At 43.6% G+C, this 57,671-nt stretch carries 48 protein-coding genes (1 of these 48 running past the window's edge); 27 read left to right on the forward strand and 21 right to left on the reverse strand.

The features are described 5' to 3' along the window. Together HY58_RS17440 and HY58_RS17445 are read left to right on the forward strand one after the other, a co-directional pair. Positions 1-2,270 (forward strand): T9SS C-terminal target domain-containing protein (locus HY58_RS17440; RefSeq protein ID WP_039135119.1); only part of this gene is annotated, 2,270 nt, incomplete at its 5' end. Between the two features lie 9 nt (positions 2,271-2,279). Continuing rightward, entirely contained in the window at positions 2,280-3,443 is a 1,164-nt protein-coding gene (locus HY58_RS17445; RefSeq protein ID WP_172644678.1) for a PorP/SprF family type IX secretion system membrane protein, read from the forward strand. A 234-nt stretch (positions 3,444-3,677) separates the two neighbouring features. Here HY58_RS17445 and HY58_RS17450 read toward each other — a convergent pair whose 3' ends face one another. Both HY58_RS17450 and HY58_RS17455 read right to left on the reverse strand, forming a co-directional pair. Further along, complete coding sequence (locus tag HY58_RS17450) at positions 3,678-5,804, reverse strand: DPP IV N-terminal domain-containing protein (RefSeq protein ID WP_052324260.1); 2,127 nt, start codon at positions 5,802-5,804, stop codon at positions 3,678-3,680. Between the two features lie 36 nt (positions 5,805-5,840). Beyond that, a complete protein-coding gene (locus HY58_RS17455; RefSeq protein ID WP_039135124.1) occupies positions 5,841-7,661 on the reverse strand; it encodes an ABC transporter ATP-binding protein in 1,821 nt (606 codons plus the stop codon). Between the two features lie 113 nt (positions 7,662-7,774). On the opposite strand from HY58_RS17455, the gene rbfA reads away from it, so the two are divergent. Next, the gene (gene rbfA / locus HY58_RS17460; protein WP_052324261.1) at positions 7,775-8,188 is read left to right on the forward strand and encodes a 30S ribosome-binding factor RbfA; all 414 of its coding nucleotides are present in this window, start codon (positions 7,775-7,777) and stop codon (positions 8,186-8,188) included. Between the two features lie 16 nt (positions 8,189-8,204). After that, positions 8,205-9,428 (forward strand): FtsX-like permease family protein, encoded by a 1,224-nt coding sequence (locus HY58_RS17465; RefSeq protein ID WP_039135127.1) that lies wholly within the window; start codon positions 8,205-8,207, stop codon positions 9,426-9,428. Between the two features lie 31 nt (positions 9,429-9,459). Here HY58_RS17465 and HY58_RS17470 read toward each other — a convergent pair whose 3' ends face one another. Together HY58_RS17470 and HY58_RS17475 are read right to left on the reverse strand one after the other, a co-directional pair. Further along, on the reverse strand, positions 9,460-9,825 hold the full coding sequence (locus tag HY58_RS17470; protein WP_039135130.1) for a four helix bundle protein: 366 nt from the start codon (positions 9,823-9,825) through the stop codon (positions 9,460-9,462). 88 nt (positions 9,826-9,913) lie between these two features. Further along, a complete protein-coding gene (locus HY58_RS17475; protein WP_039135133.1) occupies positions 9,914-10,753 on the reverse strand; it encodes a transketolase in 840 nt (279 codons plus the stop codon). A gap of 156 nt (positions 10,754-10,909) precedes the next feature. Here HY58_RS17475 and HY58_RS17480 point away from each other — a divergent pair, with 156 nt between their 5' ends. After that, complete coding sequence (locus HY58_RS17480) at positions 10,910-12,040, forward strand: glycosyltransferase family 4 protein (protein ID WP_039135135.1); 1,131 nt, start codon at positions 10,910-10,912, stop codon at positions 12,038-12,040. Positions 12,041-12,079: 39 nt separating this feature from the next. After that, entirely contained in the window at positions 12,080-12,643 is a 564-nt protein-coding gene (gene frr / locus HY58_RS17485; protein WP_039135137.1) for a ribosome recycling factor, read from the forward strand. Here the strand turns inward: frr and HY58_RS17490 are convergent. Then, the gene (locus HY58_RS17490) at positions 12,630-13,586 is read right to left on the reverse strand and encodes a DMT family transporter (protein ID WP_052324262.1); all 957 of its coding nucleotides are present in this window, start codon (positions 13,584-13,586) and stop codon (positions 12,630-12,632) included. The two genes, frr and HY58_RS17490, sit on opposite strands and share 14 nt — an antisense overlap. A 117-nt stretch (positions 13,587-13,703) precedes the next feature. On the opposite strand from HY58_RS17490, the gene mscL reads away from it, so the two are divergent. The 3 genes from mscL to HY58_RS17505 all read left to right on the forward strand — a co-directional run bounded on the left by mscL (position 13,704) and on the right by HY58_RS17505 (position 16,096). Further along, a complete protein-coding gene (gene mscL, locus HY58_RS17495; protein ID WP_039135141.1) occupies positions 13,704-14,105 on the forward strand; it encodes a large conductance mechanosensitive channel protein MscL in 402 nt (133 codons plus the stop codon). Positions 14,106-14,177: 72 nt separating this feature from the next. After that, positions 14,178-15,221, forward strand: a complete 1,044-nt coding sequence (locus HY58_RS17500; protein ID WP_039135143.1) for a DUF3078 domain-containing protein — start codon at positions 14,178-14,180, stop codon at positions 15,219-15,221. An 80-nt stretch (positions 15,222-15,301) separates the two neighbouring features. Further along, the gene (locus tag HY58_RS17505; protein WP_156123744.1) at positions 15,302-16,096 is read left to right on the forward strand and encodes a ScpA family protein; all 795 of its coding nucleotides are present in this window, start codon (positions 15,302-15,304) and stop codon (positions 16,094-16,096) included. 66 nt (positions 16,097-16,162) lie between these two features. Here the strand turns inward: HY58_RS17505 and dxs are convergent, their stop codons facing one another. Next, entirely contained in the window at positions 16,163-18,091 is a 1,929-nt protein-coding gene (gene dxs / locus HY58_RS17510) for a 1-deoxy-D-xylulose-5-phosphate synthase (RefSeq protein WP_039135145.1), read from the reverse strand. A 195-nt stretch (positions 18,092-18,286) separates the two neighbouring features. Between dxs and HY58_RS17515 the strand changes: the two genes are divergently transcribed. The 3 genes from HY58_RS17515 to HY58_RS17525 are packed head-to-tail and all read left to right on the forward strand — an operon-like array spanning position 18,287 to position 21,477. Next, complete coding sequence (locus HY58_RS17515) at positions 18,287-19,348, forward strand: sensor histidine kinase (protein ID WP_039135148.1); 1,062 nt, start codon at positions 18,287-18,289, stop codon at positions 19,346-19,348. Between the two features lie 25 nt (positions 19,349-19,373). Next, positions 19,374-20,105 carry a LytTR family DNA-binding domain-containing protein gene (locus HY58_RS17520; RefSeq protein ID WP_172644679.1) on the forward strand — a complete coding sequence of 244 codons (732 nt, stop codon included), beginning with the start codon at positions 19,374-19,376 and terminating at the stop codon, positions 20,103-20,105. 40 nt (positions 20,106-20,145) lie between these two features. Then, complete coding sequence (locus tag HY58_RS17525; protein WP_082022213.1) at positions 20,146-21,477, forward strand: M28 family metallopeptidase; 1,332 nt, start codon at positions 20,146-20,148, stop codon at positions 21,475-21,477. A gap of 6 nt (positions 21,478-21,483) precedes the next feature. On the opposite strand, the gene HY58_RS17530 is transcribed toward HY58_RS17525, so the two are convergent. Together HY58_RS17530 and HY58_RS17535 are read right to left on the reverse strand one after the other, a co-directional pair. Continuing rightward, a complete protein-coding gene (locus tag HY58_RS17530) occupies positions 21,484-22,251 on the reverse strand; it encodes a LytTR family DNA-binding domain-containing protein (protein ID WP_039135151.1) in 768 nt (255 codons plus the stop codon). Continuing rightward, positions 22,248-25,298, reverse strand: coding sequence for a two-component regulator propeller domain-containing protein (locus HY58_RS17535; protein WP_039135154.1), 3,051 nt, complete (start codon positions 25,296-25,298; stop codon positions 22,248-22,250). Before HY58_RS17535 ends, HY58_RS17530 begins: the two co-directional genes overlap by 4 nt. Positions 25,299-25,654: 356 nt before the next feature. Between HY58_RS17535 and HY58_RS17540 the strand changes: the two genes are divergently transcribed. Together HY58_RS17540 and HY58_RS17545 are read left to right on the forward strand one after the other, a co-directional pair. After that, complete coding sequence (locus tag HY58_RS17540) at positions 25,655-28,021, forward strand: hypothetical protein (RefSeq protein WP_039135157.1); 2,367 nt, start codon at positions 25,655-25,657, stop codon at positions 28,019-28,021. 41 nt (positions 28,022-28,062) lie between these two features. Next, on the forward strand, positions 28,063-29,049 hold the full coding sequence (locus HY58_RS17545; protein WP_052324263.1) for a M28 family peptidase: 987 nt from the start codon (positions 28,063-28,065) through the stop codon (positions 29,047-29,049). Here HY58_RS17545 and HY58_RS17550 read toward each other — a convergent pair. Together HY58_RS17550 and HY58_RS17555 are read right to left on the reverse strand one after the other, a co-directional pair. Continuing rightward, entirely contained in the window at positions 29,039-29,797 is a 759-nt protein-coding gene (locus HY58_RS17550; RefSeq protein WP_039135160.1) for a geranylgeranylglyceryl/heptaprenylglyceryl phosphate synthase, read from the reverse strand. The genes HY58_RS17545 and HY58_RS17550 overlap by 11 nt on opposite strands. A 58-nt stretch (positions 29,798-29,855) precedes the next feature. Continuing rightward, positions 29,856-30,593, reverse strand: coding sequence for a DUF2490 domain-containing protein (locus HY58_RS17555; protein WP_039135162.1), 738 nt, complete (start codon positions 30,591-30,593; stop codon positions 29,856-29,858). A gap of 347 nt (positions 30,594-30,940) precedes the next feature. Between HY58_RS17555 and HY58_RS17560 the strand changes: the two genes are divergently transcribed. From HY58_RS17560 to HY58_RS17575, 4 genes are all read left to right on the forward strand, one after another. Continuing rightward, positions 30,941-34,342 carry a vitamin B12-dependent ribonucleotide reductase gene (locus HY58_RS17560; RefSeq protein ID WP_039135165.1) on the forward strand — a complete coding sequence of 1,134 codons (3,402 nt, stop codon included), beginning with the start codon at positions 30,941-30,943 and terminating at the stop codon, positions 34,340-34,342. Between the two features lie 366 nt (positions 34,343-34,708). Continuing rightward, entirely contained in the window at positions 34,709-36,064 is a 1,356-nt protein-coding gene (locus tag HY58_RS17565) for an alkaline phosphatase (protein WP_052324264.1), read from the forward strand. Positions 36,065-36,067: 3 nt separating this feature from the next. After that, positions 36,068-36,550 carry a YcxB family protein gene (locus HY58_RS17570; protein ID WP_039135168.1) on the forward strand — a complete coding sequence of 161 codons (483 nt, stop codon included), beginning with the start codon at positions 36,068-36,070 and terminating at the stop codon, positions 36,548-36,550. A gap of 120 nt (positions 36,551-36,670) precedes the next feature. Then, positions 36,671-37,744 (forward strand): acyl-CoA desaturase, encoded by a 1,074-nt coding sequence (locus HY58_RS17575; RefSeq protein ID WP_039135171.1) that lies wholly within the window; start codon positions 36,671-36,673, stop codon positions 37,742-37,744. 6 nt (positions 37,745-37,750) lie between these two features. Here the strand turns inward: HY58_RS17575 and HY58_RS17580 are convergent, their stop codons facing one another. Beyond that, entirely contained in the window at positions 37,751-38,770 is a 1,020-nt protein-coding gene (locus HY58_RS17580; RefSeq protein ID WP_052324265.1) for a hypothetical protein, read from the reverse strand. A gap of 46 nt (positions 38,771-38,816) precedes the next feature. Between HY58_RS17580 and HY58_RS17585 the strand changes: the two genes are divergently transcribed. Next, complete coding sequence (locus tag HY58_RS17585) at positions 38,817-40,526, forward strand: NAD+ synthase (protein ID WP_039135173.1); 1,710 nt, start codon at positions 38,817-38,819, stop codon at positions 40,524-40,526. Between the two features lie 87 nt (positions 40,527-40,613). On the opposite strand, the gene HY58_RS17590 is transcribed toward HY58_RS17585, so the two are convergent. After that, entirely contained in the window at positions 40,614-41,087 is a 474-nt protein-coding gene (locus HY58_RS17590) for a lipocalin family protein (protein ID WP_172644680.1), read from the reverse strand. Positions 41,088-41,231: 144 nt separating this feature from the next. Between HY58_RS17590 and HY58_RS17595 the strand changes: the two genes are divergently transcribed. The 5 genes from HY58_RS17595 to rsgA are packed head-to-tail and all read left to right on the forward strand — an operon-like array spanning position 41,232 to position 46,078. After that, positions 41,232-42,233: a MoxR family ATPase gene (locus HY58_RS17595; RefSeq protein WP_039135178.1), complete on the forward strand. Its 1,002-nt coding sequence runs from the start codon at positions 41,232-41,234 to the stop codon at positions 42,231-42,233. 26 nt (positions 42,234-42,259) lie between these two features. After that, entirely contained in the window at positions 42,260-43,129 is an 870-nt protein-coding gene (locus HY58_RS17600) for a DUF58 domain-containing protein (RefSeq protein ID WP_039135180.1), read from the forward strand. 6 nt (positions 43,130-43,135) lie between these two features. Continuing rightward, entirely contained in the window at positions 43,136-44,101 is a 966-nt protein-coding gene (locus HY58_RS17605; RefSeq protein ID WP_039135183.1) for a BatD family protein, read from the forward strand. A 5-nt stretch (positions 44,102-44,106) separates the two neighbouring features. Continuing rightward, positions 44,107-45,117: a VWA domain-containing protein gene (locus tag HY58_RS17610; RefSeq protein WP_039135184.1), complete on the forward strand. Its 1,011-nt coding sequence runs from the start codon at positions 44,107-44,109 to the stop codon at positions 45,115-45,117. Between the two features lie 34 nt (positions 45,118-45,151). Continuing rightward, positions 45,152-46,078 carry a ribosome small subunit-dependent GTPase A gene (gene rsgA / locus HY58_RS17615; protein WP_039135186.1) on the forward strand — a complete coding sequence of 309 codons (927 nt, stop codon included), beginning with the start codon at positions 45,152-45,154 and terminating at the stop codon, positions 46,076-46,078. Between the two features lie 69 nt (positions 46,079-46,147). Here rsgA and HY58_RS17620 read toward each other — a convergent pair whose 3' ends face one another. The 4 genes from HY58_RS17620 to HY58_RS17630 form a co-directional block, all read right to left on the reverse strand. Further along, positions 46,148-47,383 (reverse strand): PQQ-dependent sugar dehydrogenase, encoded by a 1,236-nt coding sequence (locus tag HY58_RS17620; RefSeq protein WP_039135190.1) that lies wholly within the window; start codon positions 47,381-47,383, stop codon positions 46,148-46,150. Positions 47,384-47,502: 119 nt separating this feature from the next. Then, positions 47,503-47,835, reverse strand: a complete 333-nt coding sequence (locus HY58_RS17625) for a DUF3630 family protein (RefSeq protein WP_039135193.1) — start codon at positions 47,833-47,835, stop codon at positions 47,503-47,505. Positions 47,836-47,912: 77 nt separating this feature from the next. Continuing rightward, the gene (locus HY58_RS19570) at positions 47,913-48,086 is read right to left on the reverse strand and encodes a hypothetical protein (protein ID WP_156123747.1); all 174 of its coding nucleotides are present in this window, start codon (positions 48,084-48,086) and stop codon (positions 47,913-47,915) included. 61 nt (positions 48,087-48,147) lie between these two features. Further along, complete coding sequence (locus HY58_RS17630) at positions 48,148-48,687, reverse strand: gamma carbonic anhydrase family protein (RefSeq protein ID WP_039135196.1); 540 nt, start codon at positions 48,685-48,687, stop codon at positions 48,148-48,150. An 80-nt stretch (positions 48,688-48,767) separates the two neighbouring features. Here HY58_RS17630 and HY58_RS17635 point away from each other — a divergent pair, with 80 nt between their 5' ends. After that, positions 48,768-49,955 (forward strand): aspartate aminotransferase family protein, encoded by a 1,188-nt coding sequence (locus HY58_RS17635; RefSeq protein ID WP_039135199.1) that lies wholly within the window; start codon positions 48,768-48,770, stop codon positions 49,953-49,955. Here the strand turns inward: HY58_RS17635 and HY58_RS17640 are convergent, their stop codons facing one another. From HY58_RS17640 to HY58_RS17660, 5 genes are read right to left on the reverse strand one after another with little or no spacing between them, the layout of a single operon-like run. Beyond that, positions 49,956-50,468, reverse strand: coding sequence for a RidA family protein (locus HY58_RS17640; protein ID WP_039135202.1), 513 nt, complete (start codon positions 50,466-50,468; stop codon positions 49,956-49,958). 31 nt (positions 50,469-50,499) lie between these two features. Next, positions 50,500-51,213, reverse strand: a complete 714-nt coding sequence (locus HY58_RS17645) for an MIP/aquaporin family protein (RefSeq protein WP_039135311.1) — start codon at positions 51,211-51,213, stop codon at positions 50,500-50,502. A gap of 4 nt (positions 51,214-51,217) precedes the next feature. Then, a complete protein-coding gene (locus HY58_RS17650) occupies positions 51,218-52,792 on the reverse strand; it encodes a glycerol-3-phosphate dehydrogenase/oxidase (RefSeq protein WP_039135315.1) in 1,575 nt (524 codons plus the stop codon). 19 nt (positions 52,793-52,811) lie between these two features. Further along, entirely contained in the window at positions 52,812-54,323 is a 1,512-nt protein-coding gene (gene glpK / locus HY58_RS17655) for a glycerol kinase GlpK (RefSeq protein WP_039135205.1), read from the reverse strand. 48 nt (positions 54,324-54,371) lie between these two features. Continuing rightward, positions 54,372-56,897, reverse strand: coding sequence for a DUF5686 family protein (locus HY58_RS17660; protein ID WP_052324267.1), 2,526 nt, complete (start codon positions 56,895-56,897; stop codon positions 54,372-54,374). 117 nt (positions 56,898-57,014) lie between these two features. Between HY58_RS17660 and HY58_RS17665 the strand changes: the two genes are divergently transcribed. Beyond that, the gene (locus HY58_RS17665; RefSeq protein ID WP_039135207.1) at positions 57,015-57,641 is read left to right on the forward strand and encodes a hypothetical protein; all 627 of its coding nucleotides are present in this window, start codon (positions 57,015-57,017) and stop codon (positions 57,639-57,641) included. 5 nt (positions 57,642-57,646) lie between these two features. After that, positions 57,647-57,671, forward strand: the start of a protein-coding gene (locus HY58_RS17670; protein ID WP_039135210.1) for a transcriptional regulator. It continues 275 nt past the right edge of the window; only the first 25 of its 300 coding nucleotides appear in the window; the start codon lies at positions 57,647-57,649; the stop codon falls past the right edge of the window.

Genomic DNA, 57,671 nt, shown 5'->3' on the forward strand with positions numbered 1-57,671 from the left:
GTGTAGCGACGCTGATCCTGATGGTGAATGAGGTGAGTATTAGTGTACTTGCCCCAGAAATATCATGTACTACCAACACTGGCACTATCACAATTACTGCTGAAGGAGGTACCGCACCTTATGAATACAGTATTAATGGTGGAACCAATTATCAATCACGCAACTTATTCACCAACATTAATGCTGGAAACTATAATATAATAGTACGTGATGCAAATGGCTGCTCCGCAGAAACAACCGTTACCATCACACAAGAAATCTGCTGTACACTCACAGCTAGTGCTACTGCACCAACTATTGAATGTAACCAGGCCAATGGTACTATCACAGTTACGACTTCCAATGGTACGGCACCGATCCAGTACAGCATTAATGGTGGTACAACTTACCAGTCAGGCAATATTTTCAACAACCTCGCGGCTGGTTCTTATACTATCACCGTGAGAGATGCCAATGATTGTATCGTAACCACGGATGTAACCATCGCGCAGCAGTTGGCACCAAACCTGGTGATCACGAATCCGGCAGCAGTTTGTGCTCCAGCCACTGTTGATATCACAGCTTCAGCCATCACAGCAGGCAGTGATCCAAACCTCACATTGAGCTACTGGACCAATGCCAATGCAACAACCAGTCTGCCGAACCCAACTGCTGTTTCAGCAGGAACCTATTATATTAAAGCAACCGCTACAAATGGTTGTGAAACAATCGCAGCGGTCATCGTTTCTGTTACTGATCAGCCAAACCTTGTGATCAATGATCCTGCTATCTGTGCTCCTAATACGGTTGACCTTACTGCTGCTGCAATTACTGCAGGCAGTGAGCCTAACCTCACCTTAACCTACTGGTCAGACGCAGACGCAACTCAAAAGCTGGCAAATGCTAACGCTATTGCTGCGTCTGGAACTTATTATATTAAAGCTGTTTCCGCTGCAGGTTGTGAAATTGTTCTGCCGGTTAATGTTACCATCAATGCACAGCCAAACCTGGTGGTCACGGATCCGCCTGCAGTATGTCCGCCATTGAATGTGAACCTCACCGCTGCCGCTATCACCGCTGGAAGCGATGCCGGTCTTACATTTACATACTGGCGCGATGCTGCAGCCTCACAGCCACTGAATAATGCAAACAGCATTAATGCAGCAGGTACTTATTATATTAAGGCGACCAATGCCAATGGTTGTGAAACCATTCAGCCTGTAACAGTATCAGTACTTCAGGGTGCAACATTGCGTACAACCGATCCGGCACCAGTATGTAGTCCGGCAACTGTTGATATAACCCTACCGGCCATCACAGCTGGTAGTGATCCTAACCTGGTTCTTAGTTACTGGCTTAATGAAAATGCTACCGATGCGCTTAACAACCCACGCGCTGTTGGCCGTACCGGTACTTACTTTATACGCGCGCTCAATGCCGATGGTTGCCAGAATATACAACCAGTAAGAGTGGTCATCAACCCATTACCAACCATCACCATTGAAGGACCTGATTCACTCTGTCTGGGCCTGAACACTGACCTGATCATACGTTTTACCGGACAGGGACCATGGTCATTCACTTATACTGATGGCAGCCAGAGCCGAACTATCAATAATGTTGGTGGCAATACCTATCGCCTGAATGTTGGTCCTAATACCACCACCACTTATACGATCACATCCGTAACCGACCGCAATTGTACAAAAGATGTAAGTGATGAAAATATCAGCCACCAACTCTGGATCACCATCCCGATAGATGGCGTGCGTCTGCCACCTGTATTTACTACGGCAAATACACCTACGCAGCTTCAGGGAAGGAATATTGGTCCTAATTATAACATGTTCAACTGGTTCCCGCCATTGGGATTGAACCGTTATAATATTCTGGATCCAATATTCACCTATGACAAGCGTGTTGAATATAAGATCGAAATGCGTTCAGAGGCAGGATGCGTAACGGTGGATACCCTGGTGGTTCAGCCAGTGAATACAACTGAGCCGGGACTGAAACCTGCCATCTACGTGCCAACAGTTTGGACACCGAATGGTGATGGAAGAAACGACAGGCTCTTCCCATTCACTATAAATATTATTGAGCTTCGTTGGTTCCGCGTCTTCAACCGTTGGGGTGAACTGGTTTACGAAACATCAACCCTTGGTGCCGGATGGGATGGTATCTATAAGGGTAAGATACAGCCAATTGATACCTATACATGGACAGCTGAAGCCGTGGGTATAAATGGCGAGATATTCAGGCTAACAGGACTAGCCGCATTGATGCGTTAAATTTGAATGATGAGAAGAATGTATAACAAATATGTATGCCTGCAGCCACCGCCTGATAAGATGGGTGGAGCTGCAATGCATGTTATATATTCCTGCTCACGGCTATATCTAAACGAAGAAGTAAACCTCAGATCGATTTATAATTTTTATTTGCGTTGTTTATTTACCAGGGTATTGGTATTGGTAATATTGTTACTATCATTATTTTCTTCCAAGGCGCAAGATCCCAGCTTCTCCCAATTCTGGGCATCACCACTTAATATCAATCCCGCACTTACCGGAAATATCAATGGCGACTGGCGCGTGATCATGAACTTCCGTAGTCAGTGGATAGGGCCAACCGCCCCATACATTACAGGTACTATATCGCACGACAGGAAACTCTTTGTCGAGACATTACCTGAAGGTCAGCGTTTTTCGGTGGGTGGAATGTTCATGTACGACCGAACAATGGGTGGTGTTTTACAGAGTGTGTATGGATCGGGAAATGTGTCTTATAATGTGCAGATCGCGGAAGGGTATAATAATAACCACTATCTCGGGGCCGGTGTGGGATTGATCTATGGTCATAAAAGAATGGACTGGACACGTGTTGTTTTTGGTGAACAATATAATGGTCGGGGTTTTGATGTAAACCTGCCTACTGGCGAGTTCTCTCTTTCTGCAATGAAACCCTACCTGAGTTCAAGTGCCGGACTTACTTATTCAGTTGGTGGCGACAAAGCGAATTTTGATTTCGGTGTGGCGGGATTCCATCTCAATCAACCAAGGCAAACTTTCCTGGAAGATGATAATGAAAGGCTAGCCACGCGTTGGGTAGTACATGCAAACTATGAGCGTAATCTTAATAACGGATTGGTGTTAACAACCAACGGAGTATACCAGCGCCAAACTACCGCCAGTTATTTTTCTGTTGGCGGTGGACTCGGTTATGTGGTTGATGAAGTAAGCAACACAAGCGTGAGCGCCGGGGTCTGGTATTGGAGTAAGAATGCCATTGTTCCTTACCTGGGTTTCAGCAAAGGAAAAATGCAATTTGGATTCAGTTCAGATGTTTTGATATCAAAGCTTCGTGATTCCCCGGGCAAACGAAGCACCTGGGAAGTATCTGTTATTTTCCGGGATATAAAACGGAAGAACAGTGGTATCATTTATTGTCCCCCCTGGAAGTAATCTGTTGGTTTATGGTAAAAACCTAAGTATTGATTTTGCAGTCTTTTCAATCGCCCCTTTATTCATCATTTTAGGGCGGTATTTATAACGATCAACATTAGCCGCCGCAAATTAATATGCAGCGTGTTGGGGGATGGCTTTCAATGATAAAGGCGATGGCAATGGAAAAAAATCGGTCAGGTAGTTGAAAAATAATTCTAACTACCTGACCAATAAGGAATCTTTATTTAATTATTAAAATGCTTTCTTCTCAACACTCTGCCAAACCTGGGGAGGAACGGGTTTGTTAAGCAGGTATTTATACATGAAGCTTACCGATTCACGCGTGAGGTGTTCGCGTTTGGCGCGTACGTTGGCACCGATGCCATGACGCTCATTAGGATAGATCATCATCTCGAATTGTTTGCCGAGATCCTGCAGCCTGTTGATCAATTGGATGCTGTTCTGCATATGAACATTATCATCAGTAGTGCCGTGAACAATGCGAAGTGTGCCTTTGAGTTTATCGGCATAGGTCATCACTGCGGTTTTTTTGTAACCCTCCGGATTCTCTGCCGGGGTATCCATAAAACGTTCTGTATAATGCGTGTCATAGAGTGACCAATCAGTTACCGAGGCATTGGCAATACCATGTGTGAATACATCAGCTCCATAGGTAAGGGCCATACAGGTAAGGTATCCCCCAAAACTTCCGCCAGTAATACCCATCTTGCTGGCATCAACCCAGGGTTGTGTGCCCAACCATTTTGCGGCCGTCATGTAATCCTCAATTTCATACATGCCCAGCTGGCGATGAATAAAGTTCATTCCCTTCTTTCCGAAATGTCCACTGCTGCGGTTGTCAATAGCAACCTGAATGATTCCTTCTTGCGCCCACCAGATATCAGTAGCACCCATGCGATAGGTATCATAAACGGTACCAGCATTTGGTCCGCCATAAATATTAACCATCACCGGGTATTTCTTCGCGGGATCAAAACCGATAGGGTAGGTGATCAATACAGGGAGATCAAATAGTCCGTCAGCAGATTTCACCCGTTTCAGTTCCTTACGGGGAAGTGTATATGCAGAGGCTTCAGGGCCCTTTGCGTTTCCGATTTCACGGAGAATCTTTCCTTTCATATCAACAACAACCGTAGTTTGAGGAGTTGTGAGATTAGAATATGTTGTTATGAATGATTTCTTATCGGGGGCAAGCATCATGTTGGTGAAACTGTAATCACCGAACGAATGCCTTTGCATATTTTTTCCATCCATACCAACACTGTAGAGGTCTGTGCGGGCACTGTTCTCTTTACGCGCAGAGAAATAAACGCGCTTTGCTTTTTCATCAACCTCAAATACATTTCCTACGGTATAATCGCCGGAAGTAAGTGTTGCAAGGCGCTTACCCTTCATATCGTGGAGATAAAGATGACGCCATCCGGTTGCATCACTCTTAAGAATAAATCCTTTTCCTGAAGAAAGAAACTCGAAACGATCTGTATCATCCAGATCGATCCAGGTGTCCTGCTTCTCTTCGTAAAGAAGCGATTTAGAACCTGTTGCGATATTAACACCATAAACTTTGAGCTGGTCCTGGCCGCGGTTCATCCAGCTAACCCAGAGCTGCCCATTAGGCGCCCAAACCGGGGTGCCGAAATACTGGTCTTCTTTTTCATTGAAGTCGGCCCAAACTGTTGTGGGGGTTGCGCCAGCGGCAATAGCTCCAATGTTTACGATGCCGATTTTAACGTCAGGGTTTTTGTCGCCGGGTTTTGGGTAACGGTTTTTTTCTAGTGATCCATGAACACCGTCCGCAACATAAATAGGGAAAACGGGCATGCCTTTTTCGTCAAATCGCATAAAGGCGAGCTGCTTACCGTCATTGCTCCACCAGAAAGCTTTGTAGCGACTTGCACGCCCCAGAATTTCTTCAAAGTAGATCCAGGATGCGTATCCGTTGAGAAGGGAGTCATTGCCATCGGAAGTTATTCTAGTTTCTTTTTTTGAGGAGAGCTCAGTGATATAAAGGTTGTTATCTGTTTTAGTGTAAGCGACAAATTTTCCATCAGGAGATGATGTTAAATTACGCGCACCCTCAATTTTAATATCGGGTACAATTTCTTTAGCAACAGATTTCCCGCTATATGGAACTGTATTTCCTGTCTTTACATCAACAGCAAATTGCGACACAGTATTTTTATCCTTTCTTGATTCGATGTATTGTTTAGCATCTGCCCATCCGGTAATTGTGGGCAGGGGTTTCAAGATATTTGTAGGCGCAGATTTGAATGCCTGTTCCCAGGTTACGGATTTTTGCTGGGCTTGTGCCATTCCAAAGCAAAGCACTGCCCCTGCAAGCATTAAGAAATTTCTCATGTGTGATTATTGTGTTTAGTCAAGATTAGGCCAAATTTATTTAACCTCCTGCATATCCACTAACCGCTTATAAAATCCATTCTGGTGAATAAGCTGTTCGTGGTTACCGCGTTCAACGATCTTTCCCTTTTGGAGAACAATGATCTCATCGGCATGACGGATAGTACTGAGGCGGTGAGCGATGACAATACTTGTACGGTGCTGCATCATATTATCAATAGCATCCTGCACAAGTCGCTCGCTTTCCGTATCGAGTGAAGAGGTTGCTTCGTCAAGAATAAGTATGGGAGGGTTTTTGAGCAAGGCTCGAGCAATGGTTAGTCGCTGCCTTTCACCACCACTGAGTTTCCCCCCACGGTCACCTATATTCGTTGAATAACCTTCCTCTTTCTGCGTGATGAAATTGTGTGCATTGGCAACCTTTGCAGCCTGTTCAATTTCTGCGATCGCTGATTCCGGGCTTCCCAGTGCTATATTTCCTGCGATGGTATCATTGAATAAAATAGGTTCCTGGGTCACAATGCTCAGCTGTTTGCGGATGCTGTGCACCGTATATTCTTTAATGTTAACCCCATCAATCAGGAGTTCGCCTTTAGTGACATCATGAAAGCGTGGTACGAGATCGGCTAGGGTACTTTTCCCTGATCCTGATGATCCCACCAATGCCACTGTTTTCCCTTTTTCAATTACAAGATTTATATCATCGAGAATAATAGCGTCCTCATAGGCAAAGGAAACATTACGGAATTCTATGTTACGTTCAAAGCTTTTCAGTTCTTTGGCACCAAGAGAATCCTCCACTTTAACCGGTGCCATCAGGATGGCTTCAATACGCTCTACGGCTGCGCTTCCCCGTTGCACATTGTAAATAGCGTTTGAGAATGATTTGGCTGGATTAATGATCTGTGTGAAGAATACAATATATGTGATGAAGCCATCGGCTTCGAGGCCTGCTGAACCATTAAGTACGAGCCTTCCCCCAAACCACAGAATAGCTGTGAGCACCATCACGCCCAGGAATTCAGACATCGGTGAGGCAAGATCGCGGCGAAAATTCATCATATTCCTTATATGGTTCAGGTTCTTATTGATGCCAAAAAATTTATTGCTAAGTATTTTTTCTGCATTGAATGCTTTGATCACTCTTAATCCACCCAGGGTTTCATCGAGAACACTTAAGAGTAATCCCTGTTGCTCCTGTGCAGTTCCTGATTGTTTTTTCAGGGTGCGGCTCACGCGTCCGATAATAAAACCTGTGGCAGGCAGAAGTACAAGGAGGAAAAGCGATAAGGTTGGACTTAAAAATATAAGTGATACAAGAATAATAAAGATGGTAAGTGGTTCTTTGATAAGTGCTTCCAGCGCAGCCATTACGCTCCATTCCACCTCATTTACGTCGTTACTCATACGGCTGATGATGTCTCCCTTTCGTTGCTCGGTGAAAAAGCCGATCGGTAAAACGAGAATTTTAGAATAGAGTTCGGCCCTCAGTTTTGTCATCACATAATTACGCATAGGGGCCAGTACGCGATAGGCCATATAGAGGAAGAGGTTCTTCAGGAATATGGAAATGATGATGGTGATACAGATGGCAGCAAGCGCATAGACGGGACCGTTATCAGATATCAGTCGGCTCAATTGAAATTTAAGTGCGGTCATCAGTCCTGTTGCAGACCATTCAAAAACAGGCTGTACATCAGTAAGTTTTTCTTTCCCGAAAAGCAGTTGAAGGAAGGGGGCCAGCATAGCAAGTGATGCCAGTGAAAAAAGAATTGAAAGCAGGTTAAAGATGAAATAAAGGATTATGTTTCCTTTTTTTTCGCCCAGGTATTTAAGGATTCGAGAGAAATTTTTCATTCCTGTTTTGTAATAAGAAGGAGCAAACCTACGCTTTTTCGCCGCAGCTGCGAGTTAGAAGCTGTTAAAGATGGGGGATAATCCATAATTTTACAGCAATCAAAAGAAGCGTCATGCAACAAGAGACGAAAAGGCAGAAGCAGGTAGCAGGAGAGATTCAGGAAGTATTGAATGGTATATTTCAACGCCTTGGCCTGACCATGATAGATGGAGGGATGGTATCTATTTCTTCGGTGAAAATGACCCCTGATTTATTGGAATCACGAATATATATAAGCCTTTTTAAGGTGAAGGATAAAAAGGCCGCCATGAAAAAGCTGGAGGACAGGGCCTGGGAAATCAAACGGGAGCTGGCGCAATCCATTAAACACCAGGTGCGGCGTATTCCTGAAATGCAGTTCTATCTTGATGAGACCCTTGACCAGGTTGATAAGATGGAGACCCTTTTCCGTAAGATTAAAGAGGAGGATCAAACATTGCACCAGCCTGAACAATCTGATAAGACAGGAGATGAAGAGCAAGCATAAAACTTAAATACCACCTGTGAATTTTCTTTTCGCCTGGCGTTATTTCAAGAGTAAGAAGTCTACCAATGCCATTAACATCATAGCATGGGTAAGTGTTTCCGCAGTTATTGTGGGAACGGCCTCTCTTATAGTGGTGCTCAGTGTTTTCAACGGCTTCGAAGACCTGGTGAAAAGTTTATATGCCACTTTTTATACTGACCTGAAAGTAATTCCTGCAAAGGGAAAGACCATTCAATTATCGGCGGAGCAGCTCCGGCAACTCGGTTCGATGCCTGGTGTGCGATCTTATTCTTTGGTTATGGAGGAAAAAGCTTTACTACAGAATGGGGAAGCTCAGACCATTGTTTACCTGAAGGGAGTTGATTCAGCATATACTAGTGTTACGAGTATGGCAGAGAATGTAAAAGTGGGCGCTTTTCAGCTGGGTGATGAAAGTAAACCCTTTGCAGTACTGGGAGTTGGTATTGAAAATGCACTTGGCCTTTGGAGTGACCGTGCACTCATGCCGCTTACTGTTTACCTTCCCAAAAAAGGTGCTAACCTGAGTGTATCGGATCCAATGCAGAGCCTCAGTGCCGATAATCTATATACCGCCGGTGCTTTTGCGGTGCAGCAGGATTTTGACAATAAATATGTGTTTACAAACCTGGGTTTTATGAAACGCATGCTAAACCTCGGGACTGATGAATATGGAGGTGTGGAAATAGCCCTGAATGCGGATGGTGAGGAAGACAAATTGCAGGAAGATATAACCCGTTTACTGGGAAAGGAGTATAAAGTATTGACCCGCTACCAGCAGAACCAGGGACTTTACAGTATAATGCAACTGGAAAAATGGGTGATTTACGGGGTGCTTTCCTTAATACTTGTTGTAGCAGCTTTTACCATGATCGGATCACTTACGATGCTGGTGCTGGAGAAGCAGAAGGATATCCAGGTATTAAAAGCTATGGGTGCATCTGATGGCCGAATTCAATCCATTTTTATTTCGGAGGGTTTCCTTTTGGCAACAGTAGGTGCGCTTGCTGGAACTCTGTTAGCTTTCATCATTTGCTGGGCACAGGTAACTTTCAAGCTGGTAGAGCTTCAAGGTGGAAGTTTTGTAATTGATTATTACCCGGTCCAATTTCTTGCCCGCGATTTTCTGCTTGTTCTCGGCACAGTAGTGGTGGTGGCATTTATGGCCAGTTGGTATCCGGCGAAAAAGGCGGCGGGGGAGAGGGTGGAGTTGAGGAGCTGATTTGGAGGGATGGAGGGATGGAGGGGTGGAATTAAAAAAGATTATCAGAAGCATTCATACCTGAGATCAACTTGAATGACCTAACTAATTTTTCCTGCATTTCTGTAAGGTCTATGTCTTTCAGATATCCATTGTCGTTCGCGATATCAAGTATGGCGTCTATTTCCATTACAGATCCCCGGGCTATTTCAAAATAACGTTTTCGTTCAGCATCAGACTTTCTTGATGCTCCTTCGGCAATATTCAAGTATACTGAAACGGCTGCTCTTCGAATCTGAGCTGTAATTCCATATTTTTCATGAAGAGGGAATCGGTTAGATAATTCATAACATTCATTTACTAAAGATCTGGCATAAGAATACCCAACTAATCTGCGATGATTGAGATTTAAAAACATAACAGTTCAAATCTCCATTATTAATCACCGCCTCCATAGGGTGAAATCACCGATATTGGCTGGCTGCTTCCATCCCTCCATCCCTCCACTAATAGTCCCCCAGTGTTTCGGCCTGTTGTGACAGGGCTTTGGCGAGTTGTTCATCATTAGGAGCTATGCCATGCCATTCGTGGCTGCCTTCCATGAAATCAATTCCTTTGCCCATTTCTGTTTTCATGAGAATTACAATGGGTTTTCCTTTTCCTGTCAGAGATTTTGCTTCTTCCAGTTTAGCCACAACAGCATCCACATCATTGCCGTTTTCCAGGACTAACACATGCCAGCCGAATGCTTCAAACTTTTTATCGAGGGCACCGAGGTTCATTACTTTGGCGGTGGGACCATCAATTTGCTGACCATTCCAGTCGACGGTAGAAATAAGGTTATCCACTTTATGGTGGGCGGCGAACATTGCGGCTTCCCAGTTCTGGCCTTCATCCAGTTCGCCATCGCCATGGAGTGAGAAAACGGTTGTATCCGTTTCGCCATTCAGTTTTTTGCTCAGTGCCGCGCCGATGGCAACGCTCATTCCCTGGCCAAGCGATCCTGATGCGATCCTGATTCCGGGCAGGTGCTCATGCGTTGCCGGGTGCCCCTGGAGCCTGCTGTTTAGTTTCCGGAAAGTTGCCAGTTCCTTTATATCGAAATACCCGGCACGCGCCAGGGTAGAGTAATAAACGGGTGATATATGGCCGTTAGAGAGAAAGAAGAGGTCTTCATTGGTGCCATTCATATTGAATGAAGGATCGTGTTTCATTACCTTAAAAAACAGGGCAGTAAAGTATTCCGTACATCCAAGGGAGCCGCCGGGATGCCCACTTGCAACACCATGAACCATTCTGACGATATCTCTGCGTATTTGCGAGGCAACCTCTTGTAAACTAGCCATATGCCGTTAATTTGTGCGGCAAATCTAACCCATTTACTTCTTTCAACAAGAGTAGAAACTAAAACAAAACGAAAAACGTTCATATAAATGTGGCTCGATTTTTTATAGTGGTTTGTAGTTAGATGACTATTTTTGCTAATCAACAAACAAGCATTCATGTTTGATGTAATTCTCGCGTTAACTCTATCCTTTGCAATTTCATTTCTGGCGATACCCGTTATAATCAGGGTTGCTGCGATGAAAAAACTATATGATCTTCCCGACGAGCGGAAAGTTCACCAGGCTCCGATACCTGCGTTGGGCGGGTTGGGCATTTTCGCGGGATTCGCATTTTCCACTTTGTTGGTTGCTGATTTCCAGCAAGGCCGTGAACTCCAGTATTTTCTTGCGGCTTCCCTTGTCATTTATTACCTCGGGCTCAAGGATGATATTATAATTATCTCTCCAGTAAAGAAATTCATAGGCCAGGTACTGGCTGCATTCATTGTTATTTATTTCGGCAATATCCAGATTGACAGTATGCATGGTTTGATGGGTATATATGGACTGCCCCAGCTTTTCAGCCTGGTATTTACATATCTGACCGTTATAGTGATAATCAATTCCTTTAACCTGATTGATGGAGTGGACGGATTGGCGGGAAGCCTTGGATTTCTTTCTTCCAGTGTTTTTGGAATCTACTTTGTAAGTGTGGGATATATTGCAGAGGCTGTGATGGCATTTTCTATGGCCGGCTCAATACTGGCCTTCCTTATTTTCAATTTTCAGCCTGCCAGGATTTTTATGGGTGATACCGGCTCACTACTGATTGGGCTGATCAATGCCATATTAGTTATAAGATTCATTACGGTGGCCACTTCCCCCGATATTAGTTTACCAATTGCCGCCGCCCCCGCGGTAGGATTTGGAATATTGATGGTGCCCCTGCTAGACACATTAAGGGTATTCGCCATACGAATTTTTCAACGACGATCCCCCTTTTCTCCAGATAGAAACCATATTCACCATCTTTTTCTGGATAATGGATTCTCTCATCGCTCCGTCGCGATATTACTGCTGGCTTTGAATGCCATTACAATTGGACTTGCATTTGCCTTCCATGAGATTGGAAATAACTGGTTAATGGGGCTTTTATTTGGCATTTTCTTTACCATTATAGGCGCTATGTATATTGCCCGGCAGCGTCGTCCAAGGCTTTATGTTACCCCATCGGCGGAGGTAAATGGAAAAATCGGGAAGGCCAAAATCGTTCCACTTACTGAAGAATCGGTTTTACAACAGAAATAAAGGCATTTCCTTAGTTTTGCCACGATTAATCGTAAACCAATGACAGAAGAGTTATCAATGATCATGGAGGATGCCGCTGACTCCATGAAAAAAGCAATCAGCCACCTTGAGGCAGAATTAGTTAAGATACGTGCCGGTAAGGCTAATCCTCAAATGCTGGATGGTATCGTCGTTGATTATTATGGATCTAATACACCAATTAGCCAGGTGGCTAATATTATAGCAACTGATGCGCGAACAATTACTGTGCAGCCATGGGAAAGAAATATGCTTCAACCGATCGAAAGGGCTATCATTAATTCAAATATTGGTATCAATCCGCAGAATGATGGTGTAATGATCCGTATGTTCCTTCCTCCCATGACAGAAGAGCGACGCCGGGAACTTGTAAAACGTTGTAACGGAGAAGGCGAACACAGCAAGGTAGCGATCCGAAGCATCCGCAGGGAAGCTATCGAACATATAAAAAAATTACAGAAGGACGGATTAAGCGAAGATGCTGCCAAGGATGCGGAAGCAGATGTTCAGGAACTTACCGACAAACATATTTCTCTTGTTGAGAAGCATTTGGCAAGCAAGGAGAAGGAGATCATGGCTGTTTAATTTGCCTGCTTCCCTTATTCACCATCCAGACTCCCGAAAGTATTACACCCAGGCAAATCACCTGCAGTAAGCTGATGGTTTCATTATAAAGCAATCCCCAGCTAATAGCCACAAAAGGGATTCCATAAGTAACCAGGGAAGAAAACAATGTGCCTGCCCTTTTTACCAGCATATAAAAAAGTATGGATGCGATTGCAGTTCCAAATATTCCCAGCACTGCTGATGCGGCAGTGGAGAGAAGTATATTTTCCATCAGGAGATCAAATTTAAAATATCCTGTATACCACAGAACCGCAAGCGAAGGAGGAATCAGGAAGGCAAATGCAAATGCGGCAATAGTAACGGAGCCCACACCTTTTAGATGTTTTCCAACCATATTTACATTAAGACCATAAAGAATGGTTGCGATCAGTACCAGTGATGCATAACCGATATCCTGCATGTTTGCATGTCCTCCGCTTATAAATAGGAGTACAAGTGCCGCGAAACCTGTTATTACCCCACTCATCTTTAGGAAATTAACTTCCAGTTGAAAGAAAAGAGCTCCCAGGATGATAGTGAAAAGAGGAGTAAGGGCATTCAGGATTCCGGCAAGGGAACTATCGATCCGGGTTTCTGCTATGCAGAAAAGAAATGCGGGAAAAAAACTACCGAGTAATCCCGACAAAATGATTAATCCCATCTTTTCCCTAAGAATGGTTTTTTCAAGCAGAGATTGGGATATGAGGGAATTTGAAGGTGATTCTTTTGGTGATAATGGTTGTATGAATTGCTTTACAACTATAGGGAGTAATACCAATCCGGCGCTAAGCATTCTTATTGCCGCAACCTGGTAAGCGCTCAGGGCGGTCATCCCTGCCTTCATGAGAATAAATGAACTACCCCATATTATGGAAAGCAAAGAAAACAGGAGCCAGTTAACCAGTTTTGTATTTGCATGCATAGCTGCTAAATTCACGATATGCACCTGTGTGGAAAAATAAATATTATGTTACTCTGATGAATAAGTAGATTGACTTAGAATAATATGTAATCCAACAACCACCTAAATTCAATTATTATGGGCTTTTTATCAGATTTTAAAGCATTTGCGACCAAGGGAAATCTTGTTGATATCGCCATCGGTTTCCTGATGGGTACAGCCTTTACAAAGCTGGTAACGGGTTTTACGACTGGGTTAGTATCGCCCATTATCGGCCTGCTCACAGGCGGTAAGGATTTTTCAAAGATGGAATATGTTGTGAAGCCTGCGGTGATTGATGCCGCCGGAACTGTTGTAACTCCGGCTGTTTCATTTCAATATGGCATGTTCTTTACAACGGTATTGGATTTCATTATCATCGCTTTTGTTTGTTATTTGTTTATAAAGGCAATACTTCGCAAAGATCCGAATGCGGCTGCTGGTCCTTCATCCACTGATGTGTTGCTTACTGAGATCCGCGACGAACTAAGGAGGAAATAAAGATTTACACTTATATTTGCGCGGGCATTTTGAATTTTCAAAATGCCCTTTTTTTAAGACTAAAACTTGTTTATGAAAGCTATCACCACCCTGTTTTCGTTCGTATTGGCAAGTGCATTGATCCCCGCCACGCTGAGGGCACAGGATGCAGCAGTTTCGGGCATGAAAAAAGCAACCGAGCGTAAAACTTACGACGATACTACTTACAAATACAATGAAAAAGGCTGGCGAAAAGGTGGGGCTTTAAGTATAAATCTTGCGCAGGGAAGTAGTTCCAACTGGGCTGCAGGAGCGGAAAAGTCATCTTTCAGCCTGGCAGGTTACACAACGCTTTTCGCCAATAAAAAGAAGGGAGATTTTTTCTGGGATAATACACTTGACCTGGGTTATGCTATGCAAAAGACCAGTTCGCAGGGTAGCCGAAAAACAGATGATAAGATAGATTTATACAGTAAGGTTGGAAAGCTTCTCAGTGAGCATTGGGCAGTTGTTGGCGTGTATAATCTTCGCACTCAAATGACCGATGGGTATGATTATGACTACCTGAACAAAGGGATTCGTCGCAGGGTATCCGGATTGTTTGCTCCGGCGTATATGCTGGTATCGCCTGGACTGGAATGGAAACCAGTTCCTTTCTTCAGCCTGATGCTTTCGCCTATTTCCGCCCGCTGGGTGATTGTTAGCAATGATCCTTATAGCTACTATTATGAGAACGGCGATATCCCATTACCCGACGGAGGAACTGAAACCCCGCTGGCAGCACTCTATGGTGTAAATCCAAACAGGAAGGTCTCTTTTGAGGCAGGCGCCTATATGTCTGCCAATTTTATAAAAGATATTCTGAAGAATGTAAGCTATAAGAGCCGCCTCGATCTTTTCTCCAATTATATTGGCAAGCGTGATCCCATTACGGATGTTAAACTGAAAGCGCAACCACAAAATATCGATGTGTTCTGGACCAATTCCATCGTAATGAAAGTGAATAAATTTCTGGCTGTTACCTATAACCTGGATCTTATTTATGATGATGATGTAAAACAGTTTGGAGCCGGGAACAATTCACCAGGAACACAGATACGTTCCTTATTGGGTGTAGGACTGACCGCTAAATTTTAACTGCGAACCGCGTGTCTGACATATGTTCGAACATCCCCTTAATACATGTCAGACACTTAAATAATCCGTAAATTGCCCGCATGGCGGCGAATCAGATATCATACCAGATCAAACTGGATCAGTTTGAAGGTCCTTTCGATCTTTTGTTATTTTTTATTGAACGGGATGAACTTGATATTTATAATATACCTATCACAAAGATCATCAACGATTTCCTCGACTTTATCCATGGACAGGAGAAACTGAATATTGAACTTTCGAGTGAATTCATACTCTTTGTTTCAACGCTGATGCGGATCAAAGCGAGAATGCTGCTTCCACGTAAGGAGGTTGATGCATCCGGAAACGAGATCGATCCGCGCCAGGAACTGATAGACAAATTACTGGAATATAAAAAATACAAACAAGCCTCCGCTGAGCTCGCTGAAATGGAGGCTGTTCGAATGCTGATGGTGAAGCGGGGTAATATTAACCGTGAGTTGGGCACTATCGGGGAAGAAGCATCAGAGGGAACGGAGATTCAGCAGATCACCCTTTTCAAACTGATGAAGTCATTTGAAAAGGTGATGCAAAAAGTTTATGACCGAAACAACAAACCTGTTCATACAGTTGTGCAGTATAACTACACTATGGAGCAGAGCAGGGAAAATGTACTTGTGCGCTGCCGTACGGAGAAAACAATGTCCTTTGAGAAATTATTCGATGCATGCGAGAATCGGATTCACGCAATCTTTACTTTCCTGAGTATGCTGGAACTTGTTCAGCAGAAATATATGCGCATTATGACAGGCGAGGGAAGGAATAACTTTATTGTAGAATGGAATGAAGAGCGGGAAGAGGATAATTTTGAATTTGATTTTGACAATAGGCAATAGCGAATAGGCAATTGTGAATAGATAAAAGAAAACCGACATCAGGATGTCGGTTTTCTGTTTTAGATATTATCCTAAAAGGGTGACCTTTACTTTTTCTTCCATCATCTCTTTGAGCGCATCTGCAATTGCATTGGCATCATAACCACATTCGCGATGCAGTTCCTTTAGGGTGCCGTGTTCAACAATACGATCAGGTATTCCGAGTATTTTAACCGGTGCATGATAGTTATTTGCAACCATGAATTCTACAACTGCGGATCCGAATCCGCCAACAACTGTTCCATCTTCCACTGTAATTATCTTTGAATACCTGCTGAAAATTTCATGCAGCATTTCTTCATCCAGTGGTTTCACAAATCGCATATCATAATGGCCGGCATTGATTCCATATTGTTTAACATCACGTATAGCAGAAGCTGCAAAATTACCCGGGTGTCCGAATGATAGTACCGCGATATCTTCCCCTTCCCGAATCTTTCTGCCTTTACCGATCTGAATTTCTTTTAAAGGTGTACGCCACTCTGGCATAACACCTTCACCGCGTGGATACCTGATCACAAAAGGAAGTTTGGTGCCTGGCAGTGCTGATGTATACATCAGGTTTCGCAATTCACTTTCGTTCATGGGTGCACTCACAATCAGATTGGGAATACAACGCATATAAGGGATATCATAGGCACCATGGTGAGTTGGACCATCTTCCCCAACCAGTCCAGCCCTGTCGAGACAAAAGACTACCGGAAGTTTTTGAATGGCCACATCATGGATAACCTGGTCATAGGCGCGTTGCATGAAAGACGAATAGATATTGCAGAACACTTTCATCCCCTGTGTTGCCAATCCCGCACTCACAGTAACAGCATGCTGCTCACAGATGCCTACATCAATTGCACGATCAGGCATTTTATCCATCATAATCTTCAGGGAAGATCCTGAAGGCATTGCAGGAGTGATGCCAAAAATGGTGTCATCTTTTTCTGCCATTTCTAAGAGCGTATGGCCAAAAACATCCTGGTATTTCGGTGGCTGCGGGGTATCAAATTTCTTCTTATATATTTCGCCGGTGATCTTATCGAATAATCCAGGAGCGTGCCATTTTGTTTGGTCTTTTTCCGCCAGTTCATATCCTTTGCCCTTCACGGTTATGATGTGAAGAATTTTTGGTCCCGGAATATTTTTGAGGTCCTGAAGGGTGTCTACCAGTTTGGTAATATTGTGTCCATCGATGGGTCCGAAATAACGCAGGTTCAATGCTTCGAACAGGTTACTGCTTTTGCTTACCATTCCCTTGATGGAATGTTCCAGCTTGCTGGCCATTTCGCGGGTGAAGTTCTTTCCAACAGGCAATTTCCCCAAAGCTTTCCAAACATCATCTTTAAGTTTATTGTAGGCGGGTGAAATTGTTATATCAGTGAGATATTCTTTGAGAGCGCCTACATTAGGGTCGATGCTCATGCAGTTATCATTAAGAATGATCAGCATGTCAGCATCGGAAACACCGGCATGGTTCATAGCTTCAAATGCCATCCCTGCCGTCATGGAGCCATCACCAATAACGGCCACAGATTTTCGATTTTCACCTTTGTATTTGGCAGCAAGTGCCATACCCAATGCCGCAGAAATGGAGGTGGAGGAATGACCTACCCCGAAAGTATCGTATTCGCTTTCTGTGCGTTTGGGGAAACCAGAGAGACCGCCATATTTACGGTTGGTGGCAAAATTGTGCATCCTGCCGGTCAGGATCTTATGTCCATAGGCCTGGTGGCCTACGTCCCACACCAGCTGGTCGTAAGGGGTATTGTAAACATAATGCAAGGCGGTGGTAAGTTCCACAACGCCCAGGCTGGCGGCGAAATGCCCTCCATGAACGCTTACTACATCAATGATGTATTGCCTCAGCTCATCGCAGACCTGGTGCAGTTGTTCTGCGCCAAGTTTCTTAAGGTCGGCGGGGGAGTTTATGTCCTTTAAAAGCGCTCCGGGTTTGATTTCCATTCAGTTAAAATAAAGCGTCAAAGATAAGGAACCCTGCAGGTTCCGATCCTGATTTACAAGATAAAGATTTTAACAATCCGAGGCTGATAAGGTTCTGAAAAACCGGCCATCCGCCCATCTTCCTCATCAGAACAGGCATTTGGCCTTTAATACAATTCATTATATTAGTGCCTGTCAAACTGCTAGATTTGCTCTATGTTGCCACGTGGTTATAAATATTACTGGTTTTGCCAGGTATCGGGCTGGACTTTTGTGGTTCTGTCGATGCTCTTTTTTGCCTACTCATTAACACCTTCCAAGATCGATGCAGGTTTTTTCATGCGTCTTGGCCTTATTTTTTCAGCCGGAATTTTCACTACGCATATATTGAGGGCCTTTATCAGGAGCAGAGGATGGCTGCTGTTGCCGGTGGAGAAACTGATTCCCCGCATGATGGTAGCCATTATTGTAACGAGTATCGCCTGCAGCCTTCTTTATATGGGATTGGTAAACCTTTTGGGAGTTCAGTCTGATGTACAAAGGAGGATCGACTTCAGTACGAAGTTGCTAGCCTCAACAATGGACATTGGTCTTTTTATCATTCCATGGACCCTGATCTATTATATATATCATTATGTAGCGAAAAGCAGGAAGCAGGAAGTGGATACACTAAAGCTGGAAGCATTAGTTAAAGCATTGGAACTCAAAACAATCAAGGCCCATATCAATCCTCATTTCATTTTCAATGCCCTTAATAGTATCCGTGCACTTATTGATGAAAACCCGCAGCGGGCAAGAAATGCTGTAACTGAACTCAGCAACCTGCTGAGAAGCAGTATGCAGTCGGAAAAATCAGAGACTGTACCACTGGAGCGGGAACTTAATATTGTGCGGGATTATCTTGCCCTGGAGCATATCCGATTTGAAGATCGGCTTCAGGTTGAATTTGATGTTGATGAAGACACGCTCGACCAACCGGTACCACCTATGATGTTACAAACTCTTGTAGAGAACGCGATCAAGCATGGCATAGGAAAACAGATGCGGGGAGGGGTGGTGCGAATAAGTTCTGACTTCAAAGACGACTACCATGAATTGATGGTGCAGAATACGGGGCGCCTCAACGGGGAAATGAATGGTGAAGGTTTCGGCATTAGCAGTACACGCAACAGATTGCAGTTACTGTTCGGTAATAAGGCCGATTTCAGTATACGTGAAACCAATGGAAACCTGGTTGAAGCCATGGTTAAGATTCCGGTTAGTGCTGTAACGGCATAATAGTTTTTCCACAAAACATATATCTATGATAAAAGCTGTACTAATTGATGATGAGCGGCTGGCCCGTACTGAATTGAGAAAGTTGCTGATGGATTTTCCTGAGATCGAGATTGTAGGGGAAGCGGCAAATGCTGCGGAAGGGCTGGAGTCTATTGAGAATTTACAACCTGATCTTGTTTTCCTTGATATACAGATGCCCGGTAAAACCGGATTTGATATGCTGAGCGAGCTCGAAAAATCGCCCCATGTAATCTTTACGACTGCTTACGATGAATATGCGCTTAAAGCGTTTGAAGTAAATGCACTGGATTATTTACTTAAGCCGGTTGACTCCAAGCGACTGGCAGATGCCATCCATAAACTGCATATTGCAGAGGAAAAAGAGGCCATGTCGCCGGCAATTGGCACTAACAAGAGTTTATTAAGTGAGCATGACCAGGTTTTTGTGAAAGATGGTGAGCGATGCTGGTTTGTGAAGCTCAGTGATATACGTCTCTTTGAAAGTGTTGGTAATTACGCCAAAGTATTCTTTGCAAATAATAAACCACTTATATTAAAATCATTAAATGCATTGGAAGAGCGATTGGATGAGAAGGTTTTTTTCCGGGCCAATCGAAAGCATATAGTTAATCTGCGGCTGATCGAGAAAATCGAACCATATTTTAATGGTGGACTACTTCTTGAATTAAAAGGAGGCGAGAAAATTGAGGTGAGCCGTAGGCAGACAGTTAAATTTAAAGAGATGATGAGTTTGTAAGGATTAAATTACAAACTACCAACAAACAACAATTAAGCGTATGCGCCTTTATCCTTTTGTATTTTTTGCCTTTCTTGTCTCCTGCGGACCTGCTGTAAGAACTGGTAATACCACCACTGAGAATCCGGTTGCCAATAGCGGTACCGGAATGAGTTCTGCTGAATTTTCTGTTTCAGAAGTTACGCGAATTGAAAAAGTGCTATCAGCAGATGATATGCAGGGAAGGGGAGTCTTTACACCTGGTATTGAAAAGGCGGCTTCATTTATTGCATCAGAATTTGAACGAATAGGGCTTGAAAAGTCCGCTAACGCTAATGGATACCAGCAGGCGTTTGACCTTATCCGACCAGCGTTCAAAAGTGCAACTGCAACGCTTGATGAGAAAATAATTGAGCAGAAAGATATAATAGTCATTACCACAACAGAAAACTTAACTGTTAATGAGCAGTCGGGATATGAAGTGGTGACTATTCCAAAGGGAGGAGAGTTTTTCAATGAAGCCCGCAAGCATGTAAATGCAGGCATGAACAGGCTGGTAATGGTGGATCCATCGCATTCTGCAAATTTCCCACGACTTACAAATTTCAAAAGGCAGATGATGCCTTCGGTAAACAGTACCATTTTTATTTTAGGAGAAACTGTTCCGTCTAAGTTTAGCATTTCTGCCATCCATGACATCAAGAAGGCAGCATTAAGCAATGTTGTTGGCATATTGCCTGGTACGAGCCGTAAGGACGAATACGTTATATTTTCCGGGCATTATGATCACCTTGGCATAGGCAAGCCCTTGAATGGTGATTCTATATTTAATGGTGCAAATGATGATGCCGCAGGCATTACTGCGGTTATAATGCTTGCAGACTATTTTAAAAGAACTGGCGGCAATGAAAGGACCATCATCTTCGCCGCATTCACCGCGGAAGAATCGGGAGGTTTTGGTTCGCGCTATTTTTCACAGCAGTTTGATCCAGCCAAAGTGATGGCCATGTTCAATATTGAGATGATAGGTACGGAGAGCAAATGGGGAAAGAATTCTGCCTTTATTACCGGGTACGAAAAAACGGATATGGGAAAGATCATGGAGAAAAACCTGGCGGGATCAGGCTTCAAATTTTATCCTGATCCCTACCCCGCACAACAGTTATTTTATCGCTCAGACAATGCCACTCTTGCCCGTCTTGGTGTACCAGCGCATACTATTTCAACATCCAAAATGGACAGCGAGCCTTATTATCATACGGCTGATGATGAGTTTGAAACACTCGATATGGCGAATATGGCACAGATCATTAAGGCTATTGCAATCAGCTCCAGGACTATCATATCGGGTGCTGATACACCAAGCAGGGTGAACACATCAGAACTTAGGTAGGATTTATTAAAATCGGAAGAATTCTTTCATTCGAACCATCAGCAGGTCTTTCTTCCTGCGTGATACTTCTATTTCACTACCATTAGAAAGAATTATACTGCCTCCTTCTCCCCGAATATATTCTTTTATATGTTCCAGGTTAGCGAGATAAGATTTATGGATGCGTACAAAATTGCAATCTCCCAGGAGTTCTTCATATTCGTGAATAGGCTTGGAAGAGCAGATCACTGTACGATCAGAAAAATAGAAGTTAGTATAATTGCTGCTAGCCTCACAATAAATTACATCTGAAATATCCACTACCTGAAATCCTTTAAGTGATGGGATACATAATTTCATTCGTTGCGAATTACCTTTCTGATGCATGTTGTGTAGTAAAGCCTGGATCTGATTGCCACCGGCCTTTTGATCTAACCGTTTCCCTGCACGCCTGACGGCCTCGGTGAGTTGGTCGGCATCAACGGGCTTTAACAGGTAATCCACCGCACTGAAATGAAATGCCTGGATCATATAGTTGTTATGTGCAGTAACAAAAATGGTTTCAAAATCAATTGAAGGCATCTCATTCAGAAGGTCAAAACCTGTTTTACCCGGCATGGCAATATCCAGAAAAACTAGTTGAGGGTGCAACTGGTCTATCTTTTCCCGCGCATCCATAACGCTGGTGCTCATTCCTGCAATTTCCACTTCCGGACAATTCATCTGTAAAAGTTTTTGCAGAGAATTAAGTCCTCGCGGTTCATCATCCACCAATATGGTTTTAATGGGATTCATAATTCAGGTATTTGTAATGGTAAACGAATGGTAACTATCGTTCCGCTGCTTTGGGCAGCAGGTATCATACTTTTATCGGCTATCAGAATATTACTTTGAATATTATATTTTTCATTGAGCAACCGTATCCTTTCTTTGACATTTTCTATTCCCACTGATTGATGAAGGCGCTGCATATTTTTCTTTTCTTCCATAGATCTGATAAAACCAATACCATCATCTTCAATGGTTGAAACAAAATGAGCACCCTCTTTTTTGAAATGAACATTAACGGTTATCTCTTTGGAATGATGGGTTATGCCATGCCAGATCGCATTTTCAATAAATGGCTGGATAAGCATAGGTGGCAGTAAAGTGTCATCAAGATCAAGTTCAGGATCTACGATTATATGATTGGAAAAGTGACGGTTACGGATTCTTTCCATTTCAACATACCTTTCAAGGTAATCAATTGTGTTTCTCAATGATACGAATGAGTGGGATGATTGATCAAGCGTTATGCGAATCAACTGAGCAAACTTACTAAGATACCTGCTTGCTTCCTGATTCTCATTGTTAAGGATCATTTCCTGAATACTATTCAGGCTGTTGAAAACAAAATGTGGATTCATCTGAGAGCGTAATGCCATCATTTCAGTTTCCGTAATCTTCTGTTTTAAGGTAGCTTCATTACGAATCTTTTTGATTCTTTTCACTACGAAATAACTGATGAGGGTTCCCATTATTATCAGTGCTGCCAACCAGAACCACCATGTATTCCACCATGGGGGATGAATAATTATGCCAAGCCTTGTCATCTCATTACTCCATTTGCCATCACTATTGCTGGAGCGGAGTTCGAATGTATATTCACCCGGCGGGAGGCTGGTATATGTTGCTATATTTTCATTATCGGGTTCAGACCAGTTGTCTGTTAAACCTTTTAGCCTGTAGGTAAAACGATTATTGGTATGATTCGAAAAATTGTTTACTGCAAAATAAATGGTGATGAAATTCTGGTTGTATTTAAAAGATAAGTTTTCGGTGAAGTAAAGTGATCGCTCAGTGCGAAGTGGTTTTTCATTGACCCTTATTAATGTTAGTAAAGGCGGAGGGCTGAAATTGTTTGTTTTTATTTGTGTTGGATTGAAACGTGTAATTCCACCTACACCTCCAAAAAGTAAGGAACCATCAGCATCACGATAGCAACATGCAGTGTTGTATTCAAGAAATGATAAACCATTGCCCAGATTATAATGTTGAACATTCTTACTCTGCCTGTTTATTTTATACAAACCCGTATTGGTACTTGTCCAGAATTGAGCATTTTTATCTTCCAGCACTGCATAGCAAACATTTGAATTTGCTGAAGGGTCAGGTTTTATTGTTTGCAAAACACTGTCTTTTGCCGGATCGTAAATAATAATTCCATTGTCAGTGGAGAGCCATTGCAATGACCCATTGGGAAATAAATGTCTTACATAGAATGTGTGTTTCCTGACTGACTCAAGCACCCGAAATTGGGATTGTTTCGGATCATATCTGATTAAACCGCCACCCACCGTGCATATCCAGAGAATATTTTTCTCATCTTCATAAACATATCTCCCGATATAAGTATTCTCCTGCATGGGATTGGTAGGACAGGGTTTCCATTCCTTTTCTTTGAGATCGTAGAAAATGGGTCCGTTTTCACCTGTAATAAAAAGACTATCCTTATTCCTTAATTTAATAATACTGTATAGTTTTCTTGCCTGTAATAAATCCTGTTCTGTATCAAATTGAAGCTGGTTTAACTTTCTGTTGAATTTTATCAATCCCCCCCAACTAGCTATCCATAGATTTCCTTCATCATCTTCATCGATATCATATACAGTATTGATAGCTGCTCCGGGTTTTTGAAAGCCCGGGAATGAGATGAATCTGTTTGCAATAATATCCCATTTCAGCATCCCACTACCCTGAGAGCCCACGTAGTACTCTCCTTCACGGCTTTTATAAATCTCAAAGATCATATTGTCAGGAAGGGAGAATTCATTGGTTGGTTCATTACTAATGATCTGAAACTGGAACTTAAGCGGATCGTATTTTGCTATTCCACTCCCACTGAGTCCACACCAGATAATTCCCTGCCGGTCGACATACATCGATAGAACAAAATTTTTTCCTGGCGTTCGGTTGTCATATTTGTTATGTGATGACCTGGTGGTTTTGCGGGTAACAGGATCGTAATGTAAAATTCCGCTGCCCCGTGTACCGATCCAAAGTTTTTTGTTTGCATCTGTAATGAAAGAACCCACACCAACAGGTTCCATGCTAAAAGCCAATGGTACCGCATCTTTATCCAATGGATCATTCACAGAAAAGCAGCCTGCTGTAATGGTGCCGATCCATAAAGTAGAATCAGTAGCATACAATTCACGTATCTCCGGAAATTTATGTGTTTCCATAACAGGGATAGCTTTGTATCCACCTGTTTGCGGCTCAAACCAGAATAGTTTATTCAATAAACTGACAATAATCTTTCCATTCAGCATGGTGATGCTTGTTACGCGGGCACGGTTGCTGGCGTCATTGAAATAGGAAGTGATTTTTTTTGTTTTTGTATTTATGTGTAGCAATCCATTATTGAAGCTCACGATCCAGAACTCATCTTGATTGAAAGATGCTATTTTCTTAGGGGCAACACCCAACAAAACTGAAGCATAGGGATATTTTTCGGTTATTAGAAGTAGAGAATCGCCCGCTGTATTATACAAACATGTTCCGCGAATGGTACCTATCCACAACTGCTTGTTTGTTTGATCAAAATGAAGTGCTGAAATATAGTTTGAAGGGAGCTTATTGCCTTCAGTATTTTGTGGATGATATACTTTGAATTCCTTGCCATCATACCTGTTCAGGCCATCCTGCGTACCAAACCACATAAATCCAAGATCATCCTGCGCAATGGTATAACATGAGTTTTGGGAGAGGCCCTGTTCGGAAGAATAGTTTTCAAAAAGAAATTCCTGTCCCTTAATGGATAATGAGATTACCATCAATATCATGGAAAGGAGAAGGCGCATGAATTAAATCTACTCAATTTTGAGCTTCATGAAAGCAGATTTTAAGTAGAAACCGAATACACAATCAAAGCCGCCGTTGGTGTAACGAAACCGATAAAAGTTCATTGCTTACCGTTTACACGTTGGAAGCGGCCTTTCGTGAACTTGCATATCATAATGAAAATAGAATTTATAAATTCACGTCCTGATCAAATGCCACTATACAGCCAGCCTGTCTTAACCCTTAAACCTTCCTTTCTGCCGGAGAAGCGGTTCCAAATGGCGCCTGCTTCTCCGGTTTTTGCTTCCATACGGGGAATTTCCCATTACGCGGGCATTTATGATTTCGTAACTTTATAACAGCTCAAATAACCAACATGCTCCAGGAAATTTATCCAGCTATCGGTACCGGAATGACGGTTAAGATGCTGGAGGCGGAGCCCGATCGCATTAGCAGCCTGCCACAAATTGATGCCCATATATCCTTCCAACCCTTTGTTAACTTTATCCAGAACAAGCAGGTTAAAGCATCAGGAATCCGCGCAGAATATTATCAGCGGTTGATCGAAAGATTTAATGCCGTGCCGGCACTGCTAAATCCAATCGATGACCCTGACCTGATCAGCTCCAATGCCGACCTGATGGAATTGCTCGCTGCAGGCATATTTCCCGTAATTGGTGAGGAGGAACAATATATTTTCGGATTCTCAGCACCCTTTCAATTCAGCAGTTTCTGTTATTCAGAAAACTTCAGCAACTTATTCGCGGATGAGAGAAAGCAACTTCTGCAGATGCCAATGAATGTTCCGGCAGCAGCACTTAAATCGGCTTTCTGTACTTCCATTTATGAACATATACTGGAGAAATTTTACCAGATTGAACTGGCCGACAAACCAGCCCTTATCTATCCTCTCACTGATAAGGAAACCGGACTCAAGCGATTTTACAGGTTGCGTTATGACCGCAGGTTCATTGAGGTACATTTAAAAGGAGAATTGCCACCTATCAGGAACTGTGCGGTTTGCCTGAATACATTTCGCATACTTGATCTTGAAAAGCAATTGGAGACGATGCCACTCGACCTGTTTCGCCTTGAAGGATTTGGTGTTTGGATGGCAGATGATGTTACAGTAAGACAGTCAGTTGAAACCATCCGGCGTATCCTGCTACGCCATGGAGATTGTGATACCGGGATTATGCATGATCTTAAACAAGCAGTTCATGCATTGGTAGGGTTCCAGGACCTTGAAGTTGGTATCATGCCATTCATGAAGATCAATGCCCAGTTTATTCTTGATGAAACATGTGCGGGGCATAGCCTGATAGGCCGGCACTGGAAGAATTTGGATCCGGAAAGCATAAATGCATTTCATTCCTTTATTGGATTTATCAGCGAGGATCATGAACCAACATCGGTTTCTGTAATTGATGAAGGAATCATTGAAGCCATCCCAATATTTAAACGCTTATACAATGAAGGGATAAGAAGTTATATTCTTTACCCTATTCAGAATAATGATGGCTTACTTGGATTACTTGAAATTGGTTCAACTATCCCCCATCTCCTTACTCATGAGGCCCTGATGCGGTTGGAACCAGCTATGCCGCTGCTATCACTTGCACTACTTAAGAATCGTGAAAGTTTCAATACCAGAATTGAGAAACTTATAAAAGATAAATTCACAGCCCTTCAACCTTCTGTTGAGTGGAAGTTTGCCAATGTTGCCTGGAAGTTCATGAACCAGGAAGCCGGCGACGATTGTAATGTGGTTTTCGAGGATGTATATCCATTATATGGCGCTATTGATATCCGCGATTCATCAGTACAAAGAAACCAGGCCATTCAGAAGGACCTGAAAAGACAATTGAGTCTTGTTGACCAGACGCTTGAATTATTGCAGAGCAGGCTAAGTATGACCCTTCTTGAAGGATTACAATTCAAGAACCAGCAGATCCGGAGTTCAATTGAAGAAAGTATGCTGGCAGAGGACGAAGTAGTGATCAATGATTTCCTGAATAACGAGCTTGAACCGGTGCTGCGTCATTTGAATATGGGAGATGCCCAGATAAGGGAAGTTACAAACCGTTACTTTGATGCAGTTGGTAATTACAACGGATATCTTTATCACCACCGCAGAGAATATGAGCAATCCATTACGGTGATCAATGATACGGTTATGGATCTTCTTACAATTGGTGAAGCAGAAATTCAACAAACCTATCCCCATTATTTCGAGAAATACAGGACGGATGGAGTAGAGTATAATATTTATATCGGCCAGTCGATAGCACCAGTCGCACCTTTTGATATGTTATACCTGAAAAATATAAGACTATGGCAATTGCGTTCAATGGCAGAGATCACAAGAGCAACGGCGAAATTGCTCCCTTCGCTGAAAGTGCCCCTGGAAACCACGCAGCTGATCCTGGTACATAACCAATCTATTGCCATCAGCTTCCGGCGCGACGAACGGCGTTTTGATGTGGAAGGTTCCTATAACATTCGTTATGAAGTGATGAAGAAAAGACTTGATAAGGTACGAATCAGGGAAACTGCCGAGAGACTTACACAACCTGGTAAGATCGCGATTGTTTACAGTAATCCAAAAGATGCCCAGGAATATATAGAATACATCAGTTTCTTACAGAATAAGGGTGTTATAAGGTCCGGTATAGAAAATCTTGAGTTGGAGGAATTGCAGGGTGTGCGCGGACTAAAAGCATTAAGGGTAGAAGTGGGGTAGAGGACTGTTCTCTTTTGGATCGGATGTATTAGTTTCGGGTAATGCGATTATTGCTTACCATTTCAAGAAGGATAATATTCCTTTTCGGTGTACCGCTTTTGTTTATAGGCTGTGCACCGAGGCCCCAGGCTACAACCGTAACAAATCAAATCAGCCCACTGGCCCTACACCCTGTTTCTTCAAAGGATATTTATACCACACTTTCATTTCTGGCACACGATAGCCTTAGTGGAAGGATGGCCGGAACTCCCGGCAACCTGATCGCTACTGCATATATTGCCAGTCAATTTCATCAGATGGGATTGCAGCCTTTCCGGAGTAATAAATTCACAAATACTTTTTATGTTGACCGAAATGATTCATCTATTACGCACAGTAATGTGATAGCCTGGCTTCCTGGAAAATCGAAGCCGGGAGAGATTATCATGATTTCAGCTCATTTCGATCATGTTCAGGCTGGCCGCCCTTCAAAAGGCGATAAGATCTATAACGGCGCAAATGACAATGCATCGGGTACTGCTGCAATGATTGCCATGGCAAACTATTATGCACTAACGCGGACAAATGAACGTAGTTTGCTATTCTGCGCCTTTAATGCAGAAGAAAGCGGATTGCTGGGTTCTTTTGATTTTGCATCCACCATTCATCCGGATAGTTTAGTTGCCGGAATTAACCTTGAGATGCTTGGTGTGCCCCAGTTTGGAAAAAATAATATCGTGGTTACCGGCATGAAAAAATCGGGATTGCCAGATATCATGCAGAAGAATTTGAAAGGCAGTGAGTTCAGGTTGCGGAAGGAAAAGGGGGAGGACCTGTTTGAAAGATCAGATAATTATGCATTTGCTGTTAAAGGTGTTCCGGCCCATTCCTTTATGGCAAGCGATGATACGGAGAAATGTTATCACAGCGCCTGTGATGAACTGAAGCGGATAGATACAGAAAATATGGCCAGGCTGGTAGAAGCACTTATAACAGGAATCTCCACAATTGTTTCGGGCAGAGATACCCCTTCAAGAATTATTCCCTGATGACCCCTACCGCATGAATTGCAGCACTCATTTCACGGATCAGGGAGGGATCTTTTTCAATGGCGTTTCCCACAACAATAATATCGGCACCGGCCCTGCAGTTGCGGTAAGCTTTTTCAGGGTCAGTAATTCCACCGCCTACTATCAGGGGAACTGATATCTGGGAGGCCACTATTGAAATCATCTCTTCTGATATTGCTTTCCTGGCGCCACTTCCGGCATCCATGTAAATAAGTTTCATTCCAAGCATCTCACCCGCCAACGCGGTACATAATGCAATTTCATTTTTATCGGCCGGAATAGGAGAGGCATTGCTAATATAAGATACGGTTGTAGGAGCACCGCCATCAATCACCATGTAGCCGGTGCTCATGATCTCCAGGCCGCTTTGTTTTACAAATGGCGCACTTATCACATGCTGGCCAATAAGTAATTCAGGATTTCTTCCTGAAATGAGGGAGAGATAAAGTAATGCATCGGCATGCTTTGATATCTGGGATGGGCTGCCCGGAAAAAGTATTACAGGGATGTCGGATTGTTCTTTTATTGCAAGAATACATTCATCAAGATGGTTGGAAATAACCAGGCTTCCGCCAACCAGGAAATAATCCACACCTGCATCGTTTGCCAGCTGGGTAAGTTGTTTCAATTGACCAGGCCTGACCTTGTCGGGGTCTATTAATACCGCAAATGATTTCTGCCGGGCTGACTTCTGTTTCTCAATGTGTTGATAGATACCTTGCTGCATTCAATAGGTAATGGCTGGTCACAAAAATGCATAAAATAGCTGGTAATGCCAATCCGGATTAGAATCGGCAATAGAGAGCTAATTGTGTAACATGGTTATTCGTGAAAGCATCATTACGGCCGCTGACGTACTGATTCATATAACCAGCCTCAATGTCAAATTCCTTGCTCACCCTATATCCCAGAGCAAGGTAAGCACGGTTCTGGTCGAAGCTCCGACCATTCACATGGGAGTTATTTCCGATATTGAACATCACCTCGTTCTGTAAGGCGGTGAAAACACCTTTAATAAAAGGTTTCTGGCCATTTAGCGGGACCACAGTACGGAGGAAATAACGAAAGCGGTTGGAATATATATTTCCATCATTCACCAATTTATCGCCTTTTGTATAAGTTTTACTCAGAAAACGCTGTTCAAGTCGGAAACGGTGAGCCAGGCTGGTTTTTGCCAGTGGATGTGTATAAATCAATTGCTCCCAGATGCGATGTTCCGGAGAGTAACCTGTTACCACCTGATCAGTATCACCTGTGAATAAACGGCGGTTGCTGATATACGCATAGCCTGCAGTAACCAAAACGCGATCGTTGGCTTTATAGTTAATACCTGGCCTGATCAGCAGGGTTTGCATATGCCTCAAACCATCGTCTGAGCGCCATTGAGCATCAAAATGAATACTCGTTTTTTTACCTATAGTGAAACTGTTAAAAGATCCTACCCAGCCAGTGTTGATCTTTTGGGAAAAAGCTGAATTTGCGCTCATGAAAATGAGTGTATAAAATAATAGGCGATACTTCATTCAATTTGATGTTGAAGCGTCAAATCTAGTCCCCATAACTGTTTTAGGATGTTAAAATCGCTTTAACATCAGAACCAGCGCACTTTAGCGATTGTTGTAAAAAGGGCCGCCAACCTTCTGTCTTAAAATGTTAAAGAAAAGAAGCTTAACCACCAAATAAAAGAATTTCAGCATGTGGATTTTTCATCAAACTCAACCCCATCGGGAGCCTTGTGATTTTCCCCATCCTTTATCCACACCTGTGCATATTTCCGGGTATGATTTTTTAAGTGAGCCGCCTATTTTCGTTTTCACACTTGGACTTGGATTTCATAATTTCTTAACAAGCACTCAAATCAAAATATTGTATGGCCAGTAAAAAATCAGCTAGCAAAGGGCTGCAGTTCCCCCGTCGCTTCACCAGAGACGATATTTCTGTTTTCGACCAGTTCGAATATGATTATCGCACGTCTATCATCCGTAACCCTAGTGGAGAGGTTGTTTTTGAAATGAATAATGTAGAAGTGCCAAAGGGATGGAGCCAGATCGCTACTGATATTCTCGCCCAGAAGTATTTCCGCAAGGCGGGCATACCCCAGCCGGATGGCAGTTTGGGAAGAGAAACCTCCTCCCGTCAGGTGGCTCACCGCATGGCGCATTGCTGGCGTGTGTGGGGCGAACGCTATGGTTATTTTGCAACGGAGCAAGATGCACAGGTGTTCTATGAGGAGCTGGTTTACTCCATTCTTAACCAGGCCTGTGTTCCCAATAGTCCCCAATGGTTCAATACCGGTTTGTATGAGAGCTATGGTATCAAGGGTAAGCCCCAGGGTCATTATTATGTTGACCAGGTTGATGGGGAGCTTAAGAAATCCACTTCTGCCTACGAGCGCCCACAGCCGCATGCCTGCTTTATTCTAAGTGTGGAAGATGACCTGGTAAATGATGGCGGTATCATGGACCTCTGGGTTCGTGAGGCCCGTATCTTCAAATATGGTTCTGGTGTGGGTACAAACTTCTCCCAGATTCGTGGAGAAGGGGAGAAGCTGAGTGGTGGTGGAACTTCTTCGGGACTGATGAGTTTTCTTAAGATCGGGGACCGTGCAGCCGGAGCCATTAAGAGTGGTGGAACAACACGCAGGGCAGCCAAAATGGTTTGTCTGGACCTCGATCATCCGGAGATCATCCAGTTCGTTGACTGGAAAGTGGAGGAGGAGAAAAAAGTGGGCGCTCTTATTGCCGCAGGTTATGCCAGCGATTATGAAGGTGAGGCGTACCGTACAGTTAGTGGACAGAACTCCAACAACTCTGTTCGTATCCCCAACAGCTTTTTTGAAAAGCTTGAGAATAATGAAGATTGGGAATTGAAAGCGCGTAGTGATGGCCGTGTGATGAAGAAGATTGCTGCCCGCGAACTCTGGAATAAGATATCCTATGCTGCATGGCGTTGTGCTGATCCGGGTGCACAATATGATACTACCATCAATGAATGGCATACCTGTCCGGAAGGAGGTCGCATCAATGCCTCTAACCCTTGTTCAGAATACATGTTCCTTGATAACACGGCATGTAACCTGGCATCGGCCAACCTCATGAAATTCTTTGATACCGATACCAATATTTTTGATGTAGAAGGATATGCCTATAGCTGCAGGCTATGGACCGTAGTACTTGAGATATCAGTATTGATGGCGCAATTCCCCTCTAAAGATGTTGCCCAGCTCTCTTTCGATTACCGCACACTTGGATTGGGTTATGCCAACCTGGGAACGATGTTGATGGTTAGCGGAATACCTTATGACAGTGAAGAAGCGCGCGGTATTGCAGGAGCTATCTCGGCCATAATGACCGGCATAGCCTACAAAACTTCTGCAGAGCTTGCACAGATCCTCGGACCATTCGCGAGGTATGAAGAAAATAAGGAGCATATGCTTCGTGTGATGCGTAACCATCGTGCCGCCGCATATGATGCATCTGAAGCCTATGAGGGGCTGAGCATCAAACCACTTGGCATACAGGCTAAATATTGTCCGGACTATCTTCTCAAAGCAGCAACAGCGGCATGGGATGATGCTGTTCAAATGGGTGAGAAATATGGTTACAGAAATGCACAAACTACCGTTATAGCTCCAACCGGAACAATCGGGCTGGTTATGGATTGCGATACAACAGGGGTTGAGCCGGATTTCGCGCTGGTGAAGTTTAAAAAACTGAGTGGGGGAGGATATTTCAAGATCATCAACCAATCTGTTCCTGTTGCCCTGCGGAATTTGAAGTATTCTGAAAAAGAGATCGATGCCATTATTAAATATGCAGTAGGATCTGCTAGTTTCGCCGGTGCTCCATTCATTAATCACCAGACTCTTAGTGAGAAAGGTTTTATTGCAGAGGAGATCAGGAAACTTGATGATTCAGTGAAGAGTGCATTTGAGATCGGTTTCATATTCAATAAGTTCAATCTCGGTGAAGCATGCCTTGAAAGGCTTGGATTTTCTGCCGACCAGTATAATGACTGGAACTTCAACCTGCTGGAGGCCCTGGGCTTTACAGAGGAGCAGATCGATGCAGCCAATGACTACGTTTGTGGAACAATGACCGTAGAGGGCGCGCCAATGCTGAAGCCTGAACACCTGCCCGTTTTTGACTGTGCCAACAGGTGTGGTAAAAAAGGAGAGCGCTTTATTCATGCGCATGGACATATCCGGATGATGGGTGCCGTACAACCCTTTATCAGTGGAGCCATCTCCAAAACCATCAACCTCCCTAATGAAGCCTCTGTTGAAGAGATCGCTGATTGCTATATGCTTAGCTGGAAGCTGGGATTGAAGGCGAATGCTCTTTACCGTGACGGATCCAAAATGAGCCAGCCACTGAGCAATAAAAGCGATAAAAAGAAAAAGTCTGAAGATGGTAAAGAAGAAGAAGCTGCAGCAGCAGAAATACCTGTGATGGCAGAAACTTCCAATATCATCGATATGAGCAAGCTCACCGTTACTGAATTGCTGGAGGAAGTTCAGAAGCGTGTTCAATCTTCGCCTGATACCAAACTGAAGCGCGAACTCGCCCATATTGTTGAAAGAAGAACATTGCCAGCCAAACGCCGTGGTTATACCCAGAAGGCAAAGATCAATGGCCAGGCTTTATTTGTACGTACAGGAGAATATGGGGATGGAACCCTTGGTGAAATCTTTATTGATATGGCCAAGGAAGGCGCAACAATGCGTAGTATGCTGAACTGTTTTGCCATTGCGGTATCAATAGGCTTACAATATGGTGTACCGCTGGAGGAATTTGTGGAGAAGTTTGTATTCACCCGATTTGAGCCGGCAGGAATGGTGGATCATCCGAATATCAAGAGTGCGACCTCTATCGTGGATTTCATTTTCCGATCCCTTGCATATGAGTACCTCGATAGAACCGATCTTGTACATGTTCTGGATAAGCCTGAGGTAATGAATACCGGAACAAATAGCTGGGACGAGCCAGTTGTTGAGCAGGAGCTTGAAAAAAAAACACCTGAACTAAGCGATGTAAGGATAGTAGCATCTGCCCAGCCCCGACCCACAGTTGAGTCGCCCAGGCCAACAGAGCCGGTAAAGGCTGTTAAGGCGCTAAAAGTGGAGGGAAGCAATGCCTTTGACGCTATGAGTAAGGCAAATAAATCAATGCAAAGTGATGCACCCGCCTGTAATGTTTGTGGTCACCTGACCATCAGGAGCGGTACATGTTACAAATGCCTCAACTGTGGTAACAGCCTGGGTTGCAGCTAAGAAATAAACATGGACGGTTTTTTTAATAAAACCACGGCCCCGGTCATCTGGCTGGGGCCTTTTCTTATCCTGATAGTATACGTTTTCAGGAATTCTGGCGTTATACTTGTTACAGACCCGTTTGAAATCCGTACCGTCACCTAAATTCAAGTCTATGCAAAAACTATTGGCTGTTATTGTGCTGGCTATGTTGTTTGCATCCTGCAGAGCTGTATCACCTTCTGAGGCAGCCAGCTCAAAATTCAGGTATTGCAGACCCATTCGCTAGCCTGATTGGTTAAATGAATTGACAATTCCTCCCGATTCCGAAAGGATCGGGATGTTTTGTTTTAAGGCATTTACTACTTTGCAGGCTAAATTGCCGCAATGAATCGCTGTTTTGCCCTTTTTGCTTTGATGCTTATCTGCTCACTTGGTTTCTCCCAGGAAAAGAAAGGAATTCTGTCTGGTCCGATGTTAGGACAGGTGGAACTTCGTACTGCCCGAATCTGGCTGGAAGCGGGTGAAGATGTAAATAGTGTTGCCATCCGATACTGGAAACAGGGTGATAAGACGGATGTGCGAACAAAATCCGTTACCGGTCAGGTAAATGGGGATTTCAAGCCCTTGCAGGTAGAGATCGGCGGGCTGGAGCCTGATACGAGATATGATTACACTATCCTTTATAATGGAGCAGAATCAGGGAAAGGAGGCAGTTTCAGGACAAAGGAACTATGGCAGTGGCGAAAACCAGCCCCCGATGTTCATTTCCTTGCGGGTTCATGTACTTATTTCAATGAGCCAAAATATGACAGACCGGGGAAACCATATGGACAGGATTCCAGCATATTCAAAACGATGGCAGGAGAACAGGCTGATTTCATGCTCTGGCTGGGTGATAACTGGTATACACGTGAAGTAGATTATTCAAGTGAATGGGGACTTTGGTACCGGGCCAGCCGAGATCGCAGTCATGAAATCCTACAACCATTCCTTAAGGCAATGCCTCATTATGCGATCTGGGATGACCATGATTTTGGTCCCAATGATATGGGTGCAAGCTTTATTTACAATAATCTAAGTCGCGAGATCTTCAAAAACTACTGGGCCAATCCCACTTATGGAAACGGAGAGAAAGGAATCTATACCATGGTTTCCTACAGCGATGTAGACCTGTTTTTACTCGATGATCGCAGTTGGAGAAGTGAGGACAGAACCCCCGCTACCGTAAACGGCCAACCGAATAGTGAAAAAACCATGTTAGGCAGAGAACAGCTTAACTGGCTCAAGCAGGCTTTGCGATTTAGCCGGGCCAGTTTTAAGATCATTGTTGTGGGAAGCCAGGTGCTGAATCCGGCCTCGCCATACGATAAATTACTTGATTACCCCGCCGATTATAATGAGCTGATGGAATTCTTTGATAAAGAGAAGATAAATGGAGTTTTATTCATGACTGGCGACCGCCATCATTCAGAGATTATCCGAGTGAATCGCCAGGGTAATTATCCTCTTTATGATATTACGGTTTCCCCCCTCACATCCGGAACCCATGTATTCGGAAAAGAGGAACGCGACAATCCTTTCCGTATATTCGGACTAGACCAGAAACAGAACTACGGCAGGATCTCGGTTACGGGTAATCGTGGAGAACGGAAACTAGCAATCTCCTTCCGTGGTCTTAAAGGAGAAGAGCTTGGCAAATGGTCAGTTACCGAAAAGGAATTAAGGCAATCCAATCAATAAGACATGACGGTATCTTTTTCTTATGATAAAAAGCAGGTGATTCAGGCGCTGCGCTACCATTTTATGACACGCCCTGAAATCCGGATCCTTGTGATCCTCATAAACGTTTTCACCATTGCAGCTGCTTTGCTCCTTTACATGAAAAAGATCCATCCCTTTTCCTTCCTGATTTTTTCAACGCTGTGGCTGACCTTAATGCTGGTGGTTTGGATAATACTCCCCAACAGCATCTATAAACGATCTCATACATTCAGGGATTCTTTCTTCCTTTCATTCAATGAAGAGGAGGTAGTGTTACAAACAGAAAGAGGCAACCAAAGCTGGCCCTGGCAGAGGTTTAGCAAGTTTGTTGAAACACCCTATTTTTTTCATCTTTATTTCAATAACCGTTCATTTTTCCTTGTGCCCAAAGATGCATTTGATAATATCCCTGACCAGCAGGCAACCAGGGAACTGATCAGGAATAAGATCGGCAAGTCGGCCTGATGCCAATTTGTATCACAATTTCTTGGTAAGATGAGTGCAAAAAGGATGATATGGGGGCACAAGGAATTGTTTTGACAGGAGAAAACCTTAAATTGCCAGATTAAGATTTCTGATCACTTTATGGCTAAAGTAAGCTTCAACAACAAGAACAACTCGTTTTTTAATTCCCTGAAACTAAACGTTGACAATTATTTCAAAGAGAATAACATTCCGAAAACCGGCAACGCAAGTTTATATATTAAGACGCTTGTGCTGATACCTTCTGCCGTACTAATGTACCTCGCATTGGTTTTGTTCCCAACACTTCCTGAATATATATTGATTTCATTATGCATTTTGTTAGGCGCTGTTCTCGCAAGTATTGGATTCAATGTTATGCATGACGCCTGTCATGGTTGTTATTCTTCGAAAAAATGGGTGAATGACCTGCTTGGCTTGTCGTTGAACGGGCTTGGAGGAAATGCTTTTATCTGGAAATTCAAACACAATATCCTGCACCACACTTATACCAATGTGGATGGTATGGATGATGATATCGCAAAGAGTCCAATGATGCGTCAATGTCGCACTCAAAAATGGGTACCGGCACACCGCTTTCAGCATATTTATGTGCTCGGTGTATATGCAATTTCATCCTTTGCCTGGGTGTTTATGATGGACTTCAACAAATATCTTAAGCAGCGGGTTATTAATACGCCATTGCAGAAGATGAGCGTAGCTGATCATATTGTTTTCTGGCTGAGTAAATTACTCTATGCAATTTTTTATATTGCCATCCCCGTTTCGGTTTACGGTTGGGGTGCCTGGGCAATAGGATTTGCTACCATGCATGTTTTCCTGGGACTTACACTTGCCCTCGTTTTTCAATTAGCACATGTTGTTGAACATGCAGAATTTGAAATGGTATCGGGTGAACATACTCAAATTGAAAATGCCTGGGCCGAACACCAGGTACGCTCAACTGCAAATTTTGCTCCCCGTAACCGGTTCATCAATTGGTATGTGGGGGGATTGAATTACCAGGTAGAGCATCATCTTTTTCCCCGTATCAGTCATGTTCATTATCAAGCCATAAGCCCGATTGTTGAGAAGACATGTAAGGAATATGGCCTTCCCTATAATAGTTATCCAACTATGACTGCTTCACTGATGTCACATTTCAGGATGATGAAAGCCCTTGGGGAGAAACCATAAGAAGATCTATCTGGGTTTGTATTTTGCGCCATCAAGTATCTCCCGTGGAGTTTTTTTCATCAATTCAGCCGGAGTGGTAGCTGGATTTTTTTCGATATAACTTTCAACTATCCTCTTTCCGATCCATTGACCAACATTTCCAGGTGCTGCAGGAGGGAAACCCTGAATTCCCGGCGCATCTCCAATATACATCTGTATAATTCCAGGTTCCATTGAATAAAGATGATCATTTTGTAAAATAAGGTTCCATACCACACCCTCATTGTCTTTAACCCATTCAACCTGATTAGCAGTAAATCCTGTCTTGATGCTGTCTGCAGTTTCTGGAAGGAGTTTGTCCTGCAACCACCAGTATTTACCTTTCTCAACCATTTGTTCTACCAGTGGAAAACCCTGGCTTTTGTCGGGGTACAAATCTTCTATAACTGCTTTAATAGTATTGGTAACGATGTATTGTTTTTCAAACCGGCGCGATATATAAGCAGGAAATATTTCCTGACCCATAGTTGAAGTGTAGAATGGAAAATCTTTGCCGGCATACAACTGTAGTCCGATAGCGATTGCATTTTGCGTGATTGCCACACCAGGAGCATCAAAGGGCCCCAGATAACTGATGAATTTCGGAACCTGATAATCTGGAAAATAATATTTGACATACCTGAACGCCTCATTTAGTTCCTCTTCCGTTTCACCCATGTTTGTGAATTCATTTTTAATAGATTTATAAACCCCATGGTAGGATGTAAAGAAAAGCCTGTTTGCAACCGGCCATAAGGCATTGGAATCGACCATGGGCCCTGCTCCAAGGATATTCTGAGTGAAATCATTAATGAATAGGGGGTATTTGGATGCAAGCCCCTTCATACCTGCTTCCAGGGAATTAGAATCAAGGGCAAAATAATCTTTATCGAATCTTTCTATTTTGGTGTTGACTTTGATGCCGGATACATCCGGGGTCCTGGAACCCGCTCCACCACAGGAATACAGGAATAATGTGATTATGAAAATTATGCTGCTGTATTTCATGCGCAAGAAACGTTTGATAAGTAGTTTTGTTGTGTAAATTTAATAGATGAGAATCGCACTGGCACAACAGAATTATCATATCGGAAATTTCTCCGCTAATACAGAGAAGATCATTAATGCAATTAATAAGGCAGAGAGGGAGGGTGCTGACCTTGTTGTATTTTCAGAACTCAGTATCTGTGGATATCCGCCCCGCGACTTCCTTGAGTTCGAAGACTTTATCAATAAATGTAATTCTGCCATAGAAGATATAAAACCCCACACTAAAAATATTGGTGTGATCATTGGTTCGCCAGCCATCAATCCGGTTAGGGAGGGAAAGGATCTCTTTAATGCGGCATGGCTTATTCATGAAGCCGAGGTAAAGGGAGTGGCACATAAGACCTGCCTTCCAACCTATGATGTATTTGATGAGTACCGCTATTTTGAACCTGGTTATGAGTGGAATGTTATTCCCTTTAAGGGCAGACGAATAGCATTGACTATTTGTGAAGATATCTGGGCATTGAGTGAAAATCCATTATACCGGATTTCTCCCATGGACCAGCTAATGCCACAGCATCCCGACCTGATGATCAATATATCTGCATCTCCTTTTGATTATGATCATGATGAAGACAGAAAGGAAGTAGTTAGGGCAAATGTCCTTAAATACAAGATGCCGATGGTTTATTGTAATTGTGTGGGATCGCAAACAGAGATAGTATTTGACGGTGGCAGCCTGGTATACGATGCATCCGGAGAACTGATCAGGGAGATGAAATATTTTGAAGAAGATTTTGCTGTGATTGATATAACAAAGTCAGCACCCCGGGCCGAAGGCACCGAGAAATCAATGAGAAAGCTTGATAAGGAGATGCGTGTTTCAAAGGTTAATGATTTCACGAAGATCATTGATTATCTCTGTGATGAAAATAATATAAGGCAGATTTATACAGCGCTGGTGCTGGGCATCCGCGACTACTTCAGTAAGATGGGTTTCAGCAAAGCCATACTTGGAAGCAGCGGGGGCATTGACAGTGCGGTGACACTTGCGCTTGCCTGTGAGGCCCTCGGTGCAGAAAATGTTAGAGCAATTCTGATGCCTTCTCAATTCTCTACAGGGCATTCGGTAGACGATGCTGTAAAACTGAGCAAGAACCTCGGTAATCCATATGACATCATACCCATATCTCCTGTATTTGATGCTTTTATTGAATTGCTTAAACCAGTATTTAACGACCTGCCTTTCAGTGTTGCTGAGGAAAATATTCAAAGCAGAACAAGAGGTAACCTCGTGATGGCAATCTCAAATAAGTTTGGATATATTTTGCTTAATACTTCCAATAAGAGCGAACTGGCAACAGGTTATGGAACGCTTTATGGAGATATGGCTGGTGGACTCAGCGTGTTGGGGGATGTTTATAAAATGCAGGTATTTGCACTGGCAAAATACATCAATCGTGACAGGGAGATAATCCCGAATAATATTCTTGTAAAGCCTCCTTCAGCAGAGTTGAGACCAGGACAAATGGATAGCGATAGCCTTCCTCCTTATGAAATATTGGATAAAGTATTGTATCAATATATTGAAAGGAGAAATGGTCCGCAGGAGCTTATTGCTATGGGTATTGATGAAGCCCTCGTGAACCGGGTTTTGAAGATGGTCAATACCAATGAGTATAAGCGCAACCAGTTTTGTCCCATTATTCGGGTGAGTTCAAAAGCTTTTGGAGTAGGAAGACGAATGCCTATTGTAGGCAAGTATTTAAGTTAGTCAATAAAAATTTAGCCCCCGCATAGAAATGCAGGGGCTTGTTTATGAAATCAGCAGATAAAAAAAAGGTATGGCGATGCTATTATATTAATGCGTTAGTGTAACGTATAATCTCACTGCAAATCCTGAATCAGGATCTGTAGTATCCAGGAATATTTCCATCTTTGAACTACTCAGGCTCTTTATATTCATATCACCTGATAACACTGAACCAGGGTATGTGATGCTAAGTATTTTTTCATTGTCTTTGAACGACCAGCTAAAGGCGGATGTTTGCGGGTCGTTAGGGTCGCATTTGGCAGCACCTTCATTTGCTTCGCCATGACCATCAGTATGAAAGCTGTAAGTATTGTCTTTTTCGCAGGCCTCCAGTGAATAAGGCAGGTCTATAGTGCCATTCTTATCTAAATCAATCCCCACACTGGCGATCTTCCAGGCGCTTACCGTTAGAAGTTCAGTCCTTGATTTGGAAGGACCATCGTCGTTCTTGCTGCAGGAGAGCAGGGCAAAGGACATAATGCAGGCCAATAAAAGCAACGGGTTCCGTATGCTTTTGATCATAAGGGTGGATTTTGATACTAATAACATAAATTCAGAGGTTTTATTGTGATTAAAGATAAATATTACCACTGGCATCTGTTTTGCACATCTTGGCAGAGGAATTGCTTATTTAGAGTTCGTATTTTGCATAAATAAATTTCAGTTATGTTGCCTACTTCGGAAGACATCCGTCAATTAAATGAGAAAATCCAATACCAGGCAGTATTTATTGATCGCCTTCGGGATGAAGTGGCCAGGGTCATTGTTGGTCAGCAGCATATGTTAGACCGCCTGTTAATAGGACTGCTTAGCAATGGTCACGTTCTTCTGGAGGGTGTGCCAGGACTTGCTAAGACCCTAACCATTAAATCACTGGCACAGGCAGTGCATGCGCATTTCAGCAGGATCCAGTTCACCCCCGATCTTCTGCCCGCCGATGTGATCGGTACGATGATCTATCACCAGCAGAGGAATGAATTTGTTGTGAGGAAGGGTCCAATCTTCGCCAATTTCATCCTGGCCGATGAAATCAACCGGGCTCCTGCAAAAGTTCAGAGTGCGCTTCTGGAGGCAATGCAGGAAAGGCAGGTAACCATCGGCGATAGTACTTACCCCCTTGAGGAGCCATTCCTGGTGCTTGCTACACAGAACCCGCTGGAGCAGGAAGGAACATATCCATTACCCGAAGCACAGGTGGATCGATTCATTATGAAAGTAATCGTTGGTTATCCTACCAAGGCAGAGGAGCAAATGATTATCAGGCAGAATGTACAGGGTATGAAAACGCCCAAAGTTCAACAGGTAGTTACCGTTAACGAACTTCTTGAAGCAAGGGAATTGACCCGCAAGATATATATGGACGAAAAGATCGAGCAATATATCCTTGATATCGTTTTTGCAACAAGACAGCCTGATGAGTATGGCCTTTCCAGGTTAAAGCCACTGATATCATATGGCGGGTCGCCCCGTGCCAGTATAAACCTCGCACTTGCATCAAAAGCCTATGCATATTTGTCGAAGCGTGCTTTTGTGATACCTGATGATGTGAAGGCGATCTCGAAAGATGTATTGCGTCACCGAATTGGACTTACCTATGAAGCTGAGGCCGAAAATGTAGATGTTGAACAGATCATTGAGGATATATTGGGAGCAATACAAGTGCCGTGAGAGGTAAGAGGTAAGAGGTAAGATTTATGTTGACTACTACAGAAATATTAAAGAAGGTAAAGGAACTTGAGATCAAGAGCAAGCGACTGACGCGTCATCTTTTTACGGGTGAGTACCATAGTGCGTTTAAGGGTAGAGGTATGTCGTTCAAAGAAGTGAGAGAATATCATGCTGGTGATGATGTTCGCTTTATTGACTGGAATGTTTCTGCACGATTCAATACCACATTCAGTAAGCTGTTTGAGGAAGAGCGCGAACTCACGATGATGTTACTGGTTGATATCAGTGCCAGTTCTTTATTTGGAACAGTTCATGCAAGAAAAAAAGATCTGGTAACTGAAATTGGTGCCATACTCGCATTTTCAGCAATTAGTAATAATGACAAGGCAGGCGCTGTTCTTTTTAGTGATGGCATCGAAAAATATATCCCTCCAAAAAAAGGTCGAGATCATGGACTCTTCATTGTGCGTGAATTACTGACACTGGAGGGCAAGAAGAAGGGAACTGATATAGCTTCAGCACTTCGCTATTTCAACAACACAACAAGGCAGAAGTCGATCCTCTTTGTTTTGAGTGATTTTTTAGACCCGGGATTCTCAGATGCATTAAGGGTAGCCGGAAAGAAGCATGATGTTATTGGCATCAAAGTATATGATCCCATGGATGTTCAACTACCAGAGGTTGGGCTATTGGATGTTGAAGATGCGGAGACCGGCAAACTTGTGCGTATTGACAGTAATGATTATTTAGTAAGAAAATCCTACCAGGAAGAATTCTTCCGTCATACCGAATGGTGCAAGCAGGTATTCCTGCGTGCGGGATGTGATCTGCTTCATATATCTACTAAGGAAGATTATGTGAAAGTGCTGCAGAAATTCTTTATAGGAAGAAGTTAGAACAAGATGTTTAAAAAAGCTATTGCAACAATTGGATTCCTGTTACTGGTGATTGCCTGTATACCCTTGCAGGCACAGGATATTCGCGTGAAGGCATCTGTGAATAAAGATAGGATCCTCATAGGTGAACATATAGTGCTGCAGTTAGAAGCGGAGGTTCCTGCGGGTTCTGACCTGAAATGGTTCCGGACCGATTCCATTCCATCATTTGAATATGTTGACCGGGACCCTGTTGATACAACAAGCAGTGTATCTGGTAATCTCTACCGCCAGATGCTTATTATTACCTCCTTCGATTCCGGCAGCCTGGTAATTCCTAGAATGTCCCTAACGGTTAATAATAGTCGCTACCTTACCGATTCGATCAATATCGAAGTTGGCTATAGTCCGGTAGAAGCTAACCAACCCTATCACGACATCAAGGATATAATAGATGTACCCGAGGTAGAGCCCATGTACATAAATTATATAATTGCCGTGGCTACCATACTGGCAATTGCAGCCCTGATCTGGTATTTGCGGCGCCGTAAAACATCAAAGCAGGGAGATGCAGCCCCATCTGTTACCATCTCGCCCTTTGAAAAGGCCATGGCAGCGCTTTCCGCAATGAAGGGTTATGATCACCTTGATGCGCCCGGATTAAAAAATTATTATATCCGGATAAACGACATACTCCGCGATTATTTCCGTGAACGCAACCTTGTAAATTCTCCGGATAGTTCTAATGAAAAACTTGTTGTGGCCGTTAAGCAGAGATTGGATACGGAGACTGTTTATCGTCTTGCGCAATCGCTAAGGCTGGCTGATGCAGTTAAGTTTGCTAAGTATCTTCCTGATGGGCAGGAAACACATAAAGTGTATGATGATATACATTCAACTATCCGGATAGTGGAAGAATCTTACCTGCAGGAAGAGGCCTTAAAAAGACAGGAAGCCATTCGTCAGGAACAATTAAAACAAAATAAAAATTAGGATACTTGATAACAAGGTATTTCGATAGTATCAATTTTGCCTGGCCATGGATGTTATGGTTGCTCCTGCTATTGCCCTTACTTGTATTATGGTACTGGAAAAAGCAGGCCGATCGCCGTGCAGCAATGGTGGTATCATCTACAAGCGTATTGGAAAAAACACGTAGCGGATGGAAAAGAAAATTTTACCATCTCCCCTTTATTCTAAGACTATTGACCCTGGCTTGTATTATACTCGCATTGGCCAGGCCCCAAACACGGTTTGATGAGGAACAGGTAAGTGGTGAAGGGGTGGATATCATTCTTTGTATTGATGTAAGCGGAAGTATGCTGGCCCAGGATTTTTCGCCAAATCGCCTCGAAGCTGCCAAGCAGGTTGCTGCGGAGTTTGTTGACTCACGTAAAACCGACAGGGTGGGAGTGGTTATATTTTCTGGTGAAAGTTTTACTATTTGTCCAATTACCACAGATAAGGCAGTGCTTAAAAGCCAGATATATGGTATTCAAAGTGGACTACTTGAAGATGGAACAGCCATTGGATCGGGACTGGCTACAAGTTCTGACAGGTTGCGCACCAGCAAGGCAAAGAGCAAGGTGGTGATACTGCTTACTGATGGAGAGAACAATGGTGGACAGATACCGCCTGTAACTGCAAAAGAGATCGCAAAAAGACTTGGTATCAGGGTTTATACAATTGGTGTTGGAACAGACGGATATGCACCCATTCCAGTTCAGGCCGATGATGGCAGCGTTCAGATGCAAAGGGAGAAAGTGAATATTGATGAAAAGCTGCTTACACAGATAGCAAATGAAACAGGTGGCCGCTATTTCCGGGCCCAGGACAATGAAAGCCTTGAGCGAATTTATGAGGAAATTGACCAGCTTGAAAAATCAACGATAGAAGTTAGCGCCATGCGACGCTATACTGAGAAGTTCCTGCCACTGGCATTGGCGGCCATTGTATTCCTGTTTCTGGAATGGTTGCTCCGCCTTACGATCCTGCGTAAGTTTCCTTAAAGGGATTGAAGTACATTCGCAGAGAATTTTTATCATGAAGGCTAGAGTGTATAAGAGTACGGGATCCTGGTATATCCTCAAAGATGAGGCTGGCAATCAATATAATGGCCGCATCAAGGGCATTCTTAAGATCGATGGCATCACTTCCACCAATCCAATTGCAGTGGGCGACTGGGTGGATGTTGAGCATGAAAACGAAGGGGAGAAGACTGTGACTATTACGGCTATACATGACCGTGTAAATTATATTGCCCGGGTTTCACCTCACCGGAAAGTGCAGCATCATATCATTTCTTCCAATCTTGACCAGGCATTACTATTTGCTACTTTGCGGGAGCCCAGAACATCCCAGGGTTTTATCGATCGATTCCTGATCACCGCAGAGGCTTATCATATTCCGGCTATCATCGTATTCAATAAAGCCGATATATACCGCGATAAGGAAATGGAAAAGTATGCAGAACTCGAAGAGGTATATACTGCCGTTGGTTACAAGACGCTGCTCATCAGTGTAAAAGATAGAATTGGCACAGAAGAGCTGCGAAATTTGCTTCATAATAAAACAACCCTTATCAGCGGACATTCAGGGGTGGGTAAATCAACATTTATAAATGCCGTGTTTCCCGATATGGCACTCCGCACACAGGAAGTGAGTGGCTGGAGCGGTAAAGGCCTTCATACTACAACATTCGCGGAAATGTTTGATATACCAGGAGGAGGTAGCATAATCGATACTCCCGGTATACGCGAATTGGGATTGGTTGGTATTGCCCGCCAGGAACTTTCTCACTATTTCCCGGAAATGCGAAAGCTTATAAATGATTGCCAGTTCAACAATTGCCTGCATATGAATGAGCCGGGCTGTGCGGTAAAGGAAGCAGTTAATAAAGGGGAAATCAGCATTGATCGCTATGTAAGTTATTGCACCATTCTTGATAGCATTGATGATAAGAATTACTGATAAAAAAACCTGTACCATTTAAGGTACAGGTCTCTGTTGTATGAAATCGTTATAGTTTATTTCTCCATTTTATTTTCCAATCCTGTATAGTTTTCCACCATCAGTAACTGCATAGAGTGCACCATCCTTACCCTGTGTAACATCCCTGAATCTTTCTCCCACACCAGGCAGAATTCTTTCTTCACCCACTACTTTATTATTTTCAATCACCAGGCGGGCAATATGCGTACTGCTGAGGCCACCAATGAAAAGATTATTCTTCCACTCCGGAATCGCATCACCTGTGTAGAAGGTCATACCGGCAGGAGAAAGAACAGGATCCCAATAATAAACTGGCTGTTCCATTCCTTCTTTTTGCTGGATCACATCACCGATGGAGCCACCAGAATATTCAATACCATAAGTTATAACTGGCCATCCATAATTTTTTCCTGGTTGGATAAGATTCAGTTCATCTCCACCCCTTGGTCCGAATTCGGCTTCCCAGAGATCACCGGTTACGGGATGGAAAGCCAGACTTTGAACATTCCGATGGCCATATGAATAAATCTCTGGCCTTGCGTTGGCATTATCGAGGAAAGGATTACCGGGAGCTGGTTTACCATCCGGCGTTATACGGATGATTTTTCCCAATCCTGATTTGAGGTCCTGCGCCTGCGGCCTGGTTTCTTTGTCGCTCCTCTCGCCTGTGCTAAAAATGATATTTCCCGTTTTATCAAAAAGGATACGCGATCCATAATGGAGGGTTCCTTTATATGCCGGCGCTGCACGATAAATTACGGTAGCGTTCTCAACCGTTTTTTCATCATCTGACAACCGGCCCTTGGCTACTGATGTAAGGGAGCCTCCCTCCGTATCTTCCGAAAAAGTCCAGAATATAGTTCTGTTTGTAGCAAATGATGGGTCAAGAACAAGTCCCAGTAATCCGCCTTGTCCCTTTGAGTTGACGGGGGGAAGACCTGTAATAGCCGGACTAATTTCGCCTGCGGTAGTGGCAATCCGCATGGTGCCACCTTTTTCATTGATCAGCAATCTTCCATCGGGAAGGCTGATTACTGCCCAGGGGCTTTTAAGTCCGCTTCCTATAACCTTGCCTTCATAGGCGGTTTTTGTTTTAACGCCCGCTATGCGTGTTTGCCCCGCAAAGGCAGGTTTGTAATTGGTATTGGGGGATTTTGTTTCCACCGGTGCCAGAATAGTATCACCTCCTGTGGTAACTGTAGGCGTGGTGGTACTGGTTTGAGAACTGCAGGCTGATGCTATCAGGGTTATACCCGAAGCGAGCATTAATGCTATCTTATTCATAATCACAATAATTGTTGACAATTGGTTACAGGTGTAAACTTAACAATTAATCAATATTGCTGTTCAGTAATTATGAGTCAGTGCAAAAGCAGTGCCCTGATAATGTACAACACAATAATTCAGGAAATATATTTCCTGGCAGTGTTTACCCAGAGTTTTGACTCCAGAAAACTTGCCACCTCGGCAACTGCCTTGTTTTCTTTGGCTATCGCTTTTTGAGCCTGTTTAGGGTAAAGGCAGATGCCTGTATAAATATTGTAGTGGAGACTAAGTGGATGACCTTTATAGCTGAAGTCCCAGATCAGGGAATCAAAGTCATCAAGTTTGTTGATGAACCTTATTTTTAATTCTTCTGCGAGCAGGTTGGCAACTTCGTAAAATCTTTTCAGTCCGCCATCTTCATCGATCACGGCTTCCGTGAAGCCGTCGTGAGTGTGGAGTACGGGGCACATATTGTAGGATTTAGGTAACGGTTTCATGCTGCGCAAGATCCATAGTGGATTCACCATGTGACCGGCACGGCTCCGAATCAGGCTTTGAACTTTTTTGCCTTTGGTACTTTCTCCCCACTCATCAAACGCTCGGCACCAACTGCTTTCCCATTGGCCGGGCACCCGGTTTTGGGCTTGAAAACACTGCAGGATGCCAGTCCCAGAACCAAAACAGCTGAAAGAAGGAATAAACCTGAACGGACAGATCTCATATCACTTTTATTTAATAACGTATGTGAAGTGAAAATAGTATGCCAGAATCTGTGCAGATTGTTAAACTCCTTCCTTTCCTTCAACCTGGTTGCGGAACCAGTCTGAATAACGTATATAATTGTTGGCGATACGGTCAATTTCGCCATGTATCAGGTCCTGTGAGATATCTTTCACTTTTTTGGCTGGAACTCCGGCGTAAATGCTACCGGCATCACAAATGGTTCCCTCTAATACCACGGCCCCTGCAGCAATAATAGTATTGCTATGAACAACCGCATTATCCATTACAATGGATCCCATTCCCACCAATACATTATCATGGATAGTGCAGCCATGTACAATAGCATTGTGACCAATAGAAACATTATTACCAATGATCGCTTTTGTTTTCTGGAATGTAGCGTGGATCACCGCACCGTCCTGCACATTAACCTTATTGCCCATGCGAATGCTGTTCACATCACCACGCACTACAGCGTTGAACCAGAAACTACATTGATGGCCTGTTACAACATCGCCCACAATAGTGGCATTGGGTGCAATGAAACAGTCGGAACCAAATTTGGGATAAACCCCTTCAACATGAAGTATTAAAGACATATGGGAGATTTAAGATTTAAGAGGTAAGAAGTAAGATTTAAGATCTACAAATATCATGATCTTTGCCTAATAGAATTATTATGAATCAGCGTGAGCTATTCCTGAAGCATGTAGCCCAAACATCACCTGCACCTATGGCATTGGAGATAGTTAAAGCAAAGGGGGTATTTTTGAAGGACAAGGCAGGTAAAAAATATTTAGACCTTATTTCCGGCATCAGCGTTTGCAATGTAGGGCATTGTCATCCGAAAGTTATAAAGGCCATACGCCGTCAGTCGGCCGATTATCTTCACCTGCTTGTATATGGAGAGTTGGTGGAATCACCCCAGGTTCAATATGCTAAACTACTGGCAGATAATCTGCCAACTTCACTCAATAGTATTTATTTCACCAATTCGGGGGCAGAAGCCACTGAGGGCGCTATGAAACTGGCCAAAAGAGTAACTGGCCGTACCAATATCATTTCCTTCAAAAATTCTTATCATGGTTCCACACAGGGTGCCTTGAGCGTGATGGGGGATGAATACTGGCGCAATGCATACCGTCCTTTGTTGCCGGGAATACAGCATCTTGTATATAATGATGTTTCCGTGATAGACCAGATCAATGAACAAACGGCCTGCGTTATCATGGAATCCATCCAGGCAGAGGCCGGCATCAATGCTCCATTGAATGCCTGGTTAACAGCAATCCGTAAACGCTGTTCAGAAACCGGTGCACTGCTTATCATGGATGAAATTCAAACCGGGTTCGGGCGCACAGGTAGGTTGTGGGGATTCCAGCATTTCGATATAGTACCAGATATCATTCTTTTGGGGAAGGCACTCGGCGGTGGAATGCCTTTAGGTGCTTTCGTGGCAGAAAAGTCGTTGATGGATACATTCACGCTGAACCCGGTACTTGGACATATCACCACATTCGGAGGGCATCCGGTTTGTTGTGCGGCGGGGATGGCAGCCATGAAGGTTTTGCTAAACGATGAACTGGTAGAAGAGGTTTATGATAAAGAGATATTGTTCCGTGAACTTCTGCATCATCCCCGGATAATAGAGGTAAGGTCTCGCGGCCTCCTGATGGCCTTGGTATTTGACAGCTTCGAAACAAATAAATGGGTAATCGATAAATGCCTCGAAAAAGGATTACTGACCGACTGGTTCCTGTTTGCACCCGATTGCCTGCGTATAGCACCTCCGCTGACTATATCAAAAAAACAGATCGCAAAAGCATGCAGTATTATTCTCTCTGTTTTGGATGAGATGGAAAACTGATCATTCCACCTCCACGATCACCTCCACTTCAACCGCAATATTATTGGGTAGTGAATTCATGCCAACAGATGATCGGGCATGTTTCCCTTTTTCACCAAAAATGGTCACCATGAAATCTGAATAACCATTCATTACTTTCGGCTGGTCATAAAACTCTCCGGCAGAATTCACCATCCCCAAAACTTTCACGATGCGTTTCACTTTACCAAGGTCACCGAGATAATCTTTTAACACCGCAATATGATTTATTGCCACAAGTTTTGCAGCATCATATCCCTGTTCTATACTTAGATCTTTGCCCAGTTTACCAGTGATCAAACTTTCATCATCCCTTGTCGGCCCTTTCCCTGCCAGGTATAGCAGCTTTCCTGTCTGTACAACATTCACATAATTACCTGCCGGCTTTTTGGGCGCCTGTAATATAACTCCCGCTTTTTTCAGATTTTCTTCCGGTGTTTGTGCTGATGAAATCAATGATGCGAACAGCAGAATTAATAAGACGATCTGTTTCATACCGAGTGTTTTAAAATGAGGCTCTTTTATTTTATTTCAAACCAATGGCCATATATAATAAAGACGCTAATGCGGCACCTATTACCGGACCGGTAATGGGTACCCATGCATATCGCCAGTCGCTGCTTCCTTTAACACCTATGGGTAATACTGCATGTGCTATTCGCGGACCAAGATCTCGTGCCGGATTAATTGCATAGCCGGTTGTGCCACCCAGTGAAAGTCCGATAGCCAGTACTACCAATGCCACTGGTAGCGCATCCAGTGCGCCCAGGCTATTTGTAGGAGATATAATAAGCAATACAAGAAAAAGGAAGATTGTTGTAGCTATGGTTTCTGAGATCAGATTATTTAAGGGGTGCCTTATGGCAGGGCCGGTGGAGAAGATCGCAAGTTTGGCACCCGTATCCTCCGTTATTTCGAAATGGTTCCGGTAAGATAGCCAAACCAGCACCGAGCCTGTGAATGCACCAGCAACCTGTGCGAGTACATAAAAAGGCACATCGCTCCAGCTGAATTTTCCCGTCATGGCAAGGCAAATGGAAACCGCGGGATTCAGGTGGGCACCGCTATATTTCGATACGGCAAACACCGCTGCGAATACCGCCATAGCCCAACCGAAAGTTATCACGATCCATCCTCCATTTTGTCCTTTTGATTTATTTAAAAGCACGTTCGCCACAACGCCATTACCGAAGGCTATGAGGATAGCTGTGCCAATGAATTCTGCCAGGTAAGGATGCATCATATTAGTTTGAATTGGTTGGTATCGGGTTTGGTAAATAATGGGTAGCTGTTTGATTGAATTGATGGATCTGATCTTCTATCCATGCATTGGAATAGCCATATTCAGCAGCCAGAATAGACGCCACCAAAGGCGCGGCTTCGATGGCTGCCTGTGCATCAAGCAAGAGGGCTCTTGTTCGCCTGCTGAGCGCATCTTCAACGGTCATGCACATTTCTTCCTGTGCAGCCCAGGCTATCTGCGCCTTCGTGTAAGGCAGATTTTCATGGATCTTTTCTGCCATCAGGGGCTGATCGTTTTCTATTGCACGGATCTTCTCCAGATCAGTACCGTAATAATAGGCAGGATCTGAATAATCTACCTTTGGGAGAGCCCCATGTATTGGAAGAAACTCCGTTTTGCAGGGCCTGTCCGGAATCATCTTTGCCTCAATGGCAACCTTCAATGCATCTTCCGCCATTTTTCGGTAGGTGGTCCATTTGCCTCCTGTAATACTGATAAGCCCGCTTTCACTTAACTCAATATAATGGTCGCGCGATAATGCCGCCGTATTTTCAGCATCCCCTTTTACAAGTGGCCTTAGTCCTGAAAATACAGATCTCACATCACTTAGTTTTGGCTCATGCTCGAGGTAATTACCAATATTGTCGAGGATGAAATTGATCTCCTCTTCTTTGGGAATCGGCTCAGCCGAAGGGGAGGGTACGGGTATATCAGTAGTACCGATGATCAGCTTATTATGCCATGGTACTGCAAATAATACCCTGCCGTCAGAAGTCTCGGGAATCAGGATTGCAGTATCACCCGGTAAGAAATGTTTATCAACTACAAGATGTGTTCCCTGGCTTAAGGACAGGACAGCTGATTTGGAAGCATCATCCGACTTTCGGAGTATATCTGTAAAAACACCGGTCGCATTTATGACAGTGCCTGCCATCAGCGTATATTCATCACCGTTCAGCTGGTCTGTAATTCTAATGCCTTCAATCTTGCCATCTTTTTTTATCAGTTGCCCGGCCTTCATATAGTTGATCAAAACGGCATTTTGTTCAACGGCGGTTTGTGCCATATTGATGGCCAGCCGGGCATCATCAAACTGTCCATCATGATAAAGAACACCACCTCTTAATCCTTCCTGGTCTAGTGTTGGTGCATGTTGCAAGGCTTCCTCGCGTGATAATATCACGGATGGACCAAGCCCCAGTTTACCTGCCATCCAATCATATATTTTTAAGCCTAGTCCATAGAAAGGACCTTCCCACCATTTATAATTGGGAATGAGAAATGACTGGTCCTTAACGAGGTGGGGAGCATTCTTATGCAGAAGTCCCCTTTCTTTAAGTGCTTCCAGTACCAGTTTTACATTGCCCTGCTGAAGATACCTGACGCCGCCGTGCACCAGTTTGGTTGATCTTGATGATGTGCCTTTCGCAAAATCATACTGCTCTACGAGAATTGTCTTATATCCTCTTGAAGCTGCATCAATGGCTATGCCCAATCCTGTTGCACCGCCACCAATTATGCATATATCCCATTGGGATACTGCTTTCATTTCACTGATCATTTTCGCACGAAGCATGGACAGAAATGTTTTTGTTTTATCGGATTCCTGTACCATCATCGGCCCATGCTATACTGGCACGAATGGCACGTTTCCATTGATTGATTCCCGCTTCCATTTCAGCAGCACTATGTTCAGGAATAAATGTTTTATCGGCTTTCCATTGCTGCTGTATATCGGCTACGCTTTCCCAGTAGCCTACCCCGAGACCGGCGAGATAGGCTGCTCCCAGCGCCGTTGTTTCATATACCTCCGGACGTACTACAGGAACCTGCAGGAGATCACATTGGAATTGCATAAGCAGGTTATTTATAGTGGCGCCACCATCCACTCGAAGCTCGCGGATAGGTAGTCCTGCATCTGACTCCATCGCCTTAAGCACGTCCATTGTCTGGTAGGCAATGCTTTCCAGGCAGGCCCTCGCTATATGGGCTTTACCTGTACCTCTTGTAAGGCCAAATACAGTTCCACGTGCATGCTGGTTCCAATGTGGAGCACCCAGTCCGGCAAAGGCCGGAACAATATATACCCCGTCACTATCTTTTACCCTTCCCGCAAGTTCTTCTATATCTGACGATGACCTGATCAGATGCAGTCCATCACGTAACCACTGTACCAATGCTCCAGCAATAAATATGCTTCCTTCCACGGCATATTCTACCCTGTTATTGATTTTCCATGCTACGGTGGTGAGAAGATTATTGGTTGACCTTACAATTTTTTCACCCGTATGCATAAGCATGAAGCATCCGGTGCCGTATGTATTCTTAACCATTCCAGGTTGAGTACACTGCTGTCCGAACAGGGCAGCCTGCTGGTCGCCGGCAATTCCTGCTAATGGGATATTGGCGTTTTTAACAACGGCCTCACTTACCGCATAGATCCTGCTGCTCTGTATAATTTCAGGTAAGACCGATGCGGGTATATCAAAGAGTTTTAGCAGTTCATCATCCCAGTCACAGGTATTGATGTTCATTAACATTGTTCTGGATGCATTTGAAACATCTGTGACGTGAACTTTTCCATTGGTAAGTTTCCAGGAAAGCCAACTGTCAATTGTGCCAAAGGCGAGTTCACCCTTAACCGCTTTTTCCCTGGCTCCGCTGATATTATCAAGTATCCATTTGAGTTTTGTAGCAGAAAAATAAGCGTCGAGAACAAGCCCTGTTTTTTCCTGAATCACCGGTTCAATTCCGTCTGCTTTTAACTGGTCACAGTAAGCAGCGGTTCTGCGGTCTTGCCAAACTATCGCATTATATATTGGTCTTGATGTAGCACGATCCCAAACTACTGTTGTCTCCCTTTGATTGGTTATGCCAAGAGCAGCAATATCACTGATGGTGAGGGATGCTTTTGCAATGATCTCCGCCAGTACAGAAAACTGTGATGCCCAGATCTCTTCTGCATCATGCTCAACCCATCCAGGCTGAGGGTATAGCTGCGTAAATTCTTTCTGTGCTACCTGGCAGATCATTCCATTCTTGTCAAAAAGAATGGCCCTGGAACTGGTAGTTCCCTGGTCGAGCGAGATGATAAACTTCTCCGGCATGCAAAAGTGTTTTGGCAGAATAAGATAAGCAAAAAACACATGAGAATATCAGAATGCGAGCCTGAAACTGCCAAAGATGCCAAAGCGGCTTACGGACTCAACAGGAAGCGGCCTTGGTAATACTCTCCAAACAAAGTCGACCCTGAATACCTTGAAGATATTATCTACACCAGTGCCTAACTCCATATAAACTTTACCATCAAGGTCCTTGAACTGGTTGTATGTATTGTTGAAGTTGAGCGCCTTATTTGCTTCGCTGATGCCTCCTGTAATAGCTTTCGCACTCCAGAATTGCCTGAACTTCAATTTCCGTGTGAGGGGTATATACCGGAATATCCCGTTGCCAAAATTATGCTCCACATTAAATCCCGCATACCGATCACTGATATATTCAAACCTCGCCATCAGGTTGAAAGCATATTTGTTGTAATAGTAGATCTCGTTGCCGGGCATAACATTCAATAGCATATAGGGAAGTGTGCCATTGGTCTTGCCTGCAAATACGTTATAGTACAGACTTCCATAAGGAGCTATCTTCATATAATCTGAAACACTTGCATAGAGCCTGTCATAGCTGTAATTGCTATTGAAAACATTAGGTAATCCCCTGGCATATTGTAATTCAAGAATAGGGAGGGCGCTTCCTAAACTGTAGCGGTTGAAATTTGTTTCAAAGAACTGCTCATTGTAGGCAAACCTTAGTCGTAAGCCCATTTCAAAATTATGAAGTGCCTGGCCCTTGCCACCATTATCGATGAATAATGATTTTGGCGGGAGATTCTGCAGTGGATCAAAATTTTTCTGTGTGGCAGTTATGGTTGCCGAAATGCCAGGTGTCCACTCCTTGAAGTATTCAAGCCTGGCTTCCTGGATCTGCATGAACTTGATGGGAATTCCCTGCTTTCGGATGGCCAGTGCAAAGATGTTGTCGGTGCTGATCTCATCATAATAAACCTGGCCATTATCAAGATCCTTGGTATAACTGGCATGGATATATGTACGCGGCGATCTGCTGAAAAGATATTTTCCTTCCAGCTTATATTTGAATTGCTGGTCGCCGAATCCATATGCCAGATAGCCATGCAGGAACAGGTCCTTATTGAATTTTGGATTTGTTCCCAGGTCAAAGCGCATCCTGAATCCTTCCCATGCATTGGCAGTAGCCCAGTTAAACCACGGACCTATCTCATAATTCCCAACATTCTTATAACCAGTGGCGAGGAAGTTGATAGTACTCACATATCTTTTAAAGAGTGGCATCTTCTGCAGGGTATCTATCATGGCATAAATTGCCTTCTCATTTTTACTGAGCTCTTCATGCCGCGAGCCGGCCCAGAAACTATCTGCTTTCTGTTGCGCACCCGGTAGGAAATGCACCTCACTCTGAACCTTATTACGGGCTATCGTATCTCTTATATATTGTTCATTTACGACGATGTCTTTATAGGTTGCGGTTTTACGGCCTATGACACCAAATCTTGTTTTTCCGATAGGGGCAATATCAGCAACAAACTTATCCTTCACCAGAAACCAGGTACTGTCATTGATCATTTTAAACTCCTGGATCAGGCTGAGCTTATCAATGAAATTAATATTGGCATCGCGACGAAGATGCAGGGTCATCTTCTGTATTGCCCAGGTTGGATCATGCACCCAGCAATCGCCTTCAAAAGTATTCTCCCCTTTACGCTTTGGACTAAATACCATATGTATCAGTCGTTGCCCGGCAACATATTGTGTATCGAGTACTTTGTAATTGTAATATGCATCGCCATTGTCGCTGATCGGACTAACAAATTCCTTATCAAATACGGGGATGAAATTATTATAGAAGTTGATGACCTGGTCTGTACCACCCAGGAACTTGCTCACACTTTCATTATTAACGCCCTTGGTATTTACCGCCTTTATCCATTCACGTGTACGACGAGGTGATTTCTGGTAGTAGTATTCTGATAAGGTTTCAGTAAGATAAACGGGTAGAAAGGGTTGACCCTCTGAAGTATCAATATTATCAAGAATGAAACCGAATGGACGGAGCGGACCAAAGTCCTTCATCTTGTCTTTGTTGATGCGGTTTATATCCAGCTCCAGTTTGTTATATAATTCGTAGGCAAAAGAATTGAAACGATAGCGGTCATTCATTGGCTTTCGCTTCACGATCCTCTTCCACATCAGGTATCCACGGTCTATCTTTCTCTTCACAACCACCTCAGTGGTGAACTTACCCCTTTCCATATTCACGATAAGCTCAATGGAATTTTCATCTCCCTTTGAAAGGGAGCGGGCGATCTCCGGACTTATGCCGATCCGCACATCCTGGTATCCTACATATGTAATTTCAAGGCTATCGACAGGCCACTCATCAAATCGGAAAATAAAACTGCCTGCAGAGTCAGTCAACCGCCCTTGTTGAGACCGGATGAATTTCAATGAGGCGAAAGGGATGCGTTCATCGCTCAATTTATCCTTTACATATCCCCGAATGGTTTTGGTTTGCGCATTGGCGAATAAGGTTATCAGCAAAGTAAGCAGCACCCCAAATACACGGCGGCTTTTGGGACTAAAATTCATAGAAATGCAAAAATAATATAAGTTGGATAACGTAAATATTACTTTAACAGTTGTGTTAAGGCAGAATATTTTGAAGATTCAATTAGTTTCTATTACTTTGATTTTCAAAGTGCTTTTATGAATAGTACTCACAGTGGCATTGAAACCCTAGAGGATATACGCAAAATAATGGAGAGGAGCAGCCGCTTCATCAGCCTCAGCGGCTGGAGTGGAATTGCTGCCGGACTCTGCGCTATAATTGGCGCCTGGCTTGGATATGGGGCAATGGGCGACTATCATTCAAATGCGAATAGGGAAGTTGCCCAATGTGTTGAATGCCTTCGCAATAATCTTGTCTGGATCGCTGCCGTCGTTTTTGCTGCCGCGGTTTTCGCGGCATTTATTTTTACCTATATCCGTAGTAAGCGGGATGGTGTTGCCATTTGGGGCAACTCCGCCAGGAAACTTCTTTGGAGCACATTGGTTCCCATGGCAGTAGGTGGAGCATTTATCCTGCGATTGATACAACTGGAAGAGTATCAACTTGTGGCTTCTGCATCCCTTTTATTCTATGGTCTCGGCTTGCTTAATGGAAGTAAGTATACCCTTGGAGAGATCCGTTTCCTTGGCTATGCACAATTATTGACAGGCATCATCTGCCTCTGGTTTACGGAGTATGCAATCATCTTCTGGGTAATCGGATTTGGACTGTTACACATCATTTATGGTATCGCAATGTGGTGGAAATACGAAAGGAATAAGTAAGGATAATGAAGAATCCTATTGAGCATCTGA

Source organism: Flavihumibacter sp. ZG627, from assembly GCF_000814325.1.
Classification (GTDB): domain Bacteria; phylum Bacteroidota; class Bacteroidia; order Chitinophagales; family Chitinophagaceae; genus Flavihumibacter.

What these genes read in the sequence shown, in the direction of transcription:
- HY58_RS17560 (WP_039135165.1), top strand. Translation starts at nt 30,941, where the DNA reads ATGGCCAGTAAAAAATCAGCTAGCAAAGGGCTGCAGTTCCCCCGTCGC.
- frr (WP_039135137.1), top strand. Translation starts at nt 12,080, where the DNA reads ATGACAGAAGAGTTATCAATGATCATGGAGGATGCCGCTGACTCCATG.
- HY58_RS17490 (WP_052324262.1), bottom strand. Translation starts at nt 13,586, where the DNA reads ATGCATGCAAATACAAAACTGGTTAACTGGCTCCTGTTTTCTTTGCTT.
- HY58_RS17660 (WP_052324267.1), bottom strand. Translation starts at nt 56,897, where the DNA reads ATGAATTTTAGTCCCAAAAGCCGCCGTGTATTTGGGGTGCTGCTTACT.
- HY58_RS17450 (WP_052324260.1), bottom strand. Translation starts at nt 5,804, where the DNA reads ATGAGAAATTTCTTAATGCTTGCAGGGGCAGTGCTTTGCTTTGGAATG.
- HY58_RS17480 (WP_039135135.1), top strand. Translation starts at nt 10,910, where the DNA reads ATGTTTGATGTAATTCTCGCGTTAACTCTATCCTTTGCAATTTCATTT.
- HY58_RS17445 (WP_172644678.1), top strand. Translation starts at nt 2,280, where the DNA reads ATGAGAAGAATGTATAACAAATATGTATGCCTGCAGCCACCGCCTGAT.
- HY58_RS17640 (WP_039135202.1), bottom strand. Translation starts at nt 50,468, where the DNA reads ATGAAACAGATCGTCTTATTAATTCTGCTGTTCGCATCATTGATTTCA.
- dxs (WP_039135145.1), bottom strand. Translation starts at nt 18,091, where the DNA reads ATGGAAATCAAACCCGGAGCGCTTTTAAAGGACATAAACTCCCCCGCC.
- HY58_RS17455 (WP_039135124.1), bottom strand. Translation starts at nt 7,661, where the DNA reads ATGAAAAATTTCTCTCGAATCCTTAAATACCTGGGCGAAAAAAAAGGA.
- HY58_RS17590 (WP_172644680.1), bottom strand. Translation starts at nt 41,087, where the DNA reads ATGATCAAAAGCATACGGAACCCGTTGCTTTTATTGGCCTGCATTATG.
- HY58_RS17475 (WP_039135133.1), bottom strand. Translation starts at nt 10,753, where the DNA reads ATGGCTAGTTTACAAGAGGTTGCCTCGCAAATACGCAGAGATATCGTC.
- HY58_RS17505 (WP_156123744.1), top strand. Translation starts at nt 15,302, where the DNA reads ATGGCGGCGAATCAGATATCATACCAGATCAAACTGGATCAGTTTGAA.
- HY58_RS17645 (WP_039135311.1), bottom strand. Translation starts at nt 51,213, where the DNA reads ATGCATCCTTACCTGGCAGAATTCATTGGCACAGCTATCCTCATAGCC.
- HY58_RS17515 (WP_039135148.1), top strand. Translation starts at nt 18,287, where the DNA reads ATGTTGCCACGTGGTTATAAATATTACTGGTTTTGCCAGGTATCGGGC.
- HY58_RS17630 (WP_039135196.1), bottom strand. Translation starts at nt 48,687, where the DNA reads ATGTCTTTAATACTTCATGTTGAAGGGGTTTATCCCAAATTTGGTTCC.
- HY58_RS17650 (WP_039135315.1), bottom strand. Translation starts at nt 52,792, where the DNA reads ATGCTTCGTGCGAAAATGATCAGTGAAATGAAAGCAGTATCCCAATGG.
- HY58_RS17550 (WP_039135160.1), bottom strand. Translation starts at nt 29,797, where the DNA reads ATGCAGCAAGGTATCTATCAACACATTGAGAAACAGAAGTCAGCCCGG.
- HY58_RS17635 (WP_039135199.1), top strand. Translation starts at nt 48,768, where the DNA reads ATGAATCAGCGTGAGCTATTCCTGAAGCATGTAGCCCAAACATCACCT.
- HY58_RS17535 (WP_039135154.1), bottom strand. Translation starts at nt 25,298, where the DNA reads ATGCGCCTTCTCCTTTCCATGATATTGATGGTAATCTCATTATCCATT.
- HY58_RS17625 (WP_039135193.1), bottom strand. Translation starts at nt 47,835, where the DNA reads ATGTGCCCCGTACTCCACACTCACGACGGCTTCACGGAAGCCGTGATC.
- HY58_RS17555 (WP_039135162.1), bottom strand. Translation starts at nt 30,593, where the DNA reads ATGAAGTATCGCCTATTATTTTATACACTCATTTTCATGAGCGCAAAT.
- HY58_RS17540 (WP_039135157.1), top strand. Translation starts at nt 25,655, where the DNA reads ATGCTCCAGGAAATTTATCCAGCTATCGGTACCGGAATGACGGTTAAG.
- HY58_RS17470 (WP_039135130.1), bottom strand. Translation starts at nt 9,825, where the DNA reads ATGTTTTTAAATCTCAATCATCGCAGATTAGTTGGGTATTCTTATGCC.
- HY58_RS19570 (WP_156123747.1), bottom strand. Translation starts at nt 48,086, where the DNA reads ATGAGATCTGTCCGTTCAGGTTTATTCCTTCTTTCAGCTGTTTTGGTT.
- HY58_RS17530 (WP_039135151.1), bottom strand. Translation starts at nt 22,251, where the DNA reads ATGAATCCCATTAAAACCATATTGGTGGATGATGAACCGCGAGGACTT.
- HY58_RS17565 (WP_052324264.1), top strand. Translation starts at nt 34,709, where the DNA reads ATGAATCGCTGTTTTGCCCTTTTTGCTTTGATGCTTATCTGCTCACTT.
- HY58_RS17570 (WP_039135168.1), top strand. Translation starts at nt 36,068, where the DNA reads ATGACGGTATCTTTTTCTTATGATAAAAAGCAGGTGATTCAGGCGCTG.
- HY58_RS17580 (WP_052324265.1), bottom strand. Translation starts at nt 38,770, where the DNA reads ATGAAATACAGCAGCATAATTTTCATAATCACATTATTCCTGTATTCC.
- HY58_RS17600 (WP_039135180.1), top strand. Translation starts at nt 42,260, where the DNA reads ATGTTGACTACTACAGAAATATTAAAGAAGGTAAAGGAACTTGAGATC.
- mscL (WP_039135141.1), top strand. Translation starts at nt 13,704, where the DNA reads ATGGGCTTTTTATCAGATTTTAAAGCATTTGCGACCAAGGGAAATCTT.
- HY58_RS17585 (WP_039135173.1), top strand. Translation starts at nt 38,817, where the DNA reads ATGAGAATCGCACTGGCACAACAGAATTATCATATCGGAAATTTCTCC.
- HY58_RS17620 (WP_039135190.1), bottom strand. Translation starts at nt 47,383, where the DNA reads ATGAATAAGATAGCATTAATGCTCGCTTCGGGTATAACCCTGATAGCA.
- HY58_RS17605 (WP_039135183.1), top strand. Translation starts at nt 43,136, where the DNA reads ATGTTTAAAAAAGCTATTGCAACAATTGGATTCCTGTTACTGGTGATT.
- rbfA (WP_052324261.1), top strand. Translation starts at nt 7,775, where the DNA reads ATGCAACAAGAGACGAAAAGGCAGAAGCAGGTAGCAGGAGAGATTCAG.
- HY58_RS17520 (WP_172644679.1), top strand. Translation starts at nt 19,374, where the DNA reads ATGATAAAAGCTGTACTAATTGATGATGAGCGGCTGGCCCGTACTGAA.
- HY58_RS17545 (WP_052324263.1), top strand. Translation starts at nt 28,063, where the DNA reads ATGCGATTATTGCTTACCATTTCAAGAAGGATAATATTCCTTTTCGGT.
- rsgA (WP_039135186.1), top strand. Translation starts at nt 45,152, where the DNA reads ATGAAGGCTAGAGTGTATAAGAGTACGGGATCCTGGTATATCCTCAAA.
- glpK (WP_039135205.1), bottom strand. Translation starts at nt 54,323, where the DNA reads ATGCCGGAGAAGTTTATCATCTCGCTCGACCAGGGAACTACCAGTTCC.
- HY58_RS17500 (WP_039135143.1), top strand. Translation starts at nt 14,178, where the DNA reads ATGAAAGCTATCACCACCCTGTTTTCGTTCGTATTGGCAAGTGCATTG.
- HY58_RS17575 (WP_039135171.1), top strand. Translation starts at nt 36,671, where the DNA reads ATGGCTAAAGTAAGCTTCAACAACAAGAACAACTCGTTTTTTAATTCC.
- HY58_RS17595 (WP_039135178.1), top strand. Translation starts at nt 41,232, where the DNA reads ATGTTGCCTACTTCGGAAGACATCCGTCAATTAAATGAGAAAATCCAA.
- HY58_RS17665 (WP_039135207.1), top strand. Translation starts at nt 57,015, where the DNA reads ATGAATAGTACTCACAGTGGCATTGAAACCCTAGAGGATATACGCAAA.
- HY58_RS17525 (WP_082022213.1), top strand. Translation starts at nt 20,146, where the DNA reads ATGCGCCTTTATCCTTTTGTATTTTTTGCCTTTCTTGTCTCCTGCGGA.